The sequence below is a fragment of the Corynebacterium nasicanis genome (genome assembly GCF_042658165.1).
Lineage (GTDB): Bacteria > Actinomycetota > Actinomycetes > Mycobacteriales > Mycobacteriaceae > Corynebacterium > Corynebacterium nasicanis.
In genome coordinates this window covers 55,291-108,277 of the sequence record NZ_JBHSQE010000003.1, presented here as the reverse complement: position 1 = coordinate 108,277, position 52,987 = coordinate 55,291, and the positions used below count along the sequence as shown (strand labels likewise).

Sequence of the window (52,987 nt, the reverse complement as noted above, 5' to 3'; positions counted from 1 at the left end):
GGTCGCAGGAGTACGAGCCGGACATCCCGGAGCTGCACTCCCCCCAGCCGCCGAGCGATGAGCTGCTGCGCGCCGCCCGCACACTCCACGGCAACGTACCGGTCTTCCTCGCTCCCTTCCCCGACGGGCAGCGAGTCGTGGCGGTGGATTTCCGCCCCTCCCCAGGTCCCGTGCGCAGCGCGCTGACGTTGGGGCTGGCGCAACTGCCCGCGGATCTCGACGCCCGCCGGGCCCTGCTGTCCTTCGCCGCTGCCCGCGGCCTCGGGGTCAAGGAGACCCCGGAGACCGTGGAGTTCTCGGACGGAACCACCGTCACGCTTCACGACGCCCGCCCCGCCGCGGTGTCCGGCGGCCTGCGGATGGCCGACGTCCTGGCCGACGCCCTCTATTTTTCCGCCGAGCACCAGCTGCTCTTTGAGGGACGATTCCCGGACGGGCGGGTCTCCCTCGACATCGCCACGGGGCGCGCGACGGTGGACGGGCTCATCAACGCGGGCGCCGTCATCGTCGCCACCGTCACCGGGGACACGTGGACGTGGGGCTGGGCGGATCCGCACCTGCCGCCCTCCCCCGCCGCCAACCTGCGGCGCTTCGGGCTCGACCACGGCATCCTCGATCTGGTTCGCCCCCGGATCCCCGCCCGCGCAGAGCTGGTCGATCTGTGCAAGCCGGTCCTCGACATGTGGACCCACGCGCGCGTCCGCCTCAACGCCGAGACAGAGGCCATCGTGCTGCTCTCCGCACCGGAGCTCTCTCTTCCGGGGCCGCAGGCCCCGACGACCCAGCAGGCGGTGACGGTGACGCTGGGGACGGTGGTACCGGCGGGCGTCGATAAGCAACGGGCCCGGGCGGCCTACGCGCAGCGCCGCGGGATCAGCCTGCCACCAGCAGCACGGTAGGCGCTGGCTCACCTCAGGACGGCCCGGTACTCCTCCGGATCGTGGGGTGCGGTCCACTGTGCATCCTGGGTCTTGTCCACGAGGACCGCGCGGATGCCCTCGACGAAGTCGGGCTGGCGGCGGACGAGCTCTCCGAGGCGCTCCTCGTTATCCAGGCCCGCGCGCAGGGTGGGAGCGTCGCGGTTGGCCACGTAGAGCTCCGCGGCGGCGATTCTCGCGGAGGGCGAGCCGTTCTTCATGAGCTCCCGCACGGTGCCGACGAACTCGCGGTCGGGGTGGGCGTCGAGCGCGGCATCGATGTCGGCCCAGGACCCGGCGCCGAAGGTGGCCTCGATGTCCGGACGCCACTCCGCGATCTGCGAGGGTGCGTCGGTGCTGATCGCGTGCTCGCCGAGGGCGGCGTCGATTCCGAGCCCGATGACGTCCGCGGCGAAGTCCGCGGCGTCGTCGACGAAGTGGGTGGCCAGTCCGAGGTGGAGCATGTCGGCGGCCGTCATGCGGTAACCGGTGAGACCGATGAACGCCCCGATTGCCAGCGACGAGTGCGGCCAGCGCTGTGAGGACCAGGAGATGCCGACGTCGGTGATGTAGCCGATCGCCATCTCCGGCATCGACGCCCACGCCTTCTCGGTGGTCACGCGGTGGCTACCGTGCGAGGACACGCCCAGGCCGCCGCCCATGACGATGCCGTCCCACACCGCGATGTACGGCTTGGGGTAGGTGCCGATGAGGTTGTCCATCGCGTACTCGTCGGAGAGGAACTGGTCGACCTCCGTGTGATCGCCGGCCAGGATCCCCTCGCGCGCCGAACGGACATCGCCTCCGGCACAGAAGGCCTTCGGCGAGGTCGAGACGATGAGTACCTGGTGGATCTCGGGGTCCTCGCGCCACTGCTCGAGGGCGTCGGTGATGATGCGGATCATCTCGTGGTTGAGGCTGTTGAGCGCCTGCGGGCGATTCAGTTCGAGGACGCCGGTATGGTGGCGGACGCTGACAATCACAGGTTGTTCATTCATGTTCGACAGCCTACCGACGCGAAAGGTCACAGTAATGGAGTTCCGGATCATCGCCCTCGACATGGACGGCACGCTTCTCGACGCCGCCGGCCAGATCCCCGACTCCTTCTGGCCGGTCCTCGCGGAATTGCGCGCCCGCGGCGTCGCTGTCGCTCCCGCCTCCGGCCGCCAGCTGGCCACCCTGCAGGCCATCTTCCCCGGGGACACCTTCATCGCCGAGAACGGCACCTGCGTGTTCCATGAGGGGGAGATTGTGTCGACCACATTCCTCGACGCCGCGACCGTCCGCGCCGTCATCGACGTCGCGGGGGACGCTGACATGGACCTGGTGGTGTGCACCCCCACGGTCGCTTATCACCGCCCGGGTATTTCCCCGGAGACGGAGAAGGAGCTGGAGAAGTACTACCACTCCCGCCAGGCGACGGAGGATCTGCACGCGGTCACGGACGTCATCAAGCTGGCCGTATTCACCACGGACAACGCCGAGCAGACCGTCTACCCCGTGCTTCTCGACGCCGCCCCCGGCGCCAGCGTCGTCGTCTCCGGCGCCCACTGGGTCGACATCATGCACGCAGAGGCGGGTAAGGGCCGGGCGCTGCGGGAGCTGGCGGAGGCGATGGGCGTCGAGAAGCGGGAGACGGCCGCCTTCGGCGACTACCTCAACGACCTGGAGCTGCTGGAGGAGGCCGGCACGGCGTGGGCGATGGAGAACGCCCACCCGGACATCAAGGCGATCGCCGATCACATCGCGCCGCCGAACACGGAGGAGGGTGTGGTCACCGTCCTCCGTGGGCTGCTCGACTGACTACTTGTTCTTCTTGCGCTTGGGTTCCGTCAGCTTCGAGGCCACGTCGGGGACGTAGCGGAACTCCGCACGGGGCGGACGCTCGTAGCCGTTGTCGGACTCAGGGCGCTCCGGAATCTGCGGCAGCGGACGCTCGATCTTCTCGTAAGGGATCGTCGACAGCAGATGGTTGATCACGTTGATGCGAGAGCGCTTCTTGTCCTCGCTCTCCACCGTGTACCAGGGGGCGGAGGGGATGTCCGTGTGGATGAACATCTCGTCCTTCGCCCGCGAGTAGTCCTCCCAGCGGGTGATCGACTGCAGATCCATCGGCGAGAGCTTCCACCGGCGGAGCGGATCCTTGAGGCGGGACTGGAAACGCGCCAGCTGCTCCTCGTCCGAAACCGAGAACCAGTACTTGCGCAGCATGATGCCGTCCTCGACGAGCAGGCGCTCGAAGATGGGGGCCTGGTGCAGGAAGCGGCGGTACTCCTGCGAAGTGCAGAAGCCCATGACCCGCTCCACGCCAGCGCGGTTGTACCAGGAGCGGTCGAAGATGACGATCTCCCCGGCGGTCGGGAGCTTCTCGACGTAGCGCTGGAAGTACCACTGGCCCTGCTCGCGGGAGCTCGGGGCCGGCAGCGCCTCGATGCGCGCGGTCCGGGGGTTGAGGTACTGGGTGATGCGCTTGATGGCGGAACCCTTGCCGGCGGCGTCACGGCCCTCCATGATGATGACCACGCGCGCGCCGGTCTCGACGACCCACTGCTGCATGTCCACCAGTTCCGCCTGGAGGCGCTTGAGTTCCTTCTCGTAGGCCTTGTTGTCCAGCTTCTTCGGCTTGACGACCTTCTCAGCCTTCTCGGTGGTGTCCTTGTTGCCCATGGCTCTCAGCGTACCGTCAGCTCACCTGGAACTCGGCCATACGGTCCCAGTCCGTCTTACCTTTGATGACGGTGTTGATGATCTGCGGAGTCTCACTGAGGATCGTCGGGAAAAGCTCGGTGGCCTTCCGGAAGTGCTCGGAGTTGACGTGCGCCTCGGCGGCGTCGTCGTGGAAGGCCTCGATGAGAATGAACTCACCCGGGTCATCTGAATTCCGCGCCCAGTCAAAGAAGATGCAACCCTCTTCGGCGCGGGTGGCGGTGGTGAACTCGTCGACCAGCTCGCGGAAGGTGTCGACATACTCGGGCAGGGGGCGGAATCGCACGTTGATGAGAATCATGGGTCCCACAGTACCGACGAGTAGACTGTGATCCACTACACAAGGAGGTCGCGGTGGGAGTTGCGGAGCCCTTCGAGTTCGACGTCACGCGGTGGTTCAACTCCGAACCGCTGACCGCAGAAGCCTTGCGCGGGCGGGTGGTCCTGGTCGAGTTCTTCCAGATGCTCTGCCCCGGGTGCGTCAACCACTCCCTCCCCCAGGCGAAGCGCGTGCACCGGATGGTGAAGAGTGACCAGCTCGTGGTGCTGGGCATCCACTCCGTGTTCGAGCACCACGCGGTGACTGGACCGGAGGCACTCGAGGTGTTTCTTCACGAATTCGGGATCACCTTCCCCGTCGCCGTGGACCGCCCCGGCACCGTGCTTCCCGTGACGATGAAACGCTGGCGCCTCGAGGGCACCCCCACAACCATGCTCGTCGACCGGCGGGGCCACGTCCGTCAGACGTGGCTCGGCCAGCTCGACGATCTGGTGCTCGGAGTGTGGCTGGGGACCCTCCTGGCCGAGTCGGCGGACTAGCCTTCCAGCTGCTCGCCGACCTCGAGCCACTCCATCTCCAGCGCCTCGTGCTCCTCGCGGGCTTCACTGAGCGCAGCGTTGGCGTCGGCGATCTTGCCGTAGTCCGGGTCCGCAGCTGCGGACAATTCGCTCATCTCCTGCTCGAAGGTGGCGATCCGCTCATCGAGCTTGCCCATCTTCCGCTCCAGCGCGTTGAGCTGCTTTTTCAGCTCGCGTTGCTCCTGAGAGCTCAGGCCGGACGGCTTCTCGACGCCCCCCTGATCCCCCTCCCCCAGATCCAGCGGCCCGGCCCCGGCGGCTGCGGCCTGCTGCGCACGGACTTCCAGGTACTGCTCAATTCCGCGGGGCAGATTGGTGAGGTGACCGTCACCGAACAACGCCCAGGTGGAGTCGGCGATGCGCTCGATGAGATAGCGGTCGTGTGAGATGACGACGAGGGTGCCCGGCCAGGAGTCAAGCAGCGACTCCAGCTCCTGGAGGGTGTCGATGTCGAGGTCGTTGGTGGGCTCGTCGAGCAGCAGCACGTTCGGTTCAGCCATGAGGACGCGGGTGAGCTGCAGCCGACGCCGCTCGCCGCCGGAGAGATCGCCGACAGGGGTGCGCTGGCGCTTCGGCGAAAAGCCGAGGCGCTCGGCGAGCTGGGAGGCAGACAGTTCGCGCTTGCCCAGGTGAACATAGGTGGCGACGTCCTCGACGGCGTCGAGAAGCGTGCGCTTCGGATCGAGATCATCGAGTTCCTGCCGCAGCCAGCCCAGGCGGACCGTCTGCCCCTCGATGCGACGTCCGGCGGCGAGCGGATACTCGCCGGCGAGAGTGCGCAGGAGGGTGGTCTTGCCGGATCCGTTGACACCGACCAGGCCGATTCGCTCGCCCGGCGCGAGGCGCCACGTGAGGTGGTCGACAAGCATGCGGCCGTCCGGGGTCTCGACGCGAGCATCCTCCAGCTCAATGACCACCTTGCCCTGGCGCTGCCGGGAGAAGGCCGTGAGCTCCACGGAGTCGCGTGGGGCGGGCACGTCCGCGATGAGCGCCTCGGCGGCCTCGACGCGGTAACGGGGCTTCGAGGTACGCGCGGGGGCGCCGCGACGCAGCCACGCTAGCTCCTTCCGCGCCAGGTTCTGACGACGCTGCTCGATGGCGTCAGCCTGGCGGGCGCGCTCCGCGCGGGCGAAGATCCAGTCGTTGTAGCCACCTTCGTAGGTGTCGACCCGACCGTCGTGCACCTCCCAGGTGGAGGAGGCCACCTGGTCGAGGAACCAGCGGTCGTGGGTGACCACGACGACAGCGATCTTGCGGGCGAGCAGGTGCTCCGCCAGCCATTGGACGCCTTCGACATCGAGGTGGTTGGTCGGCTCGTCGAGAACGACGAGGTCGAGGTCGCGGACCAGGGCTGCGGCGAGGTTGACGCGACGGCGCTCTCCGCCGGAGAGGCTGCCGACCTGGGTGTCCAGACCCAGTTCCGCCACACCGATACCTCCGAGAACCTCGCGGACCAGCGCGTTCGAGGCCCACTCGTAGGTCTGCAGGCCGAGCGGCTTGACGACGACATCCGCGATGGTGTCCTGCGGATCCAGTTCTGCACGCTGGGTAACTACAGCCATGCGAAGTTCAGAGTTGTGGGAGACGCGGCCGGAGTCCGGGGGCTCGATGCCGGTGAGCACCTCCAGAAGGGTGGTCTTTCCGCCGCCATTAAGGCCGACGACGCCGATGCGGTCGCCGCTCTGCACACCGAGGCTCACGCCGTCGAGGAGAGTTTTGAGCCCCCAGGTCTTGGAGACGTTCTCGAGATTAATCAGATTCGTCATGTCAACAGGCCAGTGTAGGCGCTGGACCGGAACCGGAGGCAATCTCCCCACCCATCAGTTGCACATGATTTTCATTTGCATTACCGTTTCGCGCATGCCTCAAAGACTGCGCCCCGCCGCGCTTGCCGTCCCCGTTATCTTGACCACCCTCCTCCTCGCCGCCTGCGGTGACACCGAGACCGCACCGTCCGCGACGTCCGAAGCTTCCGCGCCGTCGAGTAGCGCGCACGTGGGGGCCTCGGCGAGCGAGCTCGCCGAGGTCGCCCACATCACCCCCCGCGTGGTCATCTCACACGACGGTGGACTCAGCGTCCTCGACACCGCGACCGGCGAGATCATCTCGGAGACCGAACGCTCCGGCTTCCTGCGGCTGAACAACTCCGGCGACGGCCGCCACGTCATGGTCACCGACGGCAACAAGTTTGTCGCCTTCGACGCTGCCCTGAAGTCCCGCCCTCACGGTGATCACGCCCACCATTACGCCGGGGACCCCGAGCTGCGCGACCTCGCCTACGAATCCGCGGACGCGGGGCACGTCACCGTGCACGATGGCCTCACCGCCCTCTTCTCCGACGGCGACGGCACCGCACTTATCGTGCCCACGGACGAGATCGCCGAGGGCTACCGCCCGGCGGACGGCGTCCTCGTGGACAGCGGCGCCCCGCACCACGGCGTGGCCGTGCCCTTCCAGGACGGCTCCGTACTCATCACCGTCGGCACGGAGGACGAGCGCACCACGATCCAGTACCGCAACGCCTCCGGAGACGTCCTGGCCGAGACCACCGACTGCCCGGGCGTCCATGGGGAGGCCACGGCGGCCGGTGGCGCTGCCGCCTTCGGCTGCACCAACGGACCGGTGGTGTTCGACGGCAGCGCGTTCCACAAGATCTCCCCACCCCCGGGTGTCGACTACCAGCGCTCCGGCAATCTCGCCGGACACCCGGACTCCCCGATCATCCTCGGAGACCACAAAGTGGACAAGGACGCCAAGAAGGAGCGCCCGACACAGATCAGCCTCATCGACACCCGCAGCAACTCGATGCGGCAGGTGGAACTCGACAGCTCCTACTGGTTCCGCTCTCTCGGTCGCGGCCCGGCCGGCGAAGCTCTGGTGCTGACCTACGACGGACACCTCAAGGTCATTGACCCTGAGTCCGGAGAGATCACCGCCGACATCCCGGCCATCTCGGCTTGGGAAGAGAAGGAGGAGTGGCAGGAGCCGGGCCCGATCCTCAAGGTGTCGGGCAACATCGCCTACCTCACCGATGCCGAGAACAAGGAGCTCGTCCTCGTGGACCTGGATACCGGCGAAGTGACCGAGCGTTTCACCCTGGACGTGACCCCAGTTGAGATCGCCGTGGTCGATGGTGTGGCAGCCGCCGATGCAGATCAGCACACCGACGGGCACGATCACGGGGCCCATAGTCACTAGATCACGCAGACGGGCGAGTCCGCAGCTGCGAACTCCCTACCCCTGGACCTGCAACAATGCCCTCCGAGACGATATGTCCGGGGGGCATGTTAGCCTGCAGGAGATCGAACGCAATTTCGACATTCAGGGGGAACATTGCTCGCCATCATCACCGACCGGACCGACACCGACCTCACCACCGACATCTCCGACTCTCACACCCAGCTCACCTGCCATAAAGCCCGCTTCATCCTCTCCACCGCCGAGTTCGAGCGCCGTGAACTCGCCCGTCGACACGGCGCTCCCACCACCGCCACCTGGCTGAAGCGCACTTTCGGCCTGTCCCGCGCCACCGCCTACGAGTATCTGGGCGTGGGGCGTAAGCTGCAGCACTTCCCACAGTTGGCGCAAGCATTTCTCGATGCAGAATTCTCCTACTCCGTCGTCCGCCTGTTGCTGCGGCACATGACAGATGAGAACGTCGAGGAGCTCATCGACCTCGCCCGGAAACATCCCCTCACGGAATTGCTCGAACTGTTCGCGGGGCAGGACCAGCCGAACTCGAAGCCGACGTCCAACAAGATCAGCATGGTCGTCGACCCGGAGTCCGGGGACATGCGGTTCTGGGGCCGCCTCGACCCAGAACGGGGCGCAGAGTTCATCGCGGCCTTGAAGGACTCTCCTTTGTCAGAGTTCATTACCTTCGACGCAGCCGAAGAGGATGTGCCGGACGATCGGGCAGAGGCGGAAGAGCTCAACGAGGAAGCCGACTTTGAGCTCGCTCGTGAAGAACCGATGCCGGGGAGTCGCTCCCGATTCAAGATTGGAATGCCCGAGACCATCTCCACCAGTTTCATGGAATTGATCAATACCGTACGAGGCCGCCCGACCAAACGGGCGCGCGTCACGGAGACGAGCTCCAGGTCTTTGTCACCCGAGGCACCAGTCACCTCGGTGGCCCGTCAGGAAGGGGCCTCCGGCACCTGATCAACGCGCTGGCCTCGTCCGAGATCATGACCCGATGTACCTCCGCTTTCGGCTAGCCGGTGGAGCGACCTACACCCCGGCCTGAGTGGGCCAGGCCAGGGTCACTCATCCAGAGGCGGGAAAAGTTGCGGAGTCCGCGGCTGCGGACTCCAGGGCAGCTCAACTGATGAGATGCGCGCCCTTGGCGGGCCCGTGGGCGACGGTTCCTGAGTAAGCGCCGTCTGCCAAAAGATCATCGAGCACGTCTCGCGCATGCAGTTCCGACCCACACAGGAAGGCGACCGTCGGCCCGGACCCGGAGACCATCGCCATGAGGGCGCCTGCCTCGAGACCAGCGCGGCGCATGCGCTCGACATCGGGGCGCAGCTGCCGGGCCGGTGCCTCGAGGTCATTGTGGAGGTGGCGCGCCACCTCTCGCGGGTTCCCCGTGAGCAGTGCCTTCGACAATCCTTCAGTGTCCATGCGGGGCTCGGGCACCCTCCCCTGCTCCCGCAGGCTGTCAAGCTCCCGGAAGACCACCGGTGTCGACAGGCCTTCCTTGAAGAAGACAAGCGCCCAATAGTAGGTCCCGCGCGAGAGCAACGGGGTCAATTGTTCTCCTCTTCCGGTACCCAGCATGGTTCCGCCTTGCAGGGTGAAGGGGACATCGGAACCAAGGTCTGCAGCCAGGTCCAGGAGAACGGCCGCCCGCAGTTTGGGAAAACGCTCAGAGAGGAAGGCATGGGCGGCTACCAGTGCGGCAGCGGCATCTGCGGATCCGCCGGCCATGCCTCCGGCGGTAGGAATTCCCTTGTGGATGCTCAGGTGCACCCGATTGGAATCTTCGAGGTTGTGGTGCCTGCGGTAGTACTCGACAAGCGCATCCACGGCCCGCCAGGCCAAGTTCGAATCGTCGCGCGGAACGGCGGCAGCGTCTAGGCCGGAGACCGACAGACCTGAAACGATGGTGCCCTGCATGACCCAGTCGGTGTCGGGGGCGATCTCCAGGGTGACGGTGTCGGAGAGATCAAGTGACTGGAAGACCGTCACCAGATCGTGGTAGCCGTCGGGCCGTAACTCCCCCACTCCCAGGTGCAGGTTAACTTTCGCGTGTGCACGGGCAGCGATGGTGCGCATGCCGCTGGTCATGCGCCGACCCCGGCGAGACGAACATAGTCGGTGACGTCGAGTTTCTCTCCGCGCAGCTGCGGATCGATGCCCGCGGTGCGGAGTGCCTCCTCGGCGGCGGCGCCGGAACCGTAGTGCCCGGACAGGGCGGCGCGGAGGGTCTTGCGGCGCTGTGCGAAAGCGGCGTCGATGACCGGCCACACCCGGGCGCGGGATTCTGCGGTGATGGGCCAGGGTTCGGTACCGGGAGCGAATCGGTCGATGCGAACCAGGCCGGACTCGATGTTGGGCGCCGGCCAGAACACGTGCTTGCCGATGGACCCGGCACGTCGGACGTCGCCGTAGAATGCGGCCTTCACGCTGGGCACGCCGTAGATCTTGGAACCGGGTCGGGCGGCCAGGCGATCGGCAACCTCTGCCTGCACCATGACCAGTACCCGGCGGATCGACGGGAAGGTCGCCAGCAGGTGAAGCAGGACCGGGACAGAGACGTTGTAGGGCAAGTTGGCCACGAGCGCGGTCGGTTCACCGAGGTCAGAGGGTTCAACCTTGAGCGCATCCTTCTGCACGACGTTCAGGCGATCGGCGTAAGCGCCTGCGCGCCAGGCAACGGTGGCGGGGAGTTCGGCGGCCAGGCGGCAATCGATCTCCACGGCGGTCACCTTCTCAACCGTGTCCAGCAGCCCGAGGGTGAGCGAGCCCAAGCCCGGTCCCACCTCCACCACATGATCTGCGGGGTCGAGCTCAGCGGCCGCGATGATCATCCGCACGGTGTTGGGGTCGTGGAGGAAGTTCTGGCCGAGCTTCTTCGTCGGGGTGACGTCGAGTTTCTCCGCCAGGGCGCGGATCTCCACGGGTCCAAGGAGCTCGGCGGGCTGATCACTGGAGGTCATGCAACCAATCTAGACCACCTGGGGTGACTCACCGATTCGCACGACTCCGAGAGTCTGCGTGGTGGTGAAGGCGTCAATTGCCCACTCGCCGTTGAAGCGGCCGAGACCAGAGTTGCGGGTCCCTCCGAAGGCGACGTGTGCCTCGTCCTGGATGGGGCCTTCGTTGACGAAAGCCATGCCGGATTCCATACGGCGGGCGAAGCGCAGCCCCCGGTCAAGGTCGCGGGTGAACACGGAGGCGCTGAGCCCGAAGGTGCCGCGGTTAGCCAGTTCGAGAGCGAGATCTTCGTCCCGCGCACTGAGGACTCCGACGAGCGGTCCGAAAATCTCCTCACGGGCGATCTCCATGTCCGGGGTGACGTCGCTGAAGATGTGCGGCGGGATGACGCGGCCGTGGATCTCACCCTCGAGCTCGACGGTGGCACCCTCCTCCCGGGCCCGGACAATCTTCGCACGGAGGGACTCCACCTGGGAGTCGTTGATGATGGGGCCGACCAGGGTGCGCTTGTCCGCCGGATCGCCAACTGCCACCTTCCGTGCGGCCGCGAGGAATTTGCTGAGGAAGGCCTCCCGGATGGGCTCCTCCACGATGATGCGGTTGATGGCCATACAGATCTGGCCGGAATGAAGGAAGGATCCCCCGATGGCGGCGTGGACGGCGGCGTCGAGGTCGGCGTCGGCAAGCACGACGAAGGGGGCGTTTCCGCCGAGTTCCAGGGCGACAGACTTGAGGTGCTCGCCACTGATCGCGACGCGCCCGACTCTCTTCCCCACCGGGGTGGATCCGGTAAAACTGATGAGTCCGGGGACCGGGTGGGCGACGAACTCGTCGCCGATATCGGTCCCGGCACCGACCACCACGTTGAGCACTCCGGCGGGCAGTCCGGCCTCCTCGAAGATGCGGGCCAGCAGCAGGCCACCGGTGACGGGGGTGTCACTGGCGGGCTTGATCACCACGGCGTTGCCCAGCGCCAGGGCCGGGGCCAGCGAGCGTTGGGTGAGGTGGAGGGGGAAATTCCACGGGCTGATGATGCCGACGACCCCCACCGCTTTCCGCTCAACGCGGACCTCCCGCTCAGGGGTGTTGGTGTCGAAAAGGTGGCCCACCATGCGGGTCGGGAAGGAGGCAGCCTCCTGGGTCATGGTGACGGCGAGGCTGACCTCGATGTGGGCTTTGAGCACGGTTGACCCGCTCTCGCGGACGAGCCAGTCGACAATCTCGGATCGGCGAGCGCGCAGGATCTCCGCTGCCGCGAGCATCACCTTGCGTCGCGCCGCCGGTCCCGTCGCTGCCCACCCCCTCTGCGCCTGTCTGGCGGCGGAGTAGGCAGCGTCGAGGTCCCCGGCGTCGGCGAGACGGATGGTGGTCACCACCGTGTCGTCATAAGGGTTGCGGACCTCGACCGTGCGGTCGGAGTGCCCCTCTCTCCATTCACCTGCGATGAACTGGGAGGAAACAGGCGAATCGGCGAACATTCCGGTGACGGTCACGGTGGTCCTTTCCAGGGGATTACCAACTGACCGTTCAGTATATCTAGCGTCGCGCGGCGGCGAACTCCTCCACGATGGCCGCGTTGAAAGCCGGAAGATCCTGCGGCGTCCGGGAGGACACCAGCCCCTGGTCGATGTGAACCTCCTCATCGACCCACGTGGCACCAGCATTACGCAGATCCGTCTTGATCGACTCAAAGCTGGTCAGGGTGCGCCCCTGAAGAACGTCGGCGTCGGTGAGAATCCAGCCCCCGTGACAGATGACGCCCACCGGCTTGTCGGCCGCGAAGTGCGCCTTGACGAAGTCGACGGCCGGACCGTCCATACGAAGCTTGTCGGCGTTGCCCGTGCCGCCCGGAAGGAGAAGGGCATCGAACGAGGCCGGGTCGACATCGGCGGTGACTGCATCGACGGTTACCTCGGTGCCGTTCTTACCCTCGATAGTGCCGGATTCCGGGGCAATGACCGTGACGGTGGCCCCGGCCGCGCGGAGGGCCTCGACGGGTGAGGTGAGCTCGGAGTCCTCGAAACCGTGGGTGGAGAGGACGGCGACCTGGACGTTGCTGAGATCAGACATGGTGGCTACCTTTCATGCGTTTCGGGTTGTGAGTCCCGAGGGTAACCAGTTTTTCTGTCTAGCGCAGGCCCATCTTGGCGGTGCAGGCGGGCCAGGCGCCCCAGCCCTGGCTGGCCTGGGTCTTTTCGGCGATGGCGATCTGCTGCTCGCGGGTGGCCATGTTGGCGGTGGGTGCGAACTGGGTGCCACCGTAGGCGGCCCAGGTGGAGGCGGAGAACTGCAGTCCACCGTGGTAACCGTTGCCGGTGTTGATGGACCAGTTGCCCCCGGACTCGCACTGCGCGAGGGTGTCCCACACCGAGCCACCAGCGACGGAGGGAGCGGTCGGACCAGCCTTGGTGCCGCGGGAGATGCGGGCCGCAGTGGCCGGGGTGATCTCGTGCTCGGCAACCTTTTCACGCGCGGACTCCACACCGTTGACGGTGGTGATGCGGGTGACCACGTCGCGGGTACCGGGGGTACCCGCCTCGATGACGGTCTCAGTACCCTCGGGGGACTGCGGATCGTCGACGTATTCCGCCGGAGCCTCGAAGGACTCGGTGACGGTCTCCTCGGCGATGTCGACACGCTCGACCTCGACCTTGGAGTTGTTGCGCAGGGCGACGTCGAGCCCCGGGGTAACGCGGTCGTGCTCGCCGAGCTCGATGCCGCGGGCGTCGAGAAGCTCGCGGACGTTGGAGGCCGCGACCTCGGTGTAGACGACCTTGCCGCCGTCGTTGACGGCGACGATCTTCGGGGTGGTCACTTCGACGCGCATGCCATCGGTGAGGCGGGTGGCGCCGGACTCGGCGACCTTGGCCGAAGGCCGGACATCGGAGAGCTCGCCGATGAGGTCCTCGACGGTGAGCGCGGTGGAGGTGACCTCGGTGGTTTCACCGTCGATGACGACGGCGACGGGCTTGGCCGTCCGGACCGTGATGGTCTCCCCCTTGGACAGCGACTCGCTGGGGGCCGGGTACACGAGGTCCTGCGCGCCGACGGTGACCCCGGCGGCCTCGAGGGCGCCGGCCACGTCGCGGGACAGCGTAGTCAGCTCGGTGGTCTCACCGTTGACATCAAGGGTGACGTCCTTCTGGGCACCGGCGACGGCGACTCCGCCGACGAGGACGGCACCGAGCACGCCGCCGGCGGCGAGGCGCTTGGTGGTGGAGGTGCCGGTGCTGTTGATCCGCGTGATTCGTGAAGTGGTGTTCAGGCCCATGGGAGTGACGTTCTCGATCTCATTCGGGGGAAGTGTCCGGAACGGACATTTCGGTCGTTGATCACAGTACGGTAACAGTTGCGTGACGTCCAGGAAACCCGCGACACGTCAACATCACATGACGCTGGCGCCACAACCGCCCCAGCAACCCCATCAGACCTGCTCACACGGGCTTGTGAGAGTGGTCACTACCCCCGCTGATACACCCGCTGAAACGTTTCCGTGAGCTCCAGTGCTAGATCTGCCACTTCCTGGCCGCGCGCCTCGGCGATGCACAAGGCGGTGTGCCCGATGAGGGCAGGCTCGTTGCGCGCCCCCCGGAAGGGCTCCGGGGTCATGTACGGCGCATCCGTCTCGACGAGCAGCTGCCCGCGCGGGGCAATCCGCGCCGCCTCCCGCAGCTCGGCATTGCGCTTGAACGTCACATTGCCGGCGAAGCTGAGCACGTATCCGCGCTCGAGTGCCTCCTCCGCCATCGCCAGCGGCGAGGAGAAGCAGTGCAGGATCGTCTCCACCGGGCGCGGGGCGTCGGCCAGCACGGCCATGAGCTCCTCATCCGCCTCCCGGTTGTGCACCATGAGCGCTTTGCCCGAGCTGATCGCCAGGTCAATGTGCCAGCGCAGGGCCTCCTCCTGCACCTCCAGGGGCGCGGTGCGCTCCGGTTCGTGGCGGATCCAGTAGGTGTCCAGGCCGGTCTCGCCGATGGCCACGCAATTCGGATCGGCGGCCATCTCGGTGAGGCGGGCGCGGGCGGCGGCGTCGAGCTCGTGCGCCCGGGTCGGGTGGATGGCGCAGGCCGCGAACACCCGCGGGTGGTGCCGGGCCGCAGCTAGAGCCAGTTCCGCCTCGGCAAGCCCGTCGCCAACCGTGCAGATCCGCTCCACCCCGGCCGCCAGCGCGCGCTCCACGATGGCGTCGACCTCATCAGGCGTCCGCGCCCCCGCCGACGCCAGATGCGTGTGTGCGTCAACGAGGCCGGGAATCCGGTCAGCGGGCACGGGCGTGGGACGGGGCTTCTTCTTGGACATGGCTGACATTCTAGGGTCATGCCGACGTTCCTCGACCTCACCCGCCCGCTGCACCCGGATATGCCCCGCTTCCCCACCGATCCCCCGCTGCAGGTCAGCGAGGTGGAGTCCGCAGCTGCGGACTCCTTCGAGGTACTTTCCTACTCCTTCGTCGGCCCCACGGGCACGCATGTCGACGCCCCGTCACACGTTCTGCCCGGTGGCCGCACCCTCGCCGACATTCCTGTCCATGAGATGCTCCTGCCGCTGGTGGTCTTTTCGCTTATCAGTGATGGGAATGTCTCCTTCCTCACCGCAGCCGACATCCTCACGTGGGAGTGCCGCCACGGACGGGTGCCGACGGGCAGCTTCGCCGCCCTGCACACCGGGTGGTCACCGGGCGAGCCTCAGCCCGGGTGGTCGCTGGATGCAGTGCAGCTTCTCGACGCTCGCGGGGTGGTGGCAATCGGCCACGACACCCTCAACACCGACCCTTCCGCCCTCACCGAAAGTGGCGGGTACCCGGCCCAGCGCTGGTGGTTGGAGCACGACCACTGGCAGGTGGAACTGCTCACGGGTCTCGAACAGGTACCGGTGACGGGCGCTCAGATGTGGGTGTCCTGGCCGGTGCCGGCGGGCGGTTCGTCGTTCCCGTGCCGGGCGATGGCGGCGGTGTGATCTCCCCTCACCTCACCGCTGAAGGTTGACCGGGGTGAACAGGACCCGGAAGTTGTTCTTCCTGCAGAACTCCACCATCGGATGCCCCGCCACCAGGGTCTCCGGATAGTTGATGTCCCTGGCCAGGTAGAACGGCTCACCATCCCAGGGGGAGAATACCTTCCGGGAGATGGTCCTGCTGCCATCGCTCAGGAGTCGATATGAGGACTTCTCCTCATTGATCAAGGGAAGGTACTTCTTCACTCCGGCGACATGGAAATAGCCCTCCACCAGGTCAATTGCGGCGTCGTACAACTCCAGCTCGGCCAACAGGTCGGTGGGTGCCGATTCGACCAGTCTGCGGGAGAAGACAGGAGCCCCGATCATCAGATCCAGGCAATCCGCCTGCCGCATGAGTTCAAGATTGTCCTGTTCGTCGGCCGACAGTGAGATCCAGCGGGTCGTCATCCGCCGCTTCGTGCCCAGGACCAGTGTCTCCAGCAGCGAGAAATAGTCCCCTTCCGCCGTCAGGTACACATCCCCCAACTCCAGCGGTTGGGACATGGAGTACATGCCCATGAGGAATCAGCCCCTGCTCGCCAGTGCCAAAGGCAGCACCGGATGTCCGGCACGCTCCGCCAGCGCGGACCCGGCAACGGTGACGGACCAGCCGGTATCGATGAGGTCGGTGACCAGCAGCACGGGCCCGTCCGACTCCCCCACCCCGGAAAAGTCCCAGTGGTTTAGCAGCCCGGTGACTCGGTAGGCGGAGTTTTGGGCGGCGACCTCCCCCGCCCCGGGGCGCACGGGCAGCACACCGCCGAAGCTCATCCGCCCAACTGCGGCGATGGCCTCGGCGAGAGCCTCTACGAAGGCCGTGCGCTGCGAATCATGCGACCCGAGCGCCACCACCGTGGTCGGGCGCTGCGCCCAGTCCCAGTCGGAGAGCACGGCGACGATGCGCGGGAGCCAGGTGTCCTGCTGCCACGGGGAGCTCGGGCGCCAGGAGGGGTCAGCGAGCAGCGCCGTCAGCGCCGGACCGCGGGCAATGTCGTTGAGGCGGCCCAGGGCGCGGCCGGGTTCCACGCCGTGGATGCGCCCGCGCACGGAGATGCCCGTGGGCCACTGGCGGCGCTGGGTGACGCGGACTCCGGGGGCGGTGAGGCGGGCGTCGACACGCTCGGCTACGGACGGGTCCACGGCCGTCTCCCAGCGGCGGCCGGTGCAGTTGTCACAGCGCCCGCAGGGTCCTGCGGCGGTGGCGTCATCGAGTTGCTCGCGCAGGAAGAGCATGCGGCAGCCGTCGGTGTTCTCGTAGGCGACCATGGCCTCCTGCTCGGCGGTCCGGGCTTGGGCGAGGCCGGCGTAGCGCGCGGCGTCGTACTCCCAGGGCTGCCCGGTGCCGACCCAGCCGCCGCGCACACGCCGCACCGCCCCGTCGACGTCAAGGACCTTGAGCACCTGGTCGAGGCGTGAGCGGGAAAGGTCCACCTGGGTCTCGAGCTTCATCGTCGACTGGGCCTCGTCCCCCAGCACGCTCAGCAGGTGACGCACCGTCTCCTCGTCGGGGAAGGAGACGGAGGCGAAGTACTCCCAGATGTCGCGGTCCTCGGCGCCCGGGAGCAGGATGACCTCCGCACGCTCGGTACCACGGCCCGCACGGCCGATCTGCTGGTAGTAGCTCACGGGTGATCCCGGCGCGCCGACGTGGACGACGAATCCGAGGTCAGGTTTGTCGAAACCCATCCCGAGCGCCGAGGTGGCCACCAATGCCTTGAGCTCGTTGGCCAGCAGCGCATGCTCGAGACGTTCGCGCTCTGCGGCCTCCGTGCGGCCGGTGTAGGCGGCGACGTTCCACCCGGCGGCCTCCAGCGCCTCCGCCAGGTCCTCGGCGGCGGCGACGGTGAGGCAGTAGATGATGCCGGAGCCCTCCAGCTCCGCGAGGTGGGTGGCCAGCCAGGCGGGACGCCGGGTGGTGTCCGGCAGCCGGACCACCGACAGGTGGAGGGATTCGCGGTCGAGCCCGCCGCGCAGCAGGCCGGTGTCCGGCCCGAGCTGCGCCTGCACGTCCGCCACCACGCGGTCATTGGCGGTCGCGGTGGTCGCCAGCACGGGCACTCCGTCTCGCAGTCCGCCCAGCAGGTCCCGGATACGGCGGTAGTCGGGGCGGAAGTCATGCCCCCAGTCGGAGATGCAGTGCGCCTCATCGACGACGACCATCCCGACCGTCGCCGCCAACGACGGCAGGACCTCGTCGCGGAATCCGGGGTTGTTGAGCCGCTCGGGCGAGACCAGCAGCACGTCGATCTCCCCGGCGGCGACCTGCCCCTGGATCTCCTCCCATTCGGTCATGTTCGCGCTGTTGAGGGTGGCGGCGCGGATCCCGGCGCGCTGCGCGGCCGCCACCTGGTTACGCATGAGCGCCAGCAGCGGGGAGATGATGAGCGAGGCACCCGCCCCGGAATCGCGCAGCAGCTTGGCCGCGATGAAGTACACCGCCGACTTACCCCAGCCGGTGCGTTGGACGACGAGCATCCGGCGCCGGGCGTTAACGAGGGCGTCGATAGCCGTCCACTGGTCATCGCGCAACTGCGCGCCCGGCCCCGCTATGCCGGTGAGGAGTTCATTGGCCCGTTCCCTGGTTGCCTGCATGGCCCCCACGCTAGACCATGCCCCCGACATTAGCCCTGAGCTGCGAGTTCGTCGTCAACGAAGCTGGCCCGCGCCGCCCGGAACCCGGCCGCCCCCATGAGGACGCAGATGCCCGCCAGCACGGGCAGGATGAGGGACCAGCCGCCCGTCGATTCGCGGACGATGCCGACCACCAGGGGGCCGATCGCCGCGATGACGTAGCCGACGGGCTGGACGAAACCCGAGAGGCGGGCCGTGACCAGCGGGACGCGGCTGCGGGCGGGGATGAGCGCGATGGCCGTCGGGAAGCAGAAACCTCCCAGGCCGAGGAACACCGACCACAGCAGGGGCACGAATCCGGGGGCCAGCCACAGGCCGACGTAGCCGGCGGCCATGAGCGCGGAGAACAGCACCGGCAGCCACACGACGGAACGCAGGCGGTCGATGATGATCGGCATGATGAGCCCGCCGGCGATGTTGAAGCTGCCCGCCAGCGCCAGCGCCAGGCTGGCGGTGGACGCGGACACCCCGTGGTCGATGTAGATCTTCGGCAGCCACCCCATCTGGATGTAGGCGTGCATCGACTGCAGTCCGAAGAAGAGCATGAGGAACACGGCCGTGGGCGAACGCCACAGCGACACGTGTTTCGCGGGGCCGGCGTCCGTCGCCGCGCGCGGCGCCGTCGAGGAGGGCACATCCCGTCCGACCCGGACGAGGACGGTGAACCACACGAGGACCTGCAACGCCGCGGGTATCGCCCACAGGAACAGGGCCCAGCGGAAGTTGTCGCTGAGCAGCGCGGTGAGGGGCCCGGCGGCGCCGGAGATGCCCAGCACGGAACCGTAGACCGTCATGAGGGCGACGATGTGCCGGCCGCCGTGGTTCTTGATCCACGCCGGCAGCAGGACGTTCGCCAGGGCGATGCCCACGGTGACGAAGACGGTGAGCACGATGAACGCCCAGATATCGCCGACCCACGGACGGGCCGCCAGGCCTACCAGGGACATGACCATGCCGAAGAAGAGCGTGCGGGACAGCCCCACCCGCGTGGCCAACGGCACGGCCAAAAGGCCGAGGAGGGAGAAGAACAGGCCGGGGACGGCCGTGATGACACCGGCGAGGGAGCCGCCGACGCCGAAGGCCGCGAGGGCGTCGGCAAGCACGGCGCCGAGCGAGGAGATGCCGGAGCGCAGGTTGATCGCCGCGATGAAGACGGCGGCGAACAACAGCCCGGCGGGCAGGAGCAGGCGGGAACGGGGGGTACTCAAGCGAAGCCTCCTTACGGTAAAGGCCCAGCCTAGTACGTCACACCTTTTACTGGACCGGGGCCCACTCCGGGCCGGTCTCCGCCAGCTCCGGATCCAGCTTCTGGATGAGCGGGGCCGGCTTGCTCAGCGGGGTCCCCGGGATGACGTCGACGCGCTCCCACACCGCCTGCTGCTGCGTGTAGTCGCCGGTGATCACCGGGTAGGTCGCGCCCTCCTCGGGCAGGCCGACGCCGACGAGCTCGACCGGCATGTCGTCGCTGACCTCGTGGATCTCGGGGCGCGCCGCCCACACTCCCTCTCGGCCGAGGGTCTCGTGCACCTGCTGCGCGATGTGCGGCAGGTAGGGGGTGAGCAGGGTGTTGCAGTCGGAGACCACCTGCAGGGCGGTCCACAGGACGGTGGCCAGGCGCTCGCGCTGGGACTCGTCCTTGGCCAGCTTCCACGGCTCCTGATCGGCGATGTAGGCGTTCGCCTCGCCGACGACGTGCATGGCGGCGGTGATGCCGTTCTTGAACTTCGACAGGGCCAGGTTCTCCCCGACGATATCGAAGGTCCGGGCGGCCAGATCGAGGATGGCCGTGTCGGCGTCGCTGAGCTCGCCCGGGGTGGGGACCTCGCCGAAGTTCTTGTGCGCCATGGACACCGTGCGGTTGACCAGGTTGCCCCAGCCGTTGGCCAGCTCGTTGTTCACGCGGCGGACGAACTCGTCCCAGGTGAAGTCGGTGTCGGTGTTCTCCGGGCCGGCGACCGCGATGAAGTAGCGCAGCGGGTCGGGACCGAACTCGGCGAGGAAGTCCTTGACGTAGATGACCACGCCCTTCGAGGAGGAGAACTTGGAGCCCGACATGGTGAGGAACTCCGAGGACACGACCTCGGTCGGCAGGTTGATCTCGCCGTACTTGTGCAGCTGCCCGCCCTTGGCGCCGCGGCCCGCGTAGCCGAGCAGCTCGGCCGGCCAGATCTGCGAGTGGAAGGTGATGTTGTCCTTGCCCATGAAGTAGTAGCCCTCGGCGGCCGGGTCCTGCCACCACTGCTTCCAGGCGTCCGGGTTACCGGAGCGCCAGGCCCACTCGATGGAGGAGGAGAGGTAGCCGATGACCGCGTCAAACCAGACGTAGAGCTTCTTGGCGTTGTTGTCCTCCCAGCCCTCGACGGGAACCGGGACACCCCAGTCGATGTCGCGGGTCATGGCGCGGGGGCGCAGGTCCTCCAGCAGGTTGAGGGAGAACTTGAGCACGTTGGGGCGCCAGTCCTCGCGGTCGCGCAGCCAGGCGCCCAGCGCCTCGGCGAGGGAGGGCAGGTCGAGGAGGAAGTGCTCGGTCTCGACGAACTCGGGGGTCTCGCCGTTGACCTTGGACACCGGGTTGATCAGGTCGGCGGGGTCGAGCTGGTTGCCGCAGTTGTCGCACTGGTCGCCGCGCGCGCCCTCGGCGCCGCAGAGCGGGCAGGTGCCCTCGATGTAGCGGTCCGGCAGCGTGCGGCCGGTGGAGGGGGAGACGGCACCCATGGTGGTCTCCTTGATCATGTAGCCGTTCTCGTAGAGGCCCTTGAACAGCTCCTGCACCACCGCGTAGTGGTTGCGGGTGGTGGTGCGGGTGAACAGGTCGTAGGACAGGCCGAGCCCGGCGAGATCCTCGACGATCTGCCGGTTGTAGCGGTCAGCCAGCTCCTTGACCGTGACGTTCTCCTTGTCGGCCTGGACCAGCAGCGGGGTGCCGTGCTCGTCGGTGCCCGAGATCATGAGCACCTGGTTGCCGATCATCCGCTGGTAGCGGGCGAAAACATCGGAGGGGACGCCGAAACCGGCGACGTGTCCGATGTGGCGGGGGCCGTTCGCATACGGCCAGGCGACGGAGACAAGCACAGACTGGGTCATGGAGACCACCTTATTTCATGGGCTGTGACTTGTTGCGTTTGGCCGATCGCTTGACCCTCTCCGCCCGCTGCGCCCGGCGTTCCTCGGTGCGGCGGTGTTCGGCGTGGAGGCGTCGTTCGCGGGCCAGGCGGGCGCTGAATTCGCGCTGCGAGCGGTGGTCGAGGTAGAGCGGATCATGGCTGAGGTCCTTCCACAGCGCTGCCATGAGGGCGAGGATGACCAGCAGGAAGGGGCTGGCGGCGGCGATGGTGATCGCCTGCAGGTTGCCCAGGGAGTCCTCGGAGGAGGTGAGCATGACCATGCCGACGGCGGCAGTCATGAGGCCCCACATGGCGGAGACCCAGGGGGTCGCGTCGCTGCGCCCGCCCTGGGAGAGGGTGCCCATGACGGTCGAGGCCGAGTCGGCGGAGGTGATGAAGAAGGTGCCCAGCAGGAACATGGCGAACAGGCCCGCGATGGTGCCGCCCGGCAGCTGGTGCAGCAGGTTGAACAGCTGCGCCTCGGCGGAGCCGTCGCCCCAGATGGAGGTGCCGTTCTGCTCGAAGGTGATGGCGGTGCCACCGAAGATGGCGAACCACACCAGGGAGACCAGCGAGGGGACGACGAGGACGCCGATGGTGAATTCGCGGATGGTCCGGCCGCGGGAGATGCGCGCGAGGAACATGCCGACGAAGGGCGACCAGGAGATCCACCACGCCCAGTAGAAGATGGTCCACGTCGACAGCCATTCGCCGGCGGTGCCGTCGGCGGACATGGCGGTGCGCCCGGCCATCTCGAAGAACTGGGAGAAGTAGGAGGACAGGGCCGTCGGCAGCAGGTTGAGCACGGAGACGGTCGGCCCGAGGATGAACACGAAGATGGCCAGCGCCGCGGCGATGAGCATGTTCGCGTTGGACAGGTACTGGATGCCCTTGCCCACGCCGGACACCGCGGAGAGCACGAAGGCGAGGGTGAGCACGGCGATGATGCCGACGATGGTCCAGGTGCCGGGGGCGTCGATGAGCCCGGAGGCGGAGAGCCCGGCGCGGATCTGCAGCGCGCCGACGCCGAGGGAGGTGGCGGTGCCGAAGATGGTGGCGATGATCGCCAGGATGTCGACGAGCCGGCCCACCGGACCGCGCGCCCCCTTCTCCCCCAGCAGCGGCACGAAGGCCGAGGAGATGAGTTGGCGACGCCCCAGGCGGAACGTCGAGTACGCGATCGCCAGCCCGACGATGGCGTAGATCGACCACGGGTGCAGCGTCCAGTGGAAGAGCGTCGAGGCCAGGGCCGCGCCCACCTCGTTGGGCTGGTGCGCGGGCACGCCCTCGCGGTAGAAGGTGAGCGGCTCGGTGGCGCCGTAGAACATGAGCCCGATGCCCATGCCCGCGGCGAACATCATGGCGATCCAGGAGACGGTGCGGAACTCCGGCTCCTCCTCGTCCCCGCCGAGCGTGATGCCGCCGAAACGCGAGGCCGCGACGATGATCATGAACGCGACGAAGATCGTGCCGGAGATGACGAAGGCCCAGCCGAGGTTGTCCATGATGAAGGTCAGCGCCCCGGCGCCGAAGGAGGCGAAGCTCTCCGGGCCGGCCAGACCCCAGGCGACGGTGGCGGCGACGACGAGTCCGGCGATGCCGATGATCCACCAGTCGAAACCAGGTTCCTCGCCGGGTTCCGGGGCGACGTCGACGTTCTCCTGCTCGAGGCGGTCGCCGATGAGGGCGGCGTCATCCATCATCGCGGCGAGTTCCCCGGTCGCGGTGGGCGGCGTCCCCCGCCCTGATTCAGATGTAGTCATAAATGCAGTGTCGTGCATGCCCGGACGGGTATCAAAAACACAGCCGCGTATCGACGCCCCCTCCGACCCGCCCGACCCCGCCCGTTACGTTTCCGTTACCATCCGTTCCCCCAGCAAGAACGGGCGATACGGACACGTAACCTCACGAACACATAACAAACGACTAGCGCGCCGCGAGCACCGCCGCGTAGAGCTCCCTGTTGGACACTCCCCGCCCCGCCGCGATCTCCCGGCACGCATCCTTGAGCCGGGTGCCCTCCGCGACGAGCGCCTCCACCACCGGAACCAGCGCCTCCACGTCCGCCTCCTCGACCGTGCCCCCTTCAATGACCACGGTGATCTCCCCCTTCATTCCTCCGGCCGCCCACTCCGCCAGCTCCGCCAGTCCGCCGCGGCGGACTTCCTCGTAGGTTTTCGTCAGCTCGCGGCACACCGCCGCGCGCCGGTTCGGACCCAGCACCTCCGCCGCCACCGCGAGCGTCTCGGCCAGGCGGTGCGGGGATTCGAAGAAGCAGACCGCCCGCTCCTGCGTGCGCAACGATTCGAGCCAGCTGCGCCGGGCCCCCGCCTTCCGGGGGGCGAAACCGTCGAAGAGGAAGCGGCCGACCGGCAGCCCCGACAGAGCCAGGGCGGTGGGCACAGCGGAGGGGCCGGGCAGGCAGGTGACGGGAACGCCCTCCGTGTGCGCGGCGTCGACCAGCGAGAACCCGGGGTCGGAGACGAGCGGCATGCCCGCGTCGGTGACGACGAGGACGAGGCCGTGGCGGGCGGCGTCGATAAGCTGCCGGGCCCGACCCTCCTCGTTGTGGTCGAAGTTGGACACCACGCGACCGGTGATCTCCACCCCGAGCGCCGCCGCCAGATGGCGCACGCGGCGGGTGTCCTCCGCGGCGATGACGGCCGCCTCCGCCAGCGCGGCACGCAGGCGCGGGGAGGCGTCGTGGACGTTGCCGAGCGGCGTGGCGGCAAGCACCACACCCCTCGACGGCAGCAGCGGAGCATCGGAGACCATGCCCGTATCCTAGACTCGTCCCCGTGAGCACCGCCCTGAGCACCACCGTCGCCCCTCCCCGTCACGCCCGGCGGGTACGCCCCGTCACCCCGCGCCCGTGGGCGTGGACGCGCGCCGACACGTGGAGCACCCTGGCCATCGCCGTGCTGGCCCTGTTCACCCGTTTCATCGGCCTGACCAGCGCCGTTTCCTCCGGCACGCCCGTCTTCGACGAGAAGCACTACGTCCCCCAGGCCTGGGACATGGTGCGCTCCTGGGAGAACCCGCTCATCGGGGGCATCGAGTCCAATCCCGGATACGGCCTGGTGGTGCACCCGCCGTTGGGCAAACAGCTCATCGCGCTCGGCGAGTGGATGTTCGGCTACACCCCCCTGGGCTGGCGTTTCATGGTCGCCCTCTGCGGCGCCGCGACCGTGGTGATGACGATGCTGCTCGTCCGCCGCCTCGCCGGCTCCTGGCAGGTGGCCACCTTCGCCGGGGTCATCGCCGTGTGCGACGGCGTCCTGCTGGTGGCCTCGCGTTTCGGCATGCTCGACATCTTCCAGGTGCTCTTCATCGTCGCCGCCGCCTTCGCGCTGGTCTGCGATCACGAACAGGTGCGCACCCGCCTGCACCAGGCCTGGCTCGACGGCCGTCTCGGGGACTCGCCCTACGGCCCGCGGCTGGGTTTCCGGTGGTGGCGCTTCGCCGCCGGCGTCGCGCTCGGCCTCGCGCTCGGCGTCAAATGGTCGGGGCTGTATTACATGGCGTTCTTCGGCCTGGCGGCCGTGCTTCTCGACGCCGCCCTCCGCCACCGCTACGCCATCCCCCGCCCCGTCTCCGGAGCCCTGCTGCGCGACGCCGTCCCCGCCTTCGCCTCCCTGGTCATCGTCCCCGTCCTGCTCTACTTCTGGAGCTGGCGCGCCTGGTTCGCCGCCGAAACCTCCGTCTACCGCCACGCCCAGGTCGACGGGCAGATGTCCTTGTCCGTCCTGACCAAGCTCATGCCCGACTGGGCCGCCGGGTTCTGGCACTACCACGAGTCCGTGCTCGCCTTCCACGCCTCGCTGACCAGCTCCGGGGGCCACTCCCACCCCTGGGACTCCAAGCCCTGGTCCTGGCTCGTGGCCTCCCGCCCGGTCCTTTACTTCTCCTCCACCGACATCGAGTGTCTGGTGGGCACCTGCCGCCGGATGATCTACCTCTTCGGCATTCCGGCGATCTGGTGGCTGACCGTCCCGGTCCTGCTCTGGGCCCTGTGGTGCCTGGTGGTGCGCCGCGACCGCCGCTTCGTGCTGCCCCTGGTGGGTTTCCTGGCCGGCTTCCTCCCCTGGCTCATCGGCTACGACCGCCAGATGTACTTCTTCTACGCCACCGCCCTCGTGCCCTTCACCATCGCGCTGCTGGCCCTGACTCTCGGGCAGCTGCACGGGCGGGGGACGCCGGTCGCGTGGCCGTGGGTGCGGCGACTGGCCGGCGGGGAGATCCGCTGGGGCACCCTCGCGGTGATCGGGTACCTGGCGCTGGTGGTGGCGTCGTTCCTGTACTGGTCGCCGATCCTCTACGGGTTCCTCGTCCCGGAGTTCTGGTACCAGTCGCTCATGTGGCTGCCGAGCTGGGTGTAAGCGGGCGTCGTAAAGACGAACCCACTCAGACCGGCCCGGACCCCAGCTCCCGCAGCAGCGCCCGCACCGACACATAACCGTGGTGGTTGAGCCACGCCCACGCCAGGGCGAGCAACGTCACCAGCAGCAGGAGCAGCGCCGGGATCTGCCCCGCGCCGACGGTGTCCAGCACGAAGTCACGCATGAGGAAGCCGAAGAGGAAGGTCCACATCGCGCCCAGCACCACCAGCAACGGGGAGACCAGGCGCGGCTTCCAGGCGACGGTGAACAGGCCGAGGGCAAAGGAGAGGCGGACGGCGGCGGCGTCGACAAGCAAGGAGGCGGTGCGGGGGTCGGCGTCCGGTGCCGACACGCCGTCGACCACGGGGTTGAGGCCGCCGGCGGCGCCGAGCAGCTGCACGCCCCACACGACCCACAGCACGCCGACCACGACGAGCAGCACGCGCGCGACGGCCAGCCCGACGCTGCGGGCGGTGGCGGCGCGGCGCCAGGCGGGTTCGACGCCGGCGATGATGACCTCGGAGAGGTCGGCGGGCGGGCTCATACCGTGGTCGCTCGTCTCAATGAAGCGCAGGCGGCGGCTGAGCGCCAGGGCGTCGTCGTGGAACTTCTGGCATTGTTCACAGACGGCCAGGTGCGAATCGACGATGTCGTCACTCAGCGGCGAGGGTTCTCCATCGATCCGGGCGGAGAGTGCCGCCTGCACCTTCTCGTGGTCAATCACTGCTCAACACTCCATCGAGGCTCACCCGGCCGGACCCGAACACCACGACCATGAGCAGCGCGGCCACCAGCACGACCGGGTACTCGATGCCGCCGGTGGCGGTGAAGAAACCGCCGTCGACATGCACGAACCAGATCGCCGCCACCATGAGCAGCGCCAGCAGCCCGGCAATGAGCGTGGTCAGCAGGCCCACCACCAGCAGCGCGCCGCCGAGCAGTTCGGTCCCCATGACCAGCCAGGCGGAGAGTTTCGGTTGCGGCACCCCCCACGCGGAAAACTGGCCGGTGGTCTCGGTCAGGCCGGTGAACATGAGTTTGTCCCAGCCGTGCGCGACGAACACGGTGCCGAGGACGATACGCAGAAGCAGCAGCGCAGCATCCCTCACGGCCGGTTTGTCCATGCGGATAGACTACCCTCATGCTCCTCGAGACACCCATCGGCCCGCTGTCGCTGCGCGCCTCCGAGCGCGGCCTCGTCTCGATCGACTTCGGCGGCACGGCCGTGCCCGAGACGCCGTTGCTTATCGACGTCGCCACCCAGCTCACCGAGTACTTCGCCGGTCACCGCGTGCTTTTCGACGTCCCGCTCGACCTCGACGACACCGGTTTCCGAGGGCAGGCCCAGGCGGCGCTGAGTGACATCCCCTTCGGGGAGACGGCCTCGTATTCCGAGCTCGCCGCCCTGTGCGGCAACCCCCGGGCCGTGCGCGCCGTGGGCTCGGCCTGCGCCAGCAACCCGGTGCCCATCATCCGCCCCTGCCACCGCGTCCTGCGGGCCGACGGGTCCCTCGGCGGTTACCGCGGCGGCCTGAAGGCCAAGGAATGGCTGCTCGCGCACGAAAAGCGTCTGCGCGGGAACCTCTGAGTGGTTTTCGGAGTCCAATAGGGCATGACTGACACCGACCTCATCATCGGCTCCGACGGCCGCGCCCGTCCTGCGTGGGCCGCCGGCACCGACCTGCTCCGCCACTACTACGACACCGAATGGGGCATGCCCGTCCGCGACGAACAGGGCCTGTTCGAACGCCTCTCGCTCGAGGCCTTCCAGGCCGGGCTGTCCTGGGAGCTTGTCCTGCGCAAGCGCGCCGGCTTTCGCGCCGCCTTCGCTGATTTCGACCCGGAGCGGGTGGCGGGATTCGGGGAACGGGAGGTGGAGGAGCTTCTGGAAAACCGCGAGATCATCCGCAACCGGCGCAAGATCGCGGCGGTGATCCGCAACGCCCGCGCAGTGCTCGACCTGCGGGAAGACGGCGGACTGGCCGACCTCATCTGGTCGCACCAGCCGGCCACGAACCTGGCGCCACGCACGCTGGCCGAGATCCCCAGCCGCTCCCCCGAATCCGAGGCCCTGTCGAAGGCGCTGAAGAAGGCCGGGTTCACCTTCGTCGGGCCGGTCATGTGCTTCGCGCTCATGGAGGCCATCGGCATGGTGGACACCCACCTTCTCGAATCTCATCGCCGCGGGACATCGGGAGTGTGGGCGTAATGCTGGATCGACCCGAGGCCGTCGTCAGCGGGTGGGAGGACGCCTGGAACCGGGCGGACGCCGACGCCCTGGCCGCACTGTTCGCGGAGGACGCCGACTTTGTCAACGTCGTCGGGCTGTGGTGGCACAAGCGCTCGGACATCCGCCGGGCCCACACCTACGGCTTCGAGCGGATCTTCCCCGGCTCACGCATCACGATGGAGACGCCCCGCGTGCGCCTGCTCGGCAGCGCGGCGGCCGTCGTGCACAGCCGGTGGCACCTCGTGGGTCAGGTCTCGCCCGAGGGGGAACCAGCCGGACAGCGCGACGGGGTGTTCACCTTCGTCCTGGAGAAGCGGCCTGCCGGGTGGATCACCGTGGCCGCCCAGAACACCGATATCGCGGCGGGCGCGGAGACGCACCTCAACTCCGCGTCGGGGCAACGGAGCGTCCACTACCGGCGGAAGTGAGCGCCCGGGCGCGCCGCCGGTGGCGCAGCCAGAGGCCGATCCCGAGGTAGGCCAGTCCGGGGATGATCCCGACCACCGGGGAGATCAGCCAGGTCCGGGTAGGGATGAGGGTGAGGTGGGCGTCGAGAAGCAGGGGGTTGACGAAGGCGTCCTCGACGGCGTGCATGAGCACCACGGTCCAGATCGTGCCGGAGGCGCGATAGACCTCGGTGTACAGCACTGACCAGGGGATCATGACGGCGATGGCAGAGAGCGCGAAGGCCCAGGGTGGGACATCGAGGATGGCGCGCATGTCGGATTCGGGGAGGAAGAACAGGTAGTAGGGCAGGTGCCACAGCCCCCAGACGAGCGCACCGCCGAGGTAGATCGCGGGATCCGACCAACGCCGGGCGAGGAATTCACCGGTGAAATAGCCGCGCCACACCGCCTCCTCGAAGACGTTCTTCAGCAGCGCCCCCGCCAGCGCGGCCCCCAGGGCGCCGAGGAGCGCGGGCATCCGCAGCCCGTCCAGGCTCCCCCACCCGAGGGCATGGCCCAAAATGCCGCTGGCGACGGTGACGGCCGGGAACGCGGCAGCGGCGAAAAGATACCAGCGCCAGGCGGTGCGGAAGTGGGGTCGCCAGCCGCCGGAGGATCGGGCGCCGCCGGCGAGCCGGGTGGCGATCACCGCGATGAGGGGCGTGCTGATCCAGATGAGTGTGCCGGGCGAGTCCATGCTGTGCTCGATGCCGAGCAGGGTGTTCACGCCCGCGCCGATCCAGCCGCTGGCGAGTGTCAGTCCGGTGACCGCTGTCAGCCACCTGTTGGGTGTGCTCATGGCGCCTCCTTGGCTCTACTAGATATATCTAGTAGACATGTCTTTGAGAGTCAAGGGTTGCTAGGGTGAGGGCATGGCCTTCGTGATCCTCGGACTCCTGCACCTGCGCGCGATGAGCATGTACGACCTCGTCAAAGCCTTCGACCAGGGCATCTCGCTCTTCTACTCGGCCAGCACGGGCAGCATCAAGCGCGCGCTCGACGGACTGCTGGCCAAGGGGCACATCGCCATCGACGAGATCCAGCCCGGCGCCCGCGGCCGCAAGACCTACGCGATCACCGAGGCCGGCCGCAGCGCCTTCCAAACCTGGATGCACGCCCCGCTCACCGAAACCGACATCGAGGCCGCCGCACTCCCCCGCCTGTACCTCCTCGGACTCCTCCCCGCCGCGGAGCGGCCCGCCATCCTCAGCGCCATGCGCGAACGCGTCGCGCGCGACCTGGCCACACTGGAGAACCTCGCGACCGCGGTGGATGCCACGCCCGTTGCCCCCGAACTTGCCGACGTCGCCCACTTCGGCCGCGCCACGCTCGACTACGGCATCACCTCCCACCGGGCGGGCCTCGAGTGGTTCAGCGCGCTCCTGGATTCCGAAGGCACCGGTTAGAGCTGCACGTTCACTGCTCGTCGAGTGTTGCCAGGATGCCCTCGACGATCCGCGCACGCCCGGCCTCGGTGAGAACCGCCTGCGCGGTACTCTCGTGCGCCCAGTAGCAGTCGGCGGCCAACCGCGCCAGCATCATGCTCCGCGGCGTGTCCGCCCACGGGGACCTCACTGTTGAGGCTGAGGTTGATGTCGAGCCTGAGGACTTAACGATCAGGAACTAAGGACGAAAAGAGCCCCTGCCAGCGAGAACTGGCAGGGTCCTTCGTGGAGCTAAGGGGAATCGAACCCCTGACCTTCGCATTGCGAACGCGACGCTCTACCAACTGAGCTATAGCCCCGCATGTTCCGGAGTGGAACTGATATGCACGTTACTCCCCCCTGTCGGCCGCGTCGAACATCAGCGGATGAGTTTCTCGTCGATGGTGTGCAGCGAGAAGGAGAACTGGGTGTCGTCCTCGGGCAGGTAGAAGACCTCCAGCTGGCTGCCGACTGCGAGCTGCGGGAGCACCGAGGGAAGGAGGAAGCTCACTTTGCTGCGGTCGACGAGAGCTCCGCCGAGGCCGGGAAAGCGGACGGTCGTTTCCAGTCCGGTGTGGCCGTGCCGAATCTCGCCGGTCGAGGTGACAGCCATGATGACACCGGTGGTCTTGATCCCACGGGCGTGGATCTCGGGGCCGCGGGGGTCCGCCAGGCCCATGAGCACCCGCTGGCGGTCGAACATCTCCTGGACCTCGCCCATACGATCGGCCGGCACCGGCAGCAGCTTGTCCGGCCGTTCCGGCTCATAGGCGACGGGCAAGAGCGTGCCCTTGGTCAGCGCGGGAACCTCATGTTCGGCGATGAGCGTCTTCAATACGCCGGTGAACTCCCGCTCACCGACACCCAGCACCCGCAGGGTGATTCGGTACTGCGGCATCTCGTTGACCGACAGGCCGGTCTGCTCGAGTTTCTCGATACTGCCCACGCCCAGTCGCGCATTCGGCGAGAGTGTCGCCGCGATTCCGCGGGCCACAGCCATCAAGAGCAGACCTCCCACCGCCGGAAAGGCACCGACGAGGGCGAACAACGTCTGCCCGGACAGCACGTAAATGGCGGAGGCGAACACCAGTCCGAGGCCGATGAGGAGGACTCCAACGACGGTGAGAATCATCTTGAGGTTCATGGAAACATGATCCCCCACAGGGCCCATTCCCGCTCTGTGTACGACCCACCTTCTCCCCCGGAATCCGAAAGTCGGTGCTATGCCCTCCCCCTTCTCTCCGGCCGTGCTCGCTCAGGTTGCCCGCCTCGGCGGTACCTGGCATGACGTTCCCGTCGACGCGCCCGCCCTCACCCGGGTGCAGGCGGTGAGTTTCCCGCATCCCCTCATGAGTGTCGACGACCCGGACACCCACGAGTGGCAGGCCGGGGACATCGTCTACCAGTGGGAGGAGGGCCTCGGGGTGGATTTCCCGGCCGTCGATCTCGCGGCCGGCCAGGAGCTGGCGGTGGCGCTCCAGAGGTTCCGGGATCTGGTCGCCGATCCGCGTGCCTCCCGCGCCGTGCTGCTCACCTACAGCGAGGGCTACCCCAACTACCACTTCATCAACGCCGATGACCCCCGGCCGGAGGACCCATCTGTATGGGCCACCGATCACGAGGGCTTCTTCCTCCACATGGAGGGTGTCGCTCCGTCGCTGAGCTCCTGGCTCAGTCAGAAGCTCAGCGAGTGATGTTCTCGTCGATGGTGGAGATCTCGAAGGAGAAGCGGGTGTCGTCTTCAGGCAGGTAGAACACCGTGACCTGGCGCCCGACGGTGAGTTGCGAGAGCAGTGCGGGGCTGAGGAAGCTCACCTTGCTCCGCTCCACGAGAGCGCCGGAGCTGGTCGGGAACTTGAGCGTGATCTCCAGCCCGGTGTGCCCGTGGCGGATCTCCCCGGTCGGGGTGACCGCCATGATGACACCGGTGGTGGACAGGCCGCGGGCGTGGATCTCCGAGCCCTGCGGATCGGCCAGCCCCATGTGTACCCGCTGGCGGTCGATGAGATCCTGCGCCTCCGGCATCCTGTCAGCTGGAACTTCGATGAGGGCCTGCGGCTTGGACGGTTCATAAGCGACCGGCAGCATGGTGCCCTTGGGCAGGGCGGCCAGCTCGTGCGGCGGGATGAACATCTTCAGCTGGCCGGTGAACTCCTGCAGGTCCGCGCCGCGGACCCGGAGCGTGATGCGGTACTGCGGGGTGTCATTGATGCTCATGCCGGTCGGCTCCAGCTTCTCGACGGTGCCGATTCCCAGCAGCGCCGTGGCTGACAAGGTGCGGGGCGCAAGGCTTCGGGCGGTACTGAGGGTGACCAGGCCGGCGAAGGCGGGCGCCAGACCGGTGAGAGCGAGGAGGGGCATTCCGGACTGCGTGTAGGCCACGAGGGAGGTGACGATTCCGGTGCCGATGAGAATGACGCCGACTGCGGTGAGTATGTTTCTGAGGTTCATGAGCACAGCATCCATCACCCCGTGGGCTACCGCTCACGAGTTTGTGGCACCGTCTCCCGCCGGCGACGCGGCCCTGAGCCCACGCCCTACAGAAACGAGAAGGCACGCTTCCCCACCGGGGTCAGCGTGCCATACTGCGCGAAAAATCAGCCCGCGCGACGGTCGTCGGAGAAGCGCTCCGGGCGGCGGAAGGGGCGCGGCGCCGGGACAGTCTCCTCCTCGAAGCGGGACTCGATGATGGGGAGGTCATCGAAGTCGGGGGACTCGTCGTCACGCTCGAGGATGACGGCACCCGGGCGACGCAGGTGGCTGGGGATGGCCAGCTCCTCATCGGCGGCGCTGAGTACACCCAGTCGGGCGCGGCGCAGCTGGCGGATGCGGCGGTTGCGCAGTGCCTGCTCCTCGCGCACCTGGGTGCGCAGGGCCACGAGGTAGAGAACGGTGGCCGCGGCGACCACCCCGGCCAGCAGCCAGGTCCAGCCGCCGACGACGAAGGCCAGGATGCCGGTGAGCACCACGGCGCCCGCCAGTCCGAGGAGAGTGCGCTGGCGACGCTGATAACGGGAGGTGGAGGTCTCGGCGTCGGCCACCGGATCCCACCCGCCGCGGGCAGCACGGTGCTCGGCGAACTCGATCTCCTCCTCGGAGAGGTCATCGGAAAAGTCCTGGTCAGCGGCGTCTGAGTCCGCAGCTGCGGACTCCGCAGCGTCCGCCGACTCCGCATCATCGATCACCTGCACCACGGAATCCACCGAGTCCGGGTACATGAGGTCGGAGGGGGAGGTGTAGGTGTCGTCGTAGGCGTAGGTCGCCTCCTCGTCCCACTCGTCCCAGTCGTCGACCTCGGCGGTCACGACATCGCCGGCATCGGAAGCCTCCGTAACTTCGGAAACGTCCGCCGCCTCGAGCTCGTGGACGACCGCCCCCTCGACGACCTCCGCCTGCTCATCGCGGCGCGTGAACAGTCCCCGGAAGGAGCGGGTGGAGCGCGGCGCATCATCGTCGATGTCGTCGATGAGGACCTCGTCGACGTCGATAAGCTCGAGATCCTCGTCGACGACGGACACGGGGCGGACGTCGGCGGGGCTCAGGCGCGGGCGGCGGCGGGCGGGTAAATCACCGGTGCCACCCTGGTGGATGACGCGGGTGTCGTCGAAGGCCTCTCCGGCCTTGCGGATCGGCTTCTGCCCACGCATCAGCAGCGGGGCGAGCACGAACAGCCACACCACGATGATCAGGACGATGATCAGGCTACTGGACACGTGTCGTGCACCTTCCTCAGGAGGGGACGGGGATTCGTGTCAAGACTATCGGCGGGGAATCCCCCTGCCGCCCTGCCACGCCGTGGCGGTTCAGCGCAATCGTCCGGCGCGGCGGAGACGCTCCTCGCAGGACAGATGATGGTCGTCGATGTTCTGGGCCACGAAGTGGTGGTCCCGCCAGCGGCCGTCGATGTGCAGGTTGGAGCGCAGGTAGCCCTCTTCGCGGAAGCCGTTGGCCTGGAGGACTCGGCCGGAGGCGGGGTTGTCGGGGAGGTAGGTGGCGGTGACACGGTGGAGGCCGATGCGTCGGAAGGCATGGTCGGTGCCGAGGGCGCAGGCGGCGGTGGCCACTCCCCTGCCCTGCGCGGCGGAGAATACCCAGTAGCCGATCCAGCAGTCGGAGACGCTGCCGTGCTGGATGGTGCCCAGGGTGACCTGCCCGACGAAGCGTCCCTCGAGTTCGATGACCAGGGGGACCACCTGCCCCTGGCGGGCGGCTTCGCGGATGCCGCTGAAGAAGTTCCACCAGGCGGACTGTGTGTGCGCGGCCGCCCAGCCGTCGTGGGCGGTGGGTTCGACGGGGCGGAGGTGGGGTTCGTCGAGAAGCCGCTGTTCCCGCCAGTCGCGGGCGTCGCGGCTGGTCAACGGGCGCAGGCGCAGACGCCCGCCGTCCGCCAGGCGGACGTGGGGGGTGGATTCCGGCCAGCCGGGGTGTATGACGTCCCGGGTGCCGCGCGCGGGCTGGTGGAAGGAGCGGGCCGCCCATCCGAAGGGGTCGAACACGTCCCTAAGTGCCCTGGGCGAGGAACATGACGTCGACGATGTCGCCGGGGCGGATCTCCGTGGCCTCCTCGGGCACGCGGATGAGCGCGTTGGCCTCCGCAAGCCCGGCCAGCAGGTGCGCGGGAGCTCCCGTCGCCGCGCCGATGCCTTCCACCAGGTAGTCGAAGGTCTCGGCGTCGCGCATGAGGCGGGCACGGATGTAGCCCTGCCTTCCCTCCCGCGAGGCGATGTGGTTGAGCGCCCGGGCGCGGACCACCCGGCGCGCGGTGTTGCGCTTGCCCAGGGAGGTGCGGATGAGCGGGCGCACGAGCACCTCGAAGGTGACCAGCGCGGAGACGGGGTTGCTCGGCAGCAGGAACACGGGGATGCGTTCCTCGCCGAGCAGGCCGAAGCCCTGGACGGAGCCGGGGTGCATGGCCACCCGCGCGGTGTCGATCTCGCCCAGCTCCTCGAGCACGGAGCGGAACATCTCCGAGCTCTGGCCGCCGACGGCGCCGGAGATGACGATGACCTCGCTGCGCTGGATCTGCCCCTCGACGATCTCGCGGAGGCGGCGCGGCTCCCCGACGGCGATGCCCACGCGGTGGACCTCCGCGCCTGCCTCCCGCCCGGCGGCGGCGAGGGCATAGGAGTTGACGTCGTAGATCTGCCCCAGTCCCGGCTCGCGGTCGATGTCGACGAGCTCGCGCCCGACGGAGATCACCGAGAGGCGCGGGCGCGGGTAGACGAGCACCTTGGATCGGCCCACCGCGGCCAGCAGTCCGATCTGGGCGGGGCCGAGGATGGAGCCGGCGGTGACGGCGACGTCGCCGGGCTGGATGTCATCACCGGTGCGGCGGACGAAGTCGCCCGAGCGGACGACGCGCTGGGCGGTGACGCGACGGCGGCCGCGGTCGGTCCACTCGAGGGGGAGGACGGCGTCGGCAAGCGTGGGCAGCGGGGCGCCGGTGTGCACGCGCACCGCCTGCTTCGGCTGCAGGCGCAGGGGCTGCTGGGAGCCGGCGGCGACCTCACCGACCACCGGCAGGGAGCGCTCCACCGCCTCGACGGGGGCGTCCGGGTCCGGGACCGGCGCGCCGAGCCCCTTCTCCCCGCCGACGTCGACGGCGCGGACCGCATAACCGTCGATGGCGGCCTGCGGGAAGCCGGGCAGCGCGCGGGTCGCCTGGACCTCCTCGGCGCACATCAGGCCGAGGGCGTCGGCGATTGCGATACGGACCGGTTCCGGGGTGACCGCGGCATCGGTGACCAGCGCGAGCTGGTGCTCAACGGAACGCACTGCTGACTCCTTGGGGTGGCCGGAGAGGGATCAGTCCTGCTCGGCGGCGCCGGAACGGCCCGCCTCATGCTCGGCGAGGATCTCGGTGATGGCCCGCTTGAGGGCGGGACCGTACTTCGGGTGCGCCAGACCGAAGTCGACGCAGGCCGGGATGTAGCCGGCCGGGTTGCCCAGATCGTGACGCTTGCCCTGGTGGACGACGATGTGGACGGGGTGGCCTTCGCGGATCATCAGCTCGATGGCGTCGGTGAGCTGGATTTCTCCGCCCTTGCCGGGCTTGATGCGCTTGAGGGCGGCGAAGATCCCGCGGTCGAGGAGGTAGCGGCCGGTGGCGACGAAGGTCGAGGGGGCCTCCTCCGGCTCCGGCTTCTCCACCATGCCGATAACCCGCTTGACGGTCTCCGCATCCTGGGAGCAGTCCGCCGGGATCTCCTCTACGTCGAAGACGCCGTAGTTGAACACGTCCTCCAACGGCACGTCGACGGCACACAGCACGGAGCCGCCGAGTTCCGCGCGGACGGCGGCCATCTTCTCCAGGACCCCCATGGGGAGCACGAGGTCGTCGGGAAGCATGACGGCGACGACATCCTCGTCGTCGTCGAGAACGCTCTCCGCGAGGCCGACGGCATGGCCCAGCCCCAGGGGCTTGGCCTGCTCGACGGCGACGGGGCTCATCAGCTTGGCGGCGCGCTGCACCTTCTCCACCTGCTCGGTCTTGCCGCGCTCGGCGAGGGTCTCCACCAGGTTGGGGAACTGCTCGAAGTGCCGCAGCACCTCCTGCTTGTTGGGGGCGACGATGACGGCGAGACGCGAGGCCCCGAGGGCGTTGGCCTCCTCGGCGATCAGCTCGATGCCCGGGGTGTCCACCACCGGGAGCAGCTCTTTCGGAACCGTCTTGGTCGCGGGCAGGAAACGGGTTCCCATGCCGGCCGCCGGGACGATGACGGTCTTGACCCCGTGCGGATGGTCGGTGGATGACAAGCTCATAACGCACCACCCTACCCCGCAGGGTTACGCTGAGGGCATGGACATCCGGGAGAAGAAGTCACAACTCAGGGCGCGGATGACTCAGGCCCGCCGCGACATGTCGCCGGAACAGGCCCGCAGCGAGGACGCGGCCATCATCGCGCACACGGCGGCGCTGCTGCGCTCCCTCACTCCGGTCGAAACGTCCGTCGCGGCCTACTCGCCGCTGCCCGGCGAGCCCGGCGGACCGCTGCTTCTCGACGCCCTCCACGGCGAGGCCTCCTCTCTCCTCCTGCCCGTCTCCCTCCCGGGTGGCCGCCTTGACTGGGCCCGCTACCAGGGCCGACTCGCGCTCACCCCGGGGGTCCTCGGTATCGCGGAGCCGACCGGGGAGCGCCTGGGGGCGGACGCCCTCGAGAGCTGCCGCCTCATCCTCATCCCCGCCCTGGGCGTGTCCCCGGAGGGCGTGCGACTGGGTAAGGGCGGCGGCTTCTATGACCGCGCGCTCGCCCGCTTCGCCGACGCAGCGGACCCGCCCCGGACCGCGGTTCTCCTCTACAACGGCGAGATCCGCGACGACATCCCCGCCGAGGAGCACGACATGCCCGTTTCCATGGCAATCACCCCCGCCGGGGTACGCCACTTCGACTGATTTCCCGGTCCCGGGAACCGTCCGGGGGCGCGGGCAGTCCAATACTGTATGACTGCCGTCCCCTCCTTCCTGTCCTCGCTCCGCACCCCGGGTTGGCGGCGCGCCGTGCTCCTGCGCCGGGGCCTTGCCGCGGTCCTGCTGTGCGCCGCGTTGGCCAGCGCGCTGCACGATGTCGGCGCCGGCGCCTCCCGCGCGCTCGTCTTCTCCCGCCCCGTCGCCGCCGGGGAGCAGATCTCGCGTGACGACGTCGCCCTGGTCCCCGTCCCCGATTCCCTCCTGCCCTCCTCCGCGCTGGTCGATCCCACGGCCGTCGAGGGCCGGATTCTGGCGGTGGAGGCGGTGGCGGGAGAGGTGCTCACCACGACGAGACTGGTGGGTACGGACCTCAGCGAGGCCCTTGTGGGAGAAGTCACGACAATTGTCCCGGTGAGACTTGCGGAACCGGAAGTACTGCCGATGCTGCGCCACGGGGACACCGTCACGGTGCTGAGCAGAGAGTCCGAACGGGCAGAACCAGACGTCATAGCCACAGGTGGGCGGGTGATTCTGGTGGATACCCGGGAGTCCCCCGGCACCCTCCTCCTCGGCCTCCCGGAGGAACCCGCCCATGCCGTGGCTGCTGCGTCCCTGATCAGTCCCCTGACGGTGGTTCTGGCCTCTCCACTCCCGAAATGACCGCGCATGGTCTACAGTTTGGTCGATCCTGAAAACTCTCAGACTTAATCGGAAGGACCACCATGCTTCAGGGCTTCAAGGAATTCATCATGCGCGGCAACGTCATCGACCTGGCAGTCGCCGTGGTCATCGGCGGCGCTTTCACTGCCATCGTCACCGCTTTCTCCGATAACCTCATCAACCCGCTCATCGCGGCCCTGGGTGGCGCGGACGTCTCCGGCCTCGGCTTCCACGTCGTCTCCGGCAACGAGGCCACCTTCCTCGACTTCGGCGCCGTCATCACCGCCGCCATCAACTTCCTGCTCATCGCTGCGGTCGTGTACTTCGTCATCGTCGCCCCGGTGAACAAGCTCAACGAGATCGCCGCCGCCAAGCGCGGTATCCCGCAGGACGAGGAAGACCCGCAGCCGACCGACGTCGAGCTGCTCACTGAGATCCGCGACCTGCTCCAGCGCCCCGCGACTCAGTAGTGGGGAGGGCGCTGCTCGCGCCAGAACTCCTCCGCGGACAGTGATTCCTCGGCCTCCGGGTCGAGAATGACCTCCCGCTCCTCATCCACCGCCCGGACCTCCCCGAACAGGGAGTCCGGGCGGTCGGCGTTCCGGTCGATGTCGGGGGCATCGGAGAGCCGGACCACCCGGCGGCGTGGCCGTCGACTACTCAACGCTGTACTTCTGCAACTGGTCGATGACGTGGTGGACCAGCGGGGTGAGCGTGGCCATGCCGTCCCGGACCGCGATGCGGGAGGCGGCGAGGTTGACCACCACCGTGGAGCCCGAGACCCCTGAGATGCCCCGCGAGGTGCAGGCGTCGACCGCCCCACACGCCAGACCCGAGGATCGGATGGCCTGCGCGATACCCGGGACCAGCTGATCCAGCACCGCCCGGGTGGCCTCCGGGGTGCGGTCGCGCGGGCCGACGCCCGTGCCGCCCACGGTGAGCACCAGATCCACTCCCCCGATGACGGCCGTCTCGATGGCCTGCCGGATCTGGTTCTTCTTCGACCGCACGGAGATGACCGCGTCGACGGCGAAGCCGGCCTCGACGAGCAGCTCCGTCACCAGGCGGTCCGTGTCCTCCCCCGAGCCGAGCACGTGATCCGCCACCAGCACCACGAGCGCCCGGCGGCGGGCCGGCGGAGTGTTCTCGTTCTCCGTGGCGATCAGGAAGGCCGCATCCGGCTCGACGACATCCAGCAGTGCCGACGTGCGCGGGGGCTCATCTACGGTGTGCACGGTGTTCTCCATCCTCAGAGGGTCTGACATTGTTTTCTGTTTATTGCTCAAAATCTACTCTGTGGTCAGCGTAACCTCTACCTCTCGTGTCTGCCCCGTATCCGGCTGAAGAACTTCGAGGGTGACCACCTGTCCGAATTCCAGGGAGCGGATGGTGGCCACGAGAGCGTCCGAGTTGTCGATGATCCGCTCATCCACCCGGCGCACGACATCGCCGGACTGCAGCCCGGCCTCCTCCGCGGGGCTGCCCGGCTCCACCGAGGCGACGAGCGCCCCGTGGACGTCGGAACGCCCGGCCACCTGGACTCCGATCCGGGGATGCGTCGCCTGGCCGGTGGTGATGAGCTGATCGGCCACGCGCTTGGCGAAGTTCGCCGGGATGGCGAAGCCCAGGCCGATCGACCCGGCCTCTCCGCCGGAGCTCATGGAGGCGATGACCGAGTTCATGCCCACGATGCGCCCCGACATGTCCACCAGGGGACCGCCCGAGTTGCCGGGGTTGATGGCGGCGTCGGTCTGGATGGCGTCGATAAGCGAGGACTCCCCGCCGCCGTCGGAGGCCCGCACGGGGCGATTGAGGGCGGACACGATGCCGGAGGTCACGGTGGAGCTGAGCCCCAGCGGCGAGCCGATGGCGACGACCTCCTGGCCGACGCGCAGGGCCTCGGAATCCCCGAAACCGATGACCGGCAGGTCGGAGACGTCCCGGATCTTCACCACCGCGATGTCGGTCGGGGCATCGGAGGCGACGTAATCGGCCGGCAGGGTCCGACCGTCGTTGAGGGTGACCTCGATCTGCCCTGCTCCGCCATCGGCCCCGTTGACCACGTGGTGGTTGGTGAGGACATAACCGTCGGAGGAGATGATCGAGCCCGAGCCCTCGCCCGCCCCCAGGCGGGTGGCCACCTGGATGGACACGACCGTCGGCAGGACCTCCGCGGCCACCGACTCCACCCCGCCGGGCAGCGCCTCCGGCGGGGCGGCGCTCGGCTCCCGCAGGGAATTGACCGTCTCCCCCGTCGACCCGCTGCCTGAATTCGCCGCGACGATCCCGACGATGGAACCCGCCGCGACAGACCCGACGAGCATGAGCGCCAGCGCCGTCCCCAGCCCCACGGAGCGCTTGCGCGGCGGTTCCTGCGCCGGCGGAGCCTCGGCCGCCTGCGGCGCCTCCCACTGGTAGGGGGAGGTCACCGGCTCATAGCCGGGGACCGAGGCACCCGGCGCGGACTTGTCTTCATTCATGCCGGTCATTGTGCTCTCCTGCTCTGAACCGATCCTGCGGCATTTCTGTACGTTACCTGGACGCCGCGGGCTGCGGGTGTCCCGGCAGTTCCGCGACGACGAGGGCCCCGCCCCCCGGTGCCTCCTCCACCCAGACCGACCCCCCGTGGCGCACGAGCGTCTGCTTGACGATCGCCAGCCCCAGCCCCGAGCCGGGTTGCGAGCGGGCCTCCGGCGCCCGGTAGAACCTCTCGAAGACCCGCTCCCGGTCCTCGGGACGAATACCCGGCCCCGAATCGGCGACGGTGAGCTGCACGCGGTCGTTGGCAAGCGGAATCATCCGGACCCGCACCACGGCGCCCGGCGGCGACCATTTCGCGGCGTTGTCGAGCAGATTGAGCGTCGCCCGACCGAGCGAGAACTGGTCACCGGTGAGGCGCCAGGGAATCATGTGGACGTCGAACTCCAGATCCGGGCGGCGACGGCGGACCCGCGCGAGCGAGGAGGCGATGACCTCGTCGAGTTCGACGCTCTCCACGGTGATCTCCGCGGCGTCCTCCCGGGCCAGATCCACGAGGTCCCCGATGAGGGTGGACAGTTCCGTCATCTGCGCCATGACGTCGCGTTCCAGGTCCTGTCGGTCGGAGGCGGAGATCCGGTCCGCCGCCCCGGGCTGGTTGAGCAGCATGAGCAGCTCGATGTTGGTGCGCATCGACGTCAGCGGGGTCTTCAGCTCATGCCCCGCGTCCGCGACCAGCTGCGACTGCCGGGTCCGCGATTCCTGCAGCGCGCCGAGCATGGCATTGAAGGAGGTGGTCAGCTGCGCCACCTCGTCATTGCCCTGCACGGCAATGGGGCGCAGGTCGTCGGTGTCGGCGACGTAGTCGACCGCCCGCTGCAGGCGCTTCAGGGGGGCGAGACCGGTCGCCGCCACCACCAGCCCGGCGGCGATGGCCAGCATCGTGCCCAGGGCCGTGATGGCCAGGAGCACGGTGCCCAGCGAGGTGATGAGCTGGTGGGTGCCGCTCATGTCCCGGGCGAGCACGATGGTCGTCCCCAGGGAATCCGAGCGCGACATGATGCGCTCACCGCCGACCGTGCGGTAGACGGGCGAGGTGTGGTCCAGGTGTCCGCGGAGATCGCCGCCGACGGGGATGGCGTCGCCCCGGGAGAAGGACCAGCCGGGCGGGGAGATCGCCACCCGGGTCTCGGGGTTGTACATCTTGAACTGCTGGATCTCGGCGTTGAGATTCGTCAGGTAGAAGGGATCCAGGCTCTGCTCGAGCAGCACCCCCGACAGCTGCTCGAGATCGTGATCCACCCCCGCGGTGAGGGTGCGGGAAACAGTGAGATAGGTGAGGAAGGTCATCAGGCCCACCGCGAAGGCCACCACGGCGAAGGTGAGCAGCGCCAGGCGCCAGCGGAGGGTGGTCCGCTCGTCCCGGAGCTCGGTCGCGGAGGGCGCCGCGTCAGCGCTCGGCGCGACCGTGGCGCGGCGGCGCAGAATCACGGGGCGGTCTCACGCAGGACATAGCCGACGCCGCGCACCGTGTGGATGAGCCGGGACTCCCCTTCCGCCTCGGTCTTGCGCCGCAGGTAACCGATGTAGACCTCGAGGGCGTTGCCGGAGGTGGGGAAATCATAGCCCCACACCTCCTCGAGGATCGTCGAGCGGGAGAGCACCCGGCGCGGATTCCGCATGAGCAGATGCAGCAGCGAGAACTCGGTGCGCGTCAGGCTGATCGGGCGCGCGCCGCGGGCGACGTCGCGGGTCTCGGAGTTGAGGCGCAGATCCTCGAAGACGAGGTCCTCGTCCCCCGCCGCCTCCACCGTGCTCTCGACCGCGGCCCGCCGCAGGAGGGAACGCACGCGGGCGAGCAGCTCCTCGAGGGCGAAGGGCTTGGGCAGGTAGTCGTCGGCGCCCGCGTCGAGCCCGGCCACTCGGTCGGCGACGCCGTCGCGGGCGGTGAGGATGAGGATGGGCCGGTCGAAGCCGGTGCTCCGCAGCGTCCGGCACACCTCGAGGCCGTCCATCCGGGGCATCATGACGTCGAGGATGATGAGGTCAGGCTGTTCCCGCCCGATGACCTCGAGGGCCTCCACGCCGTCCTCCGCGAGGCTGACGGTGTAGCCGTTGAATATGAGGGAACGGCGCAGAGACTCTCGGACGGCCTGTTCATCGTCCACGACAAGTATCTTCATGGATCCATTATGTACCAGGCCGGAAACAAAAACACCGGCCCCCTCCACTTAGGTGGATCGGGGACCGGTGCGGTCACTCAGAAAGGTCTAGAACTGCTCGACCTCGACGAGGCCCAGCTGTGCGGCCTTGACCAGGCGACGCGGGATGCGGACGGTCTGACCATCCACCTTGACCTCCTGGAGGGCGACGTTGTCGGCCTTCCACTGGGAGCGGCGCATGCGGGTGTTCGCGCGGGACATCTTACGCTTCGGAACTGCCATTGTTCTATACCTCCTTAAGCCTTCTTCTTGCGGCGGGCCATGCCGCCGAAACGCTTCTCGAACTTCTCGACGCGGCCAGCGGTGTCCATGACACGCTGTGCGCCGGTCCAGAACGGGTGGGACTCGCTGGTGACGTCGACGACGATGAGCGGGTACTCGTTGCCGTCCTCCCACTCAACGGTGCGGTCGGACGTGACGGTGGAGCGGGTCAGGAACTTGAAGCCGGTGCCGGCGTCCTGGAAGACCACCGGGTGGTAGTCGGGGTGGATATCATTCTTCATGAAGTCTCGATTCCCTCAGGATTGAACATCAGGTCGGTTCCAGGGCATGACTGTCAGAGGCCCGGATCGTGCCTGAGTTGGGTTGGAGATTGACAACTCGGACCATGATACTCCCCGGGTGCCCATTCCAGAAATTCCGTGGTATAGGGCTACTGCAGGCCCACTGAAGCCCCGGTGCGCCCGCGTTGCCACATCCACAGAATGACCGCGCCGACGAGCAGCTGCGTCACACCGAGCACGATCCACGCCGCCCGCCCGAGGTCCACGGGATGGATGACGGAGCCGACGGCCATCCAGATGTGCAGACCGCCGTGGGTGCCCACGGCCCACCACACCGACCTGCGCCACAGGACGACTGCTCCCGCCAGGAAGCCCATGCCCAGCGGGGTGATGAGGTAGAAGAGGCGGTCGGCCGCGTTCTCCTGCCCGCCCGAGGACAGCAGGTGGATCACCGTGAACGCCACGGTGGTCCACGCCAGGGTGAGCCAGGGACGGTGGCGGGTGACGTGGAAGAACCACCCGCGGTAGATCAGCTCCTCCGGCAGGCCCTGCAGCAGGACGGCCCGGATGAAGAGGAACACCAGGAGCACGGCGGTGTAGGTTCCCTCCATGTCATTGCCGTCGAGGGTGGGCACTTCCGCCGTACCCGCATCCACGGCGGCCAGGACAATCCACCCCAGGAGAACAGCCAGCCCGGCGAGGAGCAGGCCGCCGGCGAAGCCGGGCAGCAGCGCGCGGAAATTCGTCAGGGTGGTCACGGAGAGGGAGGCCCTCTCCACCAGGCGCATCCACAGGGCCACTGCGGCGATGATGAGAAGCGGTGTCAGCAGGAAGATGAGCGAGGTCGCCGCCAGCTGGGCGTCACCGTCCGGCCACCGCTGGGCGGCCCAGGTGTGGAAGGGCACGCGGGCCAGGTTCGCCCCCATGAGGAGGGCGAAGCCGAGCAGTGCGCGGATGAGCAGGCCCCACCAGGTGACGGGGAGCAACGGGGTCTTCGCAGTCAGGTTCGTGGTCATACCTACAGACGCTAACCAGGCGAAAGGCGCTGCAGAACCCCCGGCGGTCACGGATCCGCGGGGCATAATCATGACCCGGGTCACGGGGCTGCGGCGGTAGCGTGAGGCCCATGGACCGACGGTTACTCACCTTCTTCTTCGGCGTCGCACTGTTCCTCTTCCTCGGCGCCGTCCTGGCGCCGCACCGCACGCCGGAGGAGCAGCTCGCTGGCGCGGTGACCGCACTCTTCCTCCTCCTCGGCTGGATCGCGTGGGTGGCCCGCCCGGGCCGGGCCACGTCGCTGGCCTTCGCCGCCGTGGGTTTCGTGTCCTTCACCGTGGCCAACTCCCCCGTGAGCATCGGCCTGCAGTGGCTGACCATCATCGTGCTGCTGCTGGGCATGGGCACCACGGCCGCGCGCGTCTACGCCGTCCTCATCGTGCTGCGCACCGCGCAGGTCCACCTCACGGCGGGCAGTGCCCCGTCGCTCATTCTCAGCGAGACCGTCAACGCCGTGCTGCTCGTCGCGGCCGGCCTGGCGGTGGCCGGGCTCATCCGCGGACGGCAGCAGGCCTTAGAGGACCTGCAGAGCGCGAACGCCCGCCTGCGGGAGAGCCTGCGCGACTCGCGCGAGCTGGCCCTCGCCCAGGAACGCGAACGCATCGCCGCCTCCCTCCACGACGGCCTGGGACACCGACTCACCACCATCGGCCTCAGCCTCGACTACTCGGCGCGGATGATCGACCGCGACCCGGACAAGGCCCGCGCCGAGGTGCTGCGCGCCCGCGAGGCCACCACCGAATCCCTCAACGTCATGCGGTCCACGGTGCGCGCCATGCGTCCGACAAGGCTTATCGACGACGACCTCCTCGCCAGCCTCCGCCTCTTCGCCACCTCCTTCGACACGACGGGGCTGGAGGTCACCGTCGACGCCGACCTCACCGACTCCCCTCCCCCGCAGCGGGCGCAGTTCATCCTGCGCGTCGTGCGCGAGGCGCTGACCAACGTGGTGCGCCACTCCGGCGCCGACCGCGTCCTCATCACGGTGCGCGACGACCAAGTCCTGGTCGCGGACAACGGCCACGGCAATGAAGCCGAGCCGGACTTCGGCCTGCGCACGTTGCAGGATTCCGCCACGGAACTCGGCGGCCACCTCAGCATCGACCCCCACGGCGGCCTCGACGGCGGCTGCCTGCTCACCCTTACCCTCCCGGAGACCCCATGACCCTGCAGGTCCTGCTCATCGACGATCACCCCATGCTCCTGCGCGGGCTGAGCCTCCTCTTCGAGACCATCGACGGCATCGACATCGTCGCCACCACCACGGACGGCTCCCGCGCCCGCGAGCTGGCCCGGACCCACGGGGTGGACGTCATCGTCACCGACGCCGCCATGCCCGGTGCGGACGGCCTCGCGGTCGTGCAGGCCTGCGCCCCACACGTGCCCACCCTCGTGCTCACCACCTTCGACGACGCCGCCCTCGTCGCCGCGCTCGTCTCCGCCGGCGCCTCCGGCTACCTGCTCAAGGACGTCTCACCCGATGCGCTGGCCGACGCCATCCGGGCCGCCGCCGAGGGCGGGATGGTGCTGGATCCCCGGGTGGCGCGCTACGCGTGGGCGTCGATAAGCGACGACGAAGAGGACGGCGAGCTGGCCGTGCTCACCCGCACGGAGCGCGTCGTGGCGAAGCTGGTGGCGCAGGGGCGCAACAACCAGGAGATCGCCGCGGAGCTGTTCCTGGCGGAAGGTACGGTGAAGAACCACGTCTCCGCGCTGCTACGTAAGCTGCGGGCGCGCGACCGGACGATGCTGGCCCTGCGCCTGGCGAAGGCCTTCGGCCTGTGAACTCGGGATTAGGTTTTCCCGGGTGCGGACTGTAGAGTTGTCCCTTGCTGTTGTCGAAGTAAACGTCTACGCCCCGTCAGCCGGCTACAAGACTGCGCCCCGACCCGTACTCAGTCACGAGGGTACGCGGACCCCATCGGTGCGGCGCGGTCCTTGCATGCTTTTCGACGTGGGCGGCTAGGAGAAAGAAAACCCATGTCGGCTATTTGCCAGGTCACGGGACGTAAGCCGCAGTTCGGCAAGACCGTCTCGCACTCGCACCGACGTCACTCGCGCCGTTGGAACCCCAACGTGCAGCGTCGTCGGTTCTTCCTGCCCTCCGAGGGCCGGACCATCACCCTGAATGTTTCCACCAAGGGTCTCAAGGTCATCGACCGCGACGGCATCGAGTCCGTCGTCGCCAAGATCCGTGCACGTGGGGAGAAGATCTAACTAATGGCACGTAATGACATTCGTCCGATCATCAAGCTGAAGTCCACGGCTGGCACCGGTTACACCTACGTCACCCGTAAGAACAAGCGCAACAACCCCGATCGCATCTCGCTGATGAAGTTCGATCCGATCGCCCGCAAGCACGTCGAATTCCGCGAGGAGCGATAATCTATGGCCAAGAAGTCCAAGATCGCCAAGAACGAGCAGCGCAAGGAAATCGTCGCCCGCTACGCGGAGCGTCGCGCTGAGCTCAAGGCCATCATCTCCAACCCGAACACCTCTGACGAGGACCGCCTGGACGCGCAGTTCGAGCTGAACCGTCAGCCGCGCGACGCCTCCCCGGTGCGCGTCCGCAACCGCGACGCTCATGACGGTCGCCCCCGCGGTTTCCTCCGCAAGTTCGGTCTGTCCCGTGTCCGCATGCGCGAGATGGCTCACCGTGGTGAGCTGCCGGGCGTCCGTAAGTCCAGCTGGTAAGGAGTGGCCAACATGAAGCGCACCAACCCCCGTAAGCAGCGGATGGAGCAGTCCCGCCGCCCCAAGAAGAACCCGCTCAAGGCCGAAGGCATTGAGAAGGTCGACTACAAGGATGTCAAGACCCTGCGTCTTTTCATCTCTGACCGCCACAAGATCCGTTCCCGCCGCGTCACCGGCCTGACCCCGCAGCAGCAGCGTCAGGTCGCCACCGCCGTGAAGAACGCACGCGAGATGGCCCTCCTGCCGTTCACCAGCCGCTAAACCGGTTGACAGGACGCAAGTCACAACAGCGCACTTTTGCCGCTGGCTGTGTGACACGGTAGAAGTACTCGGCACCGCCCGCCCCCGCATCGTCGGAGGCGGGCGGTGCTGTTTGTGGGGGGTGGTATTTTTGCCTCATGCATCCCTCCCTCGACGAACTGACCTTGCAGGCCCGCCGGGCCGCCTCCCCGGCCGTGGCCCGCGGCATCCTCGCAGAGGCGCAGGAGCTGTTCCGCAACGGCCTCGACCACGGCGAATCCGCCGCGGAGCTGGCCGGGTGGTACTCCCGCACCCTGCAGGAATGGTCGCGTAGTCCCGCCGTGGAGGAGCTTCTCGACGGCGCCCGGCTGCACTTCACCGGGTCGGTGGCCCGCGCCGAGGCCATCCCCACCGATGCCGTCTCGTGGATCATCGTCGGCGACACCACCGCGGCCAACGCCGCGCTCCTGGAGCTCACCGCGGACCTGGAGGTCGGCGGGCTCTACGACGCGGGCACGTCGGAGCTGTGGCAGGCGTGGGCGCAGCGGGCTGTCGAGGAGCAGGACGTGGCGGTCATCGCGCTGGCCGTCGACGCCGGCCTGCTCAGTGATCCGGCCGTGGCCGACCAGCTCATCGCCCCCTCTCTCGCCCAGCTGCCGCCCGCCCTGCGCCTGGCGGAGGGACTGCCTGATCAGGACTCCCCCGTCGATGTGTCCGGCACCCTCCTGGCCCCGGCGGTGGCGGTGGCGCGGTGGGCGGGCCTGGCGGCCGGCAGCCCCCGGGGCACCACCCTCGAGCGCCTTACCGCCGCACGGGAGAAGGACATCCTCACCGCCGATGAGGCGGCGGCCCTCGGCCAGGCCTGGAGCACCGGGCTGGGCATGGAGCTGCGCAGCTGGCGCCACGGCACCTGGGGGCAGGAGGAGACGATGCGTTCCCTGCCCGCCCTGGACCGCAGCGCCTACGGGGCGGCCGCGCGGCTGGTCAGCGTGGCGCTGCGTTCCATCGCCGGACGCCACGGCATCGCGTTGCCCTGACGCTGGTATCTTGAGACGAACAGAAATCCGCAGGAAGGAGCGCCTCGTATGGCACGTGCCGTGGGACGTCCCCGCAAGAACAGTCCGCGTCGTCGGGGAGCGACGGCGCGCGAGGAGATTCTCGACGCCTCCGCCGAGCTGTTCACCACGCAGGGTTTCGCCTCGACCTCGACGCACCAGATCGCGGACGCCGTGGGCATCCGCCAGGCCTCGCTGTACTACCACTTCCCCTCGAAGACCGAGATCTTTCTGACGCTGCTGAAGTCGACCATCGAGCCGTCGACCGAGCTGGCGGCCGCCCTCGGCGAGTCCGAGGCTTCCCCGGCCCTGCGCCTGTGGGCGCTCGTCGCCGCGGAGGCCCGCCTGCTGCTGTCCACCCGCTGGAACATCGGCCGCCTCTATCAGCTGCCCGTCGCCGCCTCGGAGGAGTTCTCCGAGTACCACGCGCAGCGCACGGAGCTGCGGGACCTCTTCCGCTCCCTGGCCGCCGACCTGGTTGGCGCCGATGATCCCCGTGTGGATCTGCCCTTCCACATCGCGCTCTCGGTCATCGAGATGCGCGGCAACGACGGCACCGTCCCCGCCGAGCTCTCCGACACCGCGCTGCCCCCCATCGCCATCATGCTGGCCGACGCCGCCCTCGACGTCCTCCACGCCGAGCTCCCCGCCGACCGCGCGGAGCTCACCCTGGCACTCATCAGTGAGTAGCTGCCTGGCCCGACGGCTCATCGCCTTCCTCATCGACGTCGGGATCGCCTCCCTGCTCTACCTCGCGCTCGGCTCCCCCGGGGCGGGCGGGGTCGACCCCGCCCCCGCCTTGCTGGGTCTGACCTGGGCGGTGCGCACCCTGCCGGAGCTGGTGTGGCGCCGCAGCCCGGGAAAGATGATGATGCGCATCGACGCCGCCGGTCCCCGCTGGGCACCCCTCGTCCGGCACCTGTGGCTCATCATCCCCATCCCGCTGGGCTATCTGCTGCCGGTCGTCCCCTGGTACTCGCTGCTGGCCTGCGTCATCGGCCTCAGCGCGCTGCTGGCCCCGGACCACCGTTCCCTGGCGGACCGGGCTGCACACACCACGGTCATTCAGCGCGGCGCAGGATGCGCTCTGCCTGGCTGACCAGCGGGGCATCGATCATCATGCCGTCGACCTGGAAGGCGCCGTCCTGCTCGGCGGCACCGGCCACCACGGCCCGCGCCCACCGGACCTGCTCCTCTTCGGGGCGGTAGGCCCGGCGGACGATCTCCACCTGCGCGGGATGGATGCACGCGGTGCCGAGGAAGCCCGAGCGGGCGGCGTCGAGGGCCTCCGCGTACTGCCCCTCCGCATCCCGGAAATCGGCGTGGATGGCGTCGACGGCGAACTTCCCGGCCGCCGCCGCGTGCACGAGGACCTGCGCGCGGGCGTGGCGGATGACGTCGCGGTACTCCCCCGCCCCGCGCTCATCGGGCTGGCGGCGTGAGTGGGTCCCACCCAGCAGCGTGATGAGGTCCTCCGCGCCCCAGAACAGGCCCACAACCTCCTCCCGCGCCACGATTCCCGCGATGCCGGCCAGCGCCTGCGGGGTCTCGATCATGGCGATGACCTCCAGCCCCGCCAACCCTTCCGGCAGCGTCGATCCCACCTTGGGGACCATGACCGTGCCGATGCCCAGCTCGCGGGAGAGGGCGACGTCGTCAAGAAAGGACGGTGACTGCGGACCGACGGTGCGCAGGACCGTCCGGGCGAGGTCGAGCTCCGCGGCCCGCACCGCGGCATGCAGCGCGGCCCGGTCTCCGGCACCGGCGCCGTCCTCGAGATCGACGATGACCGTGTCCGCCCGGGCGAAGGCCTTGGGCAGCAGGTCCGGGCGGTGCGCGGGGGCGAAGAGGAGGGCGGGGCCGACAGGGGAGGTCATGGGGCCAATTATGAACTACCCTGCAGGCATGCGCACCCACCTCGTCCTCGCTGTCGTGCTGTCGCTGACTCTGAGCGCCTGCAGCGCCGGGCAGGAGCAGGAGGAGGTGGTGGTGGAGACGGTGGTGGTCACGGAGCAGGCCCAGTCCAGGGCGCAGCCGACGACGGCCGCCGCGGCGGAGTCAGATCTGCCGAGTTTCACCGGCACCGTCCGGGAGAAGAGCACCAGCGAGGTGATGAAGGGTCGGCCGGCACCCAACGGCGAGCCGGAGAGCAACCGCTACTACATCCTGGAGCTCGACGCCCCCGTGGAGTTCACGGCCCGCAGCCCCGGCTCCGGCCCCCTACCCCGGACGATCAGCGAGGTGTCCCTGGGCAGCACCACCGCCTACGGGGATGATTCCGCCACCTGGCTGCCCCACGTCAACCAGCGCGTGACCGTCATCGTCCACGAGCCGCAGCTCTACTGGCCCAGCGACACCGGACTCCCCCTGGGCATGCTCGGTGTCGGCCGCTCCCCCGAGGTCATCGTTCTTTAAGGGGTCCTCAACAGCGCAACTGATGGGTACCATCGTGGCCATGAGCACCTCCGCGCACCTCGCCCCCGCTCCTGCGGGTCTGTTCACGCGCGCGGCGGCGACCTCCGGCGAGGTGCTCGCCCTCATCTTGGCGGCACTGGCCCTGCAGACCCTCACCCGCGAGCCCGTCACCCTCGACGTCTTCTCCGCCGCCCTGCTCTGCGCCGCCGCCGTGCGGATCATCACCGAGACCGGGTGGGGAGCCAGCCCCGGCAAATGGCTGGCGGGCCTCCGCGTGAAATTCCCCGGCGAGGTGACGTGGATGCGCCTGCCGCAGGCCGTCCTGCGGAACACCTGGCTGTGGCTCGCACCCCTGACGGTCCTGCTCAGTCCGCGCGACGAGAACCTGTGGGCCATGGCGGCGACGGTGGGGATCTCGATCATCCTCGGCCCTGACCGCCGCTCGGTGACTGACCTGTTGGGCGGGGCCTTCGTCATCGATCCCGCCGCGCCCCGCCGGGTGCCCGACCCCGTCGACCACGTCTCCCCGCGCCGCGCCCTGGCGTGGGCCGTCGACATGGCGCTGAGTTCCCTGCTCGCCCTCGCCCTGGCCCCGCTCCTCGGCTGGTCGTGGTGGGCCGGGGGGCTCGTGGTGCTGGCGCTGCTCAAGGTGGTCACCGAGCTGCTCGACGCCCCCACGCCCGGCAAGGCCCTCTTCCGGCTCCGCGTCACCCACGCACCCGGGTTCCGCCTGGTGCGGGTGGCGGCGCGCAACCTGTGGCTGCTCCCTGCGCTCTTCCTCGCCTTCGCCGTCGGCCACCCCGTGCTGTTGGTCGAGGGCTTCATCGCCCTGACGTTCCTCTATATCCCGGCGCAGCGCAGTGTCACCGACCTGCTGGCCCGGGCGGAGGTGACGCTCAACCGCTAGTGCTCAGCAGCGGGCGGCGGGAAACTGCGTCAGGTCACCGAGAGCCTGGACGAGCAGCGTCGTCATCTCCTGGGCGTCCGCCAGGCTCCCCGAGGCCGGCGTGGCCACCACGGCCACTGCCCGCTCGCCGTCGGCACCCGGCGCGAGGCCGAGCTGCCGGGCGGTGTACGTTCCGTTCAGGTCCGGACCCCACCCACCCTTGAAGCGGGCGCCGGCCAGCGTTCCCAGCCCCCAGGACTGGGAGGGATCAATGGCCGCCATGTCCTGCAGGACAGGTTCTCCGCCCGCAATGCACGGCAGGTGCGCGGCGAAGCGGGCCTGGTCGGCCGCCGACCAGGCGGTCTGCCCGAAGATGCTGAATTCCGGGCGCCGGACCTCCTGGTTGACCACGGTCCCCGCCTGCCCCTCCGCGAGGACCGCATCCACTCCCACCGCGCCGGACGCCAGCCACAGCGTCTCCGCGGCGGCGTTGTCCGAGACCCGGATCGCCGCGGCCGCGCTCGGAGCCATCTCCGGATCGACCCGCAGGGCCGCAATGGCCAGCGGCACCTTGATCGTCGACCACGCCGGTACCGCCGTCATATCGCCCGCGGTGTAGATCTCACGGCCGTCGGACACCGCCACGCCCGCGGAACCCCCGTAACGGGCGAGCACCTCCCGGACCGCCGCCTCCAGGGTGTCCCCCTCGCTTCTCGACGCCCGCGTCTCCGTCACCGTCACCACCACATCGGGTTCCGGAGTGTCCTCTCCCACCGGGATGGTGCACCCGGGAAGCAGGGCCGCCGTCAGGAGGACTGCCCACCACCGTCTCATGAGATGTGGACGACCGCGTTGTTGCCACCGGTGCAGGTGACGTAGGACCCGGTGTCGCGGCAGGTCATGGTGTAGGTCGCGCCGGTGACCGAGCTGTACACCTGGAGGGTGGCATCCGTGTCACCGGTAGCGAGGTAGTTCTCCACGAACGCGTCTCGCACCGCGTTGGCGAAGGGCTCGCTGGTGACACTCGTCCCGCGCCACACACTGTTGTAGTCGCCGGTGGGGGCGTTGTCCCGGGCCGCGGCGTTCGCCGGGATCGACCCGGCCGGTACCGCCTGTTCGGCACGTTCCTGCGGCTCGGCCTGCACCGTGCTGGTGTAGGTGGAGGTCACCGGCCCACTGCCGGACGTTCCCCCGCCCCCGACCCAGCCGAAGAGCACCGCGGCGACACCCACCGCAGTCACGACCACGGCAACGGCAATGAACAGGAGTATCCACAGCCACCCACGGGACTGCTGGGCAGGCTGCTGTGCCCATTCATTCGTCGGCGGCGCCTGCTCCCACTGGTTCTGCGGATAGTTGTTCATTGGAGCGGGGCCCTTCTCGACGGATTCTGGTGACGACCTGTGTATTCATCGTCCCACACGCGGCGGGCACGAATGCACGAAAGACTGCCGATGTCCGGGAGGAACATCGGCAGTCGTGAGTGGGCCCCGGGGGCCCTGCCTGATTCGCTGACAT

63 protein-coding genes and 1 tRNA gene (1 of these 64 cut by a window edge) are annotated in these 52,987 nt (G+C 68.4%); 26 read left to right on the top strand and 38 right to left on the bottom strand.

Going from position 1 to position 52,987, the window contains the following annotated elements; genetic code table 11:
• Positions 1 to 899: the 3' portion of a DUF6882 domain-containing protein gene (locus ACFPUZ_RS05125; RefSeq protein ID WP_377000535.1), read on the top strand. 208 nt of this gene lie to the left of the window's left edge; the window shows 899 of its 1,107 coding nt (coding positions 209–1,107); its start codon lies off the left edge, out of view; the stop codon is at positions 897 to 899.
• Positions 900 to 907: 8 nt separating this feature from the next.
• On the opposite strand, the gene ACFPUZ_RS05120 is transcribed toward ACFPUZ_RS05125, so the two are convergent.
• A complete protein-coding gene (locus tag ACFPUZ_RS05120) occupies positions 908 to 1,915 on the bottom strand; it encodes a 3-hydroxyisobutyryl-CoA hydrolase (RefSeq protein WP_377000533.1) in 1,008 nt (335 codons plus the stop codon).
• A gap of 34 nt (positions 1,916 to 1,949) precedes the next feature.
• Between ACFPUZ_RS05120 and ACFPUZ_RS05115 the strand changes: the two genes are divergently transcribed.
• Complete coding sequence (locus ACFPUZ_RS05115) at positions 1,950 to 2,720, top strand: HAD family hydrolase (RefSeq protein ID WP_377000531.1); 771 nt, start codon at positions 1,950 to 1,952, stop codon at positions 2,718 to 2,720.
• Here ACFPUZ_RS05115 and ppk2 read toward each other — a convergent pair whose 3' ends face one another.
• Positions 2,721 to 3,584 carry a polyphosphate kinase 2 gene (gene ppk2, locus ACFPUZ_RS05110; protein WP_377000529.1) on the bottom strand — a complete coding sequence of 288 codons (864 nt, stop codon included), beginning with the start codon at positions 3,582 to 3,584 and terminating at the stop codon, positions 2,721 to 2,723.
• A gap of 16 nt (positions 3,585 to 3,600) precedes the next feature.
• Positions 3,601 to 3,924 carry a putative quinol monooxygenase gene (locus ACFPUZ_RS05105; protein WP_377000527.1) on the bottom strand — a complete coding sequence of 108 codons (324 nt, stop codon included), beginning with the start codon at positions 3,922 to 3,924 and terminating at the stop codon, positions 3,601 to 3,603.
• Positions 3,925 to 3,977: 53 nt separating this feature from the next.
• Between ACFPUZ_RS05105 and ACFPUZ_RS05100 the strand changes: the two genes are divergently transcribed.
• Positions 3,978 to 4,442 (top strand): TlpA disulfide reductase family protein, encoded by a 465-nt coding sequence (locus ACFPUZ_RS05100; protein ID WP_377000525.1) that lies wholly within the window; start codon positions 3,978 to 3,980, stop codon positions 4,440 to 4,442.
• Here the strand turns inward: ACFPUZ_RS05100 and ACFPUZ_RS05095 are convergent.
• Positions 4,439 to 6,247 (bottom strand): ABC-F family ATP-binding cassette domain-containing protein, encoded by a 1,809-nt coding sequence (locus tag ACFPUZ_RS05095; RefSeq protein WP_377000523.1) that lies wholly within the window; start codon positions 6,245 to 6,247, stop codon positions 4,439 to 4,441. The two genes, ACFPUZ_RS05100 and ACFPUZ_RS05095, sit on opposite strands and share 4 nt — an antisense overlap.
• 94 nt (positions 6,248 to 6,341) lie before the next feature.
• Between ACFPUZ_RS05095 and ACFPUZ_RS05090 the strand changes: the two genes are divergently transcribed.
• A complete protein-coding gene (locus ACFPUZ_RS05090) occupies positions 6,342 to 7,679 on the top strand; it encodes a hypothetical protein (RefSeq protein ID WP_377000521.1) in 1,338 nt (445 codons plus the stop codon).
• Between the two features lie 135 nt (positions 7,680 to 7,814).
• Positions 7,815 to 8,645 (top strand): hypothetical protein, encoded by an 831-nt coding sequence (locus ACFPUZ_RS05085; RefSeq protein WP_377000519.1) that lies wholly within the window; start codon positions 7,815 to 7,817, stop codon positions 8,643 to 8,645.
• A gap of 159 nt (positions 8,646 to 8,804) precedes the next feature.
• Here the strand turns inward: ACFPUZ_RS05085 and ACFPUZ_RS05080 are convergent, their stop codons facing one another.
• The 6 genes from ACFPUZ_RS05080 to ACFPUZ_RS05055 form a co-directional block, all read right to left on the bottom strand.
• Positions 8,805 to 9,773, bottom strand: coding sequence for a 4-(cytidine 5'-diphospho)-2-C-methyl-D-erythritol kinase (locus tag ACFPUZ_RS05080; RefSeq protein WP_377000517.1), 969 nt, complete (start codon positions 9,771 to 9,773; stop codon positions 8,805 to 8,807).
• Entirely contained in the window at positions 9,770 to 10,645 is an 876-nt protein-coding gene (rsmA, locus tag ACFPUZ_RS05075; RefSeq protein ID WP_377000516.1) for a 16S rRNA (adenine(1518)-N(6)/adenine(1519)-N(6))-dimethyltransferase RsmA, read from the bottom strand. The genes ACFPUZ_RS05080 and rsmA overlap by 4 nt, the downstream gene beginning before the upstream one ends.
• Before the next feature lie 9 nt (positions 10,646 to 10,654).
• Positions 10,655 to 12,121: an aldehyde dehydrogenase family protein gene (locus tag ACFPUZ_RS05070; RefSeq protein ID WP_377000945.1), complete on the bottom strand. Its 1,467-nt coding sequence runs from the start codon at positions 12,119 to 12,121 to the stop codon at positions 10,655 to 10,657.
• A 58-nt stretch (positions 12,122 to 12,179) separates the two neighbouring features.
• Positions 12,180 to 12,713 carry a type 1 glutamine amidotransferase domain-containing protein gene (locus tag ACFPUZ_RS05065; protein ID WP_377000514.1) on the bottom strand — a complete coding sequence of 178 codons (534 nt, stop codon included), beginning with the start codon at positions 12,711 to 12,713 and terminating at the stop codon, positions 12,180 to 12,182.
• 58 nt (positions 12,714 to 12,771) lie between these two features.
• Entirely contained in the window at positions 12,772 to 13,914 is a 1,143-nt protein-coding gene (locus tag ACFPUZ_RS05060) for a transglycosylase family protein (protein ID WP_377000512.1), read from the bottom strand.
• Between the two features lie 188 nt (positions 13,915 to 14,102).
• A complete protein-coding gene (locus tag ACFPUZ_RS05055; RefSeq protein WP_377000510.1) occupies positions 14,103 to 14,942 on the bottom strand; it encodes a TatD family hydrolase in 840 nt (279 codons plus the stop codon).
• Positions 14,943 to 14,960: 18 nt separating this feature from the next.
• Here ACFPUZ_RS05055 and ACFPUZ_RS05050 point away from each other — a divergent pair, with 18 nt between their 5' ends.
• Positions 14,961 to 15,599, top strand: coding sequence for a cyclase family protein (locus ACFPUZ_RS05050; RefSeq protein WP_377000508.1), 639 nt, complete (start codon positions 14,961 to 14,963; stop codon positions 15,597 to 15,599).
• 12 nt (positions 15,600 to 15,611) lie between these two features.
• Here ACFPUZ_RS05050 and ACFPUZ_RS05045 read toward each other — a convergent pair whose 3' ends face one another.
• The 6 genes from ACFPUZ_RS05045 to rsmI all read right to left on the bottom strand — a co-directional run bounded on the left by ACFPUZ_RS05045 (position 15,612) and on the right by rsmI (position 24,148).
• The gene (locus ACFPUZ_RS05045; RefSeq protein WP_377000506.1) at positions 15,612 to 16,157 is read right to left on the bottom strand and encodes a hypothetical protein; all 546 of its coding nucleotides are present in this window, start codon (positions 16,155 to 16,157) and stop codon (positions 15,612 to 15,614) included.
• A 6-nt stretch (positions 16,158 to 16,163) separates the two neighbouring features.
• Complete coding sequence (locus ACFPUZ_RS05040; RefSeq protein WP_377000504.1) at positions 16,164 to 18,230, bottom strand: RecQ family ATP-dependent DNA helicase; 2,067 nt, start codon at positions 18,228 to 18,230, stop codon at positions 16,164 to 16,166.
• A 29-nt stretch (positions 18,231 to 18,259) separates the two neighbouring features.
• Entirely contained in the window at positions 18,260 to 19,477 is a 1,218-nt protein-coding gene (locus ACFPUZ_RS05035; protein ID WP_377000502.1) for an MFS transporter, read from the bottom strand.
• 46 nt (positions 19,478 to 19,523) lie between these two features.
• The gene (gene metG, locus ACFPUZ_RS05030; protein ID WP_377000500.1) at positions 19,524 to 21,353 is read right to left on the bottom strand and encodes a methionine--tRNA ligase; all 1,830 of its coding nucleotides are present in this window, start codon (positions 21,351 to 21,353) and stop codon (positions 19,524 to 19,526) included.
• 10 nt (positions 21,354 to 21,363) lie between these two features.
• Positions 21,364 to 23,154 (bottom strand): BCCT family transporter, encoded by a 1,791-nt coding sequence (locus tag ACFPUZ_RS05025; RefSeq protein ID WP_377000499.1) that lies wholly within the window; start codon positions 23,152 to 23,154, stop codon positions 21,364 to 21,366.
• Positions 23,155 to 23,299: 145 nt separating this feature from the next.
• Positions 23,300 to 24,148 carry a 16S rRNA (cytidine(1402)-2'-O)-methyltransferase gene (rsmI, locus tag ACFPUZ_RS05020; RefSeq protein ID WP_377000497.1) on the bottom strand — a complete coding sequence of 283 codons (849 nt, stop codon included), beginning with the start codon at positions 24,146 to 24,148 and terminating at the stop codon, positions 23,300 to 23,302.
• Positions 24,149 to 24,171: 23 nt separating this feature from the next.
• Here rsmI and ACFPUZ_RS05015 point away from each other — a divergent pair, with 23 nt between their 5' ends.
• Positions 24,172 to 25,752, top strand: a complete 1,581-nt coding sequence (locus ACFPUZ_RS05015; RefSeq protein ID WP_377000495.1) for a dolichyl-phosphate-mannose--protein mannosyltransferase — start codon at positions 24,172 to 24,174, stop codon at positions 25,750 to 25,752.
• A 25-nt stretch (positions 25,753 to 25,777) separates the two neighbouring features.
• On the opposite strand, the gene ACFPUZ_RS05010 is transcribed toward ACFPUZ_RS05015, so the two are convergent.
• The gene (locus tag ACFPUZ_RS05010; RefSeq protein ID WP_377000493.1) at positions 25,778 to 26,476 is read right to left on the bottom strand and encodes a zf-HC2 domain-containing protein; all 699 of its coding nucleotides are present in this window, start codon (positions 26,474 to 26,476) and stop codon (positions 25,778 to 25,780) included.
• Positions 26,469 to 26,876, bottom strand: a complete 408-nt coding sequence (locus ACFPUZ_RS05005; protein ID WP_377000491.1) for a DoxX family protein — start codon at positions 26,874 to 26,876, stop codon at positions 26,469 to 26,471. Before ACFPUZ_RS05005 ends, ACFPUZ_RS05010 begins: the two co-directional genes overlap by 8 nt.
• A 17-nt stretch (positions 26,877 to 26,893) precedes the next feature.
• On the opposite strand from ACFPUZ_RS05005, the gene ACFPUZ_RS05000 reads away from it, so the two are divergent.
• The 3 genes from ACFPUZ_RS05000 to ACFPUZ_RS04990 are packed head-to-tail and all read left to right on the top strand — an operon-like array spanning position 26,894 to position 28,410.
• Positions 26,894 to 27,340, top strand: a complete 447-nt coding sequence (locus tag ACFPUZ_RS05000) for a methylated-DNA--[protein]-cysteine S-methyltransferase (protein ID WP_377000489.1) — start codon at positions 26,894 to 26,896, stop codon at positions 27,338 to 27,340.
• A gap of 24 nt (positions 27,341 to 27,364) precedes the next feature.
• On the top strand, positions 27,365 to 27,961 hold the full coding sequence (locus ACFPUZ_RS04995) for a DNA-3-methyladenine glycosylase I (RefSeq protein WP_377000487.1): 597 nt from the start codon (positions 27,365 to 27,367) through the stop codon (positions 27,959 to 27,961).
• The gene (locus ACFPUZ_RS04990) at positions 27,961 to 28,410 is read left to right on the top strand and encodes an SgcJ/EcaC family oxidoreductase (RefSeq protein WP_377000485.1); all 450 of its coding nucleotides are present in this window, start codon (positions 27,961 to 27,963) and stop codon (positions 28,408 to 28,410) included. Before ACFPUZ_RS04995 ends, ACFPUZ_RS04990 begins: the two co-directional genes overlap by 1 nt.
• On the opposite strand, the gene ACFPUZ_RS04985 is transcribed toward ACFPUZ_RS04990, so the two are convergent.
• Entirely contained in the window at positions 28,364 to 29,227 is an 864-nt protein-coding gene (locus ACFPUZ_RS04985; RefSeq protein ID WP_377000483.1) for a CPBP family intramembrane glutamic endopeptidase, read from the bottom strand. The genes ACFPUZ_RS04990 and ACFPUZ_RS04985 overlap by 47 nt on opposite strands.
• A 73-nt stretch (positions 29,228 to 29,300) precedes the next feature.
• Between ACFPUZ_RS04985 and ACFPUZ_RS04980 the strand changes: the two genes are divergently transcribed.
• Positions 29,301 to 29,834 carry a PadR family transcriptional regulator gene (locus ACFPUZ_RS04980; protein ID WP_377000481.1) on the top strand — a complete coding sequence of 178 codons (534 nt, stop codon included), beginning with the start codon at positions 29,301 to 29,303 and terminating at the stop codon, positions 29,832 to 29,834.
• A 10-nt stretch (positions 29,835 to 29,844) separates the two neighbouring features.
• Here ACFPUZ_RS04980 and ACFPUZ_RS04975 read toward each other — a convergent pair whose 3' ends face one another.
• From ACFPUZ_RS04975 to ACFPUZ_RS04965, 3 genes are all read right to left on the bottom strand, one after another.
• Complete coding sequence (locus ACFPUZ_RS04975; RefSeq protein WP_377000479.1) at positions 29,845 to 30,003, bottom strand: hypothetical protein; 159 nt, start codon at positions 30,001 to 30,003, stop codon at positions 29,845 to 29,847.
• A gap of 96 nt (positions 30,004 to 30,099) precedes the next feature.
• Positions 30,100 to 30,172 (bottom strand) — tRNA-Ala (locus ACFPUZ_RS04970).
• Positions 30,173 to 30,231: 59 nt separating this feature from the next.
• Entirely contained in the window at positions 30,232 to 30,996 is a 765-nt protein-coding gene (locus ACFPUZ_RS04965) for a hypothetical protein (protein ID WP_377000477.1), read from the bottom strand.
• A gap of 79 nt (positions 30,997 to 31,075) precedes the next feature.
• Between ACFPUZ_RS04965 and ACFPUZ_RS04960 the strand changes: the two genes are divergently transcribed.
• Complete coding sequence (locus ACFPUZ_RS04960; protein ID WP_377000475.1) at positions 31,076 to 31,546, top strand: hypothetical protein; 471 nt, start codon at positions 31,076 to 31,078, stop codon at positions 31,544 to 31,546.
• Here the strand turns inward: ACFPUZ_RS04960 and ACFPUZ_RS04955 are convergent.
• From ACFPUZ_RS04955 to ACFPUZ_RS04935, 5 genes are all read right to left on the bottom strand, one after another.
• Positions 31,536 to 32,303 (bottom strand): hypothetical protein, encoded by a 768-nt coding sequence (locus ACFPUZ_RS04955; RefSeq protein ID WP_377000473.1) that lies wholly within the window; start codon positions 32,301 to 32,303, stop codon positions 31,536 to 31,538. The two genes, ACFPUZ_RS04960 and ACFPUZ_RS04955, sit on opposite strands and share 11 nt — an antisense overlap.
• Before the next feature lie 146 nt (positions 32,304 to 32,449).
• The gene (sepX, locus tag ACFPUZ_RS04950; protein ID WP_377000471.1) at positions 32,450 to 33,565 is read right to left on the bottom strand and encodes a divisome protein SepX/GlpR; all 1,116 of its coding nucleotides are present in this window, start codon (positions 33,563 to 33,565) and stop codon (positions 32,450 to 32,452) included.
• Between the two features lie 90 nt (positions 33,566 to 33,655).
• Positions 33,656 to 34,348, bottom strand: coding sequence for a GNAT family N-acetyltransferase (locus ACFPUZ_RS04945; protein WP_377000469.1), 693 nt, complete (start codon positions 34,346 to 34,348; stop codon positions 33,656 to 33,658).
• Between the two features lie 4 nt (positions 34,349 to 34,352).
• Positions 34,353 to 35,627: a molybdotransferase-like divisome protein Glp gene (gene glp, locus ACFPUZ_RS04940; protein ID WP_377000467.1), complete on the bottom strand. Its 1,275-nt coding sequence runs from the start codon at positions 35,625 to 35,627 to the stop codon at positions 34,353 to 34,355.
• Positions 35,628 to 35,657: 30 nt separating this feature from the next.
• Positions 35,658 to 36,614: a UTP--glucose-1-phosphate uridylyltransferase gene (locus ACFPUZ_RS04935; RefSeq protein WP_377000465.1), complete on the bottom strand. Its 957-nt coding sequence runs from the start codon at positions 36,612 to 36,614 to the stop codon at positions 35,658 to 35,660.
• Between the two features lie 37 nt (positions 36,615 to 36,651).
• Here ACFPUZ_RS04935 and ACFPUZ_RS04930 point away from each other — a divergent pair, with 37 nt between their 5' ends.
• From ACFPUZ_RS04930 to mscL, 3 genes are all read left to right on the top strand, one after another.
• On the top strand, positions 36,652 to 37,245 hold the full coding sequence (locus ACFPUZ_RS04930) for a 5-formyltetrahydrofolate cyclo-ligase (RefSeq protein WP_377000463.1): 594 nt from the start codon (positions 36,652 to 36,654) through the stop codon (positions 37,243 to 37,245).
• Positions 37,246 to 37,293: 48 nt separating this feature from the next.
• The gene (locus ACFPUZ_RS04925) at positions 37,294 to 37,920 is read left to right on the top strand and encodes an SAF domain-containing protein (protein WP_377000461.1); all 627 of its coding nucleotides are present in this window, start codon (positions 37,294 to 37,296) and stop codon (positions 37,918 to 37,920) included.
• Positions 37,921 to 37,982: 62 nt separating this feature from the next.
• Positions 37,983 to 38,390 (top strand): large conductance mechanosensitive channel protein MscL, encoded by a 408-nt coding sequence (gene mscL, locus ACFPUZ_RS04920; RefSeq protein ID WP_377000459.1) that lies wholly within the window; start codon positions 37,983 to 37,985, stop codon positions 38,388 to 38,390.
• On the opposite strand, the gene ACFPUZ_RS04915 is transcribed toward mscL, so the two are convergent.
• From ACFPUZ_RS04915 to ACFPUZ_RS04880, 8 genes are all read right to left on the bottom strand, one after another.
• A complete protein-coding gene (locus ACFPUZ_RS04915) occupies positions 38,384 to 38,584 on the bottom strand; it encodes a hypothetical protein (RefSeq protein ID WP_377000457.1) in 201 nt (66 codons plus the stop codon). The two genes, mscL and ACFPUZ_RS04915, sit on opposite strands and share 7 nt — an antisense overlap.
• Positions 38,577 to 39,167: a MogA/MoaB family molybdenum cofactor biosynthesis protein gene (locus ACFPUZ_RS04910; RefSeq protein WP_377000944.1), complete on the bottom strand. Its 591-nt coding sequence runs from the start codon at positions 39,165 to 39,167 to the stop codon at positions 38,577 to 38,579. Before ACFPUZ_RS04910 ends, ACFPUZ_RS04915 begins: the two co-directional genes overlap by 8 nt.
• A gap of 42 nt (positions 39,168 to 39,209) precedes the next feature.
• Positions 39,210 to 40,409, bottom strand: coding sequence for a S1C family serine protease (locus tag ACFPUZ_RS04905; RefSeq protein WP_377000455.1), 1,200 nt, complete (start codon positions 40,407 to 40,409; stop codon positions 39,210 to 39,212).
• A 43-nt stretch (positions 40,410 to 40,452) separates the two neighbouring features.
• Entirely contained in the window at positions 40,453 to 41,889 is a 1,437-nt protein-coding gene (locus tag ACFPUZ_RS04900; RefSeq protein WP_377000453.1) for a sensor histidine kinase, read from the bottom strand.
• Positions 41,886 to 42,581 (bottom strand): response regulator transcription factor, encoded by a 696-nt coding sequence (locus ACFPUZ_RS04895; RefSeq protein ID WP_377000451.1) that lies wholly within the window; start codon positions 42,579 to 42,581, stop codon positions 41,886 to 41,888. Before ACFPUZ_RS04895 ends, ACFPUZ_RS04900 begins: the two co-directional genes overlap by 4 nt.
• An 87-nt stretch (positions 42,582 to 42,668) precedes the next feature.
• The gene (rpmF, locus tag ACFPUZ_RS04890) at positions 42,669 to 42,842 is read right to left on the bottom strand and encodes a 50S ribosomal protein L32 (protein WP_085550106.1); all 174 of its coding nucleotides are present in this window, start codon (positions 42,840 to 42,842) and stop codon (positions 42,669 to 42,671) included.
• 14 nt (positions 42,843 to 42,856) lie between these two features.
• A complete protein-coding gene (locus ACFPUZ_RS04885) occupies positions 42,857 to 43,123 on the bottom strand; it encodes a type B 50S ribosomal protein L31 (RefSeq protein WP_303358832.1) in 267 nt (88 codons plus the stop codon).
• A gap of 149 nt (positions 43,124 to 43,272) precedes the next feature.
• Positions 43,273 to 44,139, bottom strand: a complete 867-nt coding sequence (locus ACFPUZ_RS04880) for a CPBP family intramembrane glutamic endopeptidase (protein WP_377000448.1) — start codon at positions 44,137 to 44,139, stop codon at positions 43,273 to 43,275.
• 110 nt (positions 44,140 to 44,249) lie between these two features.
• Between ACFPUZ_RS04880 and ACFPUZ_RS04875 the strand changes: the two genes are divergently transcribed.
• From ACFPUZ_RS04875 to ACFPUZ_RS04835, 9 genes are all read left to right on the top strand, one after another.
• Positions 44,250 to 45,344 (top strand): sensor histidine kinase, encoded by a 1,095-nt coding sequence (locus ACFPUZ_RS04875; protein WP_377000446.1) that lies wholly within the window; start codon positions 44,250 to 44,252, stop codon positions 45,342 to 45,344.
• Positions 45,341 to 45,964, top strand: a complete 624-nt coding sequence (locus ACFPUZ_RS04870; RefSeq protein ID WP_377000444.1) for a response regulator — start codon at positions 45,341 to 45,343, stop codon at positions 45,962 to 45,964. The genes ACFPUZ_RS04875 and ACFPUZ_RS04870 overlap by 4 nt, the downstream gene beginning before the upstream one ends.
• Positions 45,965 to 46,159: 195 nt before the next feature.
• A complete protein-coding gene (gene rpmB, locus ACFPUZ_RS04865) occupies positions 46,160 to 46,396 on the top strand; it encodes a 50S ribosomal protein L28 (RefSeq protein ID WP_040085299.1) in 237 nt (78 codons plus the stop codon).
• A gap of 3 nt (positions 46,397 to 46,399) precedes the next feature.
• Entirely contained in the window at positions 46,400 to 46,564 is a 165-nt protein-coding gene (gene rpmG, locus ACFPUZ_RS04860) for a 50S ribosomal protein L33 (RefSeq protein WP_040085297.1), read from the top strand.
• Positions 46,565 to 46,567: 3 nt separating this feature from the next.
• Entirely contained in the window at positions 46,568 to 46,873 is a 306-nt protein-coding gene (gene rpsN / locus ACFPUZ_RS04855) for a 30S ribosomal protein S14 (RefSeq protein ID WP_377000441.1), read from the top strand.
• Positions 46,874 to 46,885: 12 nt separating this feature from the next.
• Positions 46,886 to 47,134 carry a 30S ribosomal protein S18 gene (gene rpsR / locus ACFPUZ_RS04850; protein WP_040085295.1) on the top strand — a complete coding sequence of 83 codons (249 nt, stop codon included), beginning with the start codon at positions 46,886 to 46,888 and terminating at the stop codon, positions 47,132 to 47,134.
• Between the two features lie 137 nt (positions 47,135 to 47,271).
• The gene (locus ACFPUZ_RS04845; protein WP_377000439.1) at positions 47,272 to 48,150 is read left to right on the top strand and encodes a putative nucleotidyltransferase substrate binding domain-containing protein; all 879 of its coding nucleotides are present in this window, start codon (positions 47,272 to 47,274) and stop codon (positions 48,148 to 48,150) included.
• Between the two features lie 48 nt (positions 48,151 to 48,198).
• The gene (locus ACFPUZ_RS04840) at positions 48,199 to 48,858 is read left to right on the top strand and encodes a TetR/AcrR family transcriptional regulator (protein WP_377000436.1); all 660 of its coding nucleotides are present in this window, start codon (positions 48,199 to 48,201) and stop codon (positions 48,856 to 48,858) included.
• Positions 48,851 to 49,267 (top strand): RDD family protein, encoded by a 417-nt coding sequence (locus ACFPUZ_RS04835; RefSeq protein ID WP_377000435.1) that lies wholly within the window; start codon positions 48,851 to 48,853, stop codon positions 49,265 to 49,267. The genes ACFPUZ_RS04840 and ACFPUZ_RS04835 overlap by 8 nt, the downstream gene beginning before the upstream one ends.
• On the opposite strand, the gene ACFPUZ_RS04830 is transcribed toward ACFPUZ_RS04835, so the two are convergent.
• Positions 49,230 to 50,045, bottom strand: a complete 816-nt coding sequence (locus ACFPUZ_RS04830; RefSeq protein WP_377000433.1) for an HpcH/HpaI aldolase/citrate lyase family protein — start codon at positions 50,043 to 50,045, stop codon at positions 49,230 to 49,232. The two genes, ACFPUZ_RS04835 and ACFPUZ_RS04830, sit on opposite strands and share 38 nt — an antisense overlap.
• Before the next feature lie 28 nt (positions 50,046 to 50,073).
• Between ACFPUZ_RS04830 and ACFPUZ_RS04825 the strand changes: the two genes are divergently transcribed.
• Positions 50,074 to 50,583, top strand: a complete 510-nt coding sequence (locus ACFPUZ_RS04825; protein WP_377000432.1) for a hypothetical protein — start codon at positions 50,074 to 50,076, stop codon at positions 50,581 to 50,583.
• Positions 50,584 to 50,623: 40 nt separating this feature from the next.
• Complete coding sequence (locus tag ACFPUZ_RS04820; RefSeq protein ID WP_377000431.1) at positions 50,624 to 51,490, top strand: RDD family protein; 867 nt, start codon at positions 50,624 to 50,626, stop codon at positions 51,488 to 51,490.
• A 3-nt stretch (positions 51,491 to 51,493) separates the two neighbouring features.
• Here the strand turns inward: ACFPUZ_RS04820 and ACFPUZ_RS04815 are convergent, their stop codons facing one another.
• Both ACFPUZ_RS04815 and ACFPUZ_RS04810 read right to left on the bottom strand, forming a co-directional pair.
• Complete coding sequence (locus ACFPUZ_RS04815) at positions 51,494 to 52,303, bottom strand: serine hydrolase (RefSeq protein WP_377000430.1); 810 nt, start codon at positions 52,301 to 52,303, stop codon at positions 51,494 to 51,496.
• Positions 52,300 to 52,833 carry a hypothetical protein gene (locus ACFPUZ_RS04810; RefSeq protein WP_377000429.1) on the bottom strand — a complete coding sequence of 178 codons (534 nt, stop codon included), beginning with the start codon at positions 52,831 to 52,833 and terminating at the stop codon, positions 52,300 to 52,302. The genes ACFPUZ_RS04815 and ACFPUZ_RS04810 overlap by 4 nt, the downstream gene beginning before the upstream one ends.
• Positions 52,834 to 52,987: the final 154 nt, after the last annotated feature.

Coding starts and splice junctions, on each gene's coding strand:
- ACFPUZ_RS05120 (WP_377000533.1), bottom strand. CDS start 1,915: ATGAATGAACAACCTGTGATTGTCAGCGTCCGCCACCATACCGGCGTC.
- ACFPUZ_RS05115 (WP_377000531.1), top strand. CDS start 1,950: ATGGAGTTCCGGATCATCGCCCTCGACATGGACGGCACGCTTCTCGAC.
- ppk2 (WP_377000529.1), bottom strand. CDS start 3,584: ATGGGCAACAAGGACACCACCGAGAAGGCTGAGAAGGTCGTCAAGCCG.
- ACFPUZ_RS05105 (WP_377000527.1), bottom strand. CDS start 3,924: ATGATTCTCATCAACGTGCGATTCCGCCCCCTGCCCGAGTATGTCGAC.
- ACFPUZ_RS05095 (WP_377000523.1), bottom strand. CDS start 6,247: ATGACGAATCTGATTAATCTCGAGAACGTCTCCAAGACCTGGGGGCTC.
- ACFPUZ_RS05090 (WP_377000521.1), top strand. CDS start 6,342: ATGCCTCAAAGACTGCGCCCCGCCGCGCTTGCCGTCCCCGTTATCTTG.
- ACFPUZ_RS05080 (WP_377000517.1), bottom strand. CDS start 9,773: ATGACCAGCGGCATGCGCACCATCGCTGCCCGTGCACACGCGAAAGTT.
- rsmA (WP_377000516.1), bottom strand. CDS start 10,645: ATGACCTCCAGTGATCAGCCCGCCGAGCTCCTTGGACCCGTGGAGATC.
- ACFPUZ_RS05070 (WP_377000945.1), bottom strand. CDS start 12,121: ATGTTCGCCGATTCGCCTGTTTCCTCCCAGTTCATCGCAGGTGAATGG.
- ACFPUZ_RS05065 (WP_377000514.1), bottom strand. CDS start 12,713: ATGTCTGATCTCAGCAACGTCCAGGTCGCCGTCCTCTCCACCCACGGT.
- ACFPUZ_RS05060 (WP_377000512.1), bottom strand. CDS start 13,914: ATGGGCCTGAACACCACTTCACGAATCACGCGGATCAACAGCACCGGC.
- ACFPUZ_RS05055 (WP_377000510.1), bottom strand. CDS start 14,942: ATGTCCAAGAAGAAGCCCCGTCCCACGCCCGTGCCCGCTGACCGGATT.
- ACFPUZ_RS05050 (WP_377000508.1), top strand. CDS start 14,961: ATGCCGACGTTCCTCGACCTCACCCGCCCGCTGCACCCGGATATGCCC.
- ACFPUZ_RS05045 (WP_377000506.1), bottom strand. CDS start 16,157: ATGGGCATGTACTCCATGTCCCAACCGCTGGAGTTGGGGGATGTGTAC.
- ACFPUZ_RS05040 (WP_377000504.1), bottom strand. CDS start 18,230: ATGCAGGCAACCAGGGAACGGGCCAATGAACTCCTCACCGGCATAGCG.
- metG (WP_377000500.1), bottom strand. CDS start 21,353: ATGACCCAGTCTGTGCTTGTCTCCGTCGCCTGGCCGTATGCGAACGGC.
- ACFPUZ_RS05025 (WP_377000499.1), bottom strand. CDS start 23,154: ATGCACGACACTGCATTTATGACTACATCTGAATCAGGGCGGGGGACG.
- rsmI (WP_377000497.1), bottom strand. CDS start 24,148: ATGGTCTCCGATGCTCCGCTGCTGCCGTCGAGGGGTGTGGTGCTTGCC.
- ACFPUZ_RS05005 (WP_377000491.1), bottom strand. CDS start 26,876: ATGGACAAACCGGCCGTGAGGGATGCTGCGCTGCTGCTTCTGCGTATC.
- ACFPUZ_RS05000 (WP_377000489.1), top strand. CDS start 26,894: ATGCTCCTCGAGACACCCATCGGCCCGCTGTCGCTGCGCGCCTCCGAG.
- ACFPUZ_RS04995 (WP_377000487.1), top strand. CDS start 27,365: ATGACTGACACCGACCTCATCATCGGCTCCGACGGCCGCGCCCGTCCT.
- ACFPUZ_RS04990 (WP_377000485.1), top strand. CDS start 27,961: ATGCTGGATCGACCCGAGGCCGTCGTCAGCGGGTGGGAGGACGCCTGG.
- ACFPUZ_RS04985 (WP_377000483.1), bottom strand. CDS start 29,227: ATGAGCACACCCAACAGGTGGCTGACAGCGGTCACCGGACTGACACTC.
- ACFPUZ_RS04980 (WP_377000481.1), top strand. CDS start 29,301: ATGGCCTTCGTGATCCTCGGACTCCTGCACCTGCGCGCGATGAGCATG.
- ACFPUZ_RS04965 (WP_377000477.1), bottom strand. CDS start 30,996: ATGAACCTCAAGATGATTCTCACCGTCGTTGGAGTCCTCCTCATCGGC.
- ACFPUZ_RS04960 (WP_377000475.1), top strand. CDS start 31,076: ATGCCCTCCCCCTTCTCTCCGGCCGTGCTCGCTCAGGTTGCCCGCCTC.
- ACFPUZ_RS04955 (WP_377000473.1), bottom strand. CDS start 32,303: ATGAACCTCAGAAACATACTCACCGCAGTCGGCGTCATTCTCATCGGC.
- ACFPUZ_RS04935 (WP_377000465.1), bottom strand. CDS start 36,614: ATGAGCTTGTCATCCACCGACCATCCGCACGGGGTCAAGACCGTCATC.
- ACFPUZ_RS04930 (WP_377000463.1), top strand. CDS start 36,652: ATGGACATCCGGGAGAAGAAGTCACAACTCAGGGCGCGGATGACTCAG.
- ACFPUZ_RS04925 (WP_377000461.1), top strand. CDS start 37,294: ATGACTGCCGTCCCCTCCTTCCTGTCCTCGCTCCGCACCCCGGGTTGG.
- mscL (WP_377000459.1), top strand. CDS start 37,983: ATGCTTCAGGGCTTCAAGGAATTCATCATGCGCGGCAACGTCATCGAC.
- ACFPUZ_RS04910 (WP_377000944.1), bottom strand. CDS start 39,167: ATGGAGAACACCGTGCACACCGTAGATGAGCCCCCGCGCACGTCGGCA.
- ACFPUZ_RS04905 (WP_377000455.1), bottom strand. CDS start 40,409: ATGACCGGCATGAATGAAGACAAGTCCGCGCCGGGTGCCTCGGTCCCC.
- ACFPUZ_RS04895 (WP_377000451.1), bottom strand. CDS start 42,581: ATGAAGATACTTGTCGTGGACGATGAACAGGCCGTCCGAGAGTCTCTG.
- rpmF (WP_085550106.1), bottom strand. CDS start 42,842: ATGGCAGTTCCGAAGCGTAAGATGTCCCGCGCGAACACCCGCATGCGC.
- ACFPUZ_RS04885 (WP_303358832.1), bottom strand. CDS start 43,123: ATGAAGAATGATATCCACCCCGACTACCACCCGGTGGTCTTCCAGGAC.
- ACFPUZ_RS04880 (WP_377000448.1), bottom strand. CDS start 44,139: ATGACCACGAACCTGACTGCGAAGACCCCGTTGCTCCCCGTCACCTGG.
- ACFPUZ_RS04875 (WP_377000446.1), top strand. CDS start 44,250: ATGGACCGACGGTTACTCACCTTCTTCTTCGGCGTCGCACTGTTCCTC.
- ACFPUZ_RS04870 (WP_377000444.1), top strand. CDS start 45,341: ATGACCCTGCAGGTCCTGCTCATCGACGATCACCCCATGCTCCTGCGC.
- rpmB (WP_040085299.1), top strand. CDS start 46,160: ATGTCGGCTATTTGCCAGGTCACGGGACGTAAGCCGCAGTTCGGCAAG.
- rpmG (WP_040085297.1), top strand. CDS start 46,400: ATGGCACGTAATGACATTCGTCCGATCATCAAGCTGAAGTCCACGGCT.
- rpsN (WP_377000441.1), top strand. CDS start 46,568: ATGGCCAAGAAGTCCAAGATCGCCAAGAACGAGCAGCGCAAGGAAATC.
- rpsR (WP_040085295.1), top strand. CDS start 46,886: ATGAAGCGCACCAACCCCCGTAAGCAGCGGATGGAGCAGTCCCGCCGC.
- ACFPUZ_RS04845 (WP_377000439.1), top strand. CDS start 47,272: ATGCATCCCTCCCTCGACGAACTGACCTTGCAGGCCCGCCGGGCCGCC.
- ACFPUZ_RS04840 (WP_377000436.1), top strand. CDS start 48,199: ATGGCACGTGCCGTGGGACGTCCCCGCAAGAACAGTCCGCGTCGTCGG.
- ACFPUZ_RS04830 (WP_377000433.1), bottom strand. CDS start 50,045: ATGACCTCCCCTGTCGGCCCCGCCCTCCTCTTCGCCCCCGCGCACCGC.
- ACFPUZ_RS04825 (WP_377000432.1), top strand. CDS start 50,074: ATGCGCACCCACCTCGTCCTCGCTGTCGTGCTGTCGCTGACTCTGAGC.
- ACFPUZ_RS04820 (WP_377000431.1), top strand. CDS start 50,624: ATGAGCACCTCCGCGCACCTCGCCCCCGCTCCTGCGGGTCTGTTCACG.
- ACFPUZ_RS04815 (WP_377000430.1), bottom strand. CDS start 52,303: ATGAGACGGTGGTGGGCAGTCCTCCTGACGGCGGCCCTGCTTCCCGGG.
- ACFPUZ_RS04810 (WP_377000429.1), bottom strand. CDS start 52,833: ATGAACAACTATCCGCAGAACCAGTGGGAGCAGGCGCCGCCGACGAAT.